This is a genomic window from Arthrobacter sp. 05L417 (assembly GCF_056397865.1).
In genome coordinates this window covers 1-57,671 of sequence record NZ_JBFTOG010000008.1, presented here as the reverse complement: position 1 = coordinate 57,671, position 57,671 = coordinate 1, and the positions used below count along the sequence as shown (strand labels likewise).

47 protein-coding genes and 1 tRNA gene (1 of these 48 running past the window's edge) are annotated in these 57,671 nt (G+C 63.6%); 27 read left to right on the top strand and 21 right to left on the bottom strand.

The features are described from left to right. Together AC1DJW_RS08885 and ssd are read right to left on the bottom strand one after the other, a co-directional pair. Positions 1-531, bottom strand: partial view of a TadA family conjugal transfer-associated ATPase gene (locus AC1DJW_RS08885; RefSeq protein ID WP_476901169.1) — the 5' portion only. 723 nt of this gene lie to the left of the window's left edge; only the first 531 of its 1,254 coding nucleotides appear in the window; the start codon lies at positions 529-531; its stop codon lies off the left edge, out of view. Then, on the bottom strand, positions 528-1,658 hold the full coding sequence (gene ssd / locus AC1DJW_RS08880) for a septum site-determining protein Ssd (RefSeq protein WP_459342148.1): 1,131 nt from the start codon (positions 1,656-1,658) through the stop codon (positions 528-530). Before ssd ends, AC1DJW_RS08885 begins: the two co-directional genes overlap by 4 nt. 188 nt (positions 1,659-1,846) lie before the next feature. On the opposite strand from ssd, the gene AC1DJW_RS08875 reads away from it, so the two are divergent. The 3 genes from AC1DJW_RS08875 (at position 1,847) to AC1DJW_RS08865 (ending at position 4,859) form a co-directional block, all read left to right on the top strand. Next, positions 1,847-3,541: a bifunctional 3'-5' exonuclease/DNA polymerase gene (locus tag AC1DJW_RS08875; protein ID WP_476901168.1), complete on the top strand. Its 1,695-nt coding sequence runs from the start codon at positions 1,847-1,849 to the stop codon at positions 3,539-3,541. A gap of 44 nt (positions 3,542-3,585) precedes the next feature. Beyond that, positions 3,586-4,449 carry a CHAD domain-containing protein gene (locus AC1DJW_RS08870; protein WP_476901167.1) on the top strand — a complete coding sequence of 288 codons (864 nt, stop codon included), beginning with the start codon at positions 3,586-3,588 and terminating at the stop codon, positions 4,447-4,449. Positions 4,450-4,580: 131 nt separating this feature from the next. After that, on the top strand, positions 4,581-4,859 hold the full coding sequence (locus tag AC1DJW_RS08865; RefSeq protein ID WP_350225159.1) for a YegP family protein: 279 nt from the start codon (positions 4,581-4,583) through the stop codon (positions 4,857-4,859). A 70-nt stretch (positions 4,860-4,929) separates the two neighbouring features. On the opposite strand, the gene AC1DJW_RS08860 is transcribed toward AC1DJW_RS08865, so the two are convergent. The 4 genes from AC1DJW_RS08860 to AC1DJW_RS08845 all read right to left on the bottom strand — a co-directional run bounded on the left by AC1DJW_RS08860 (position 4,930) and on the right by AC1DJW_RS08845 (position 8,607). Further along, positions 4,930-5,610, bottom strand: coding sequence for an NUDIX hydrolase (locus tag AC1DJW_RS08860; protein WP_284754096.1), 681 nt, complete (start codon positions 5,608-5,610; stop codon positions 4,930-4,932). After that, positions 5,607-6,398, bottom strand: a complete 792-nt coding sequence (gene nth / locus AC1DJW_RS08855; RefSeq protein WP_476901166.1) for an endonuclease III — start codon at positions 6,396-6,398, stop codon at positions 5,607-5,609. The genes AC1DJW_RS08860 and nth overlap by 4 nt, the downstream gene beginning before the upstream one ends. Before the next feature lie 11 nt (positions 6,399-6,409). Then, positions 6,410-7,606, bottom strand: coding sequence for a hypothetical protein (locus AC1DJW_RS08850; protein ID WP_476901165.1), 1,197 nt, complete (start codon positions 7,604-7,606; stop codon positions 6,410-6,412). Positions 7,607-7,839: 233 nt separating this feature from the next. Next, the gene (locus tag AC1DJW_RS08845; protein WP_476901164.1) at positions 7,840-8,607 is read right to left on the bottom strand and encodes a TM2 domain-containing protein; all 768 of its coding nucleotides are present in this window, start codon (positions 8,605-8,607) and stop codon (positions 7,840-7,842) included. Positions 8,608-9,278: 671 nt separating this feature from the next. Here AC1DJW_RS08845 and acs point away from each other — a divergent pair. The 6 genes from acs to AC1DJW_RS08815 all read left to right on the top strand — a co-directional run bounded on the left by acs (position 9,279) and on the right by AC1DJW_RS08815 (position 17,642). Continuing rightward, positions 9,279-11,324 (top strand): acetate--CoA ligase, encoded by a 2,046-nt coding sequence (gene acs / locus AC1DJW_RS08840; protein WP_476901163.1) that lies wholly within the window; start codon positions 9,279-9,281, stop codon positions 11,322-11,324. Positions 11,325-11,523: 199 nt separating this feature from the next. Then, on the top strand, positions 11,524-12,840 hold the full coding sequence (locus AC1DJW_RS08835; RefSeq protein ID WP_284754102.1) for an ABC transporter substrate-binding protein: 1,317 nt from the start codon (positions 11,524-11,526) through the stop codon (positions 12,838-12,840). 14 nt (positions 12,841-12,854) lie between these two features. Beyond that, positions 12,855-13,859: a carbohydrate ABC transporter permease gene (locus AC1DJW_RS08830; protein WP_476901162.1), complete on the top strand. Its 1,005-nt coding sequence runs from the start codon at positions 12,855-12,857 to the stop codon at positions 13,857-13,859. Further along, positions 13,856-14,767, top strand: coding sequence for a carbohydrate ABC transporter permease (locus AC1DJW_RS08825; RefSeq protein WP_284754105.1), 912 nt, complete (start codon positions 13,856-13,858; stop codon positions 14,765-14,767). Before AC1DJW_RS08830 ends, AC1DJW_RS08825 begins: the two co-directional genes overlap by 4 nt. 5 nt (positions 14,768-14,772) lie before the next feature. After that, a complete protein-coding gene (locus AC1DJW_RS08820) occupies positions 14,773-16,833 on the top strand; it encodes a beta-galactosidase (RefSeq protein ID WP_390283443.1) in 2,061 nt (686 codons plus the stop codon). Positions 16,834-16,862: 29 nt separating this feature from the next. Further along, entirely contained in the window at positions 16,863-17,642 is a 780-nt protein-coding gene (locus tag AC1DJW_RS08815; RefSeq protein WP_284754107.1) for a DeoR/GlpR family DNA-binding transcription regulator, read from the top strand. 10 nt (positions 17,643-17,652) lie between these two features. On the opposite strand, the gene AC1DJW_RS08810 is transcribed toward AC1DJW_RS08815, so the two are convergent. After that, positions 17,653-18,672: a LacI family DNA-binding transcriptional regulator gene (locus AC1DJW_RS08810; RefSeq protein ID WP_284754109.1), complete on the bottom strand. Its 1,020-nt coding sequence runs from the start codon at positions 18,670-18,672 to the stop codon at positions 17,653-17,655. A gap of 14 nt (positions 18,673-18,686) precedes the next feature. Continuing rightward, positions 18,687-19,889, bottom strand: a complete 1,203-nt coding sequence (locus AC1DJW_RS08805) for a Gfo/Idh/MocA family protein (RefSeq protein WP_284754111.1) — start codon at positions 19,887-19,889, stop codon at positions 18,687-18,689. A 227-nt stretch (positions 19,890-20,116) separates the two neighbouring features. Here AC1DJW_RS08805 and AC1DJW_RS08800 point away from each other — a divergent pair, with 227 nt between their 5' ends. The 5 genes from AC1DJW_RS08800 to aroQ all read left to right on the top strand — a co-directional run bounded on the left by AC1DJW_RS08800 (position 20,117) and on the right by aroQ (position 26,327). Beyond that, positions 20,117-21,058, top strand: a complete 942-nt coding sequence (locus tag AC1DJW_RS08800) for a carbohydrate ABC transporter permease (RefSeq protein WP_284754113.1) — start codon at positions 20,117-20,119, stop codon at positions 21,056-21,058. 12 nt (positions 21,059-21,070) lie between these two features. After that, positions 21,071-22,030 (top strand): carbohydrate ABC transporter permease, encoded by a 960-nt coding sequence (locus tag AC1DJW_RS08795; RefSeq protein ID WP_390283437.1) that lies wholly within the window; start codon positions 21,071-21,073, stop codon positions 22,028-22,030. Positions 22,031-22,087: 57 nt separating this feature from the next. Then, positions 22,088-23,440, top strand: a complete 1,353-nt coding sequence (locus AC1DJW_RS08790) for an ABC transporter substrate-binding protein (RefSeq protein WP_476901161.1) — start codon at positions 22,088-22,090, stop codon at positions 23,438-23,440. Between the two features lie 117 nt (positions 23,441-23,557). Next, entirely contained in the window at positions 23,558-25,765 is a 2,208-nt protein-coding gene (locus AC1DJW_RS08785) for an alpha-galactosidase (RefSeq protein ID WP_476901160.1), read from the top strand. A gap of 97 nt (positions 25,766-25,862) precedes the next feature. Then, entirely contained in the window at positions 25,863-26,327 is a 465-nt protein-coding gene (gene aroQ / locus AC1DJW_RS08780; protein WP_476901159.1) for a type II 3-dehydroquinate dehydratase, read from the top strand. A 19-nt stretch (positions 26,328-26,346) separates the two neighbouring features. Here the strand turns inward: aroQ and AC1DJW_RS08775 are convergent, their stop codons facing one another. Further along, the gene (locus tag AC1DJW_RS08775; RefSeq protein ID WP_390283429.1) at positions 26,347-27,531 is read right to left on the bottom strand and encodes a MarP family serine protease; all 1,185 of its coding nucleotides are present in this window, start codon (positions 27,529-27,531) and stop codon (positions 26,347-26,349) included. Positions 27,532-27,778: 247 nt separating this feature from the next. On the opposite strand from AC1DJW_RS08775, the gene AC1DJW_RS08770 reads away from it, so the two are divergent. Next, entirely contained in the window at positions 27,779-28,456 is a 678-nt protein-coding gene (locus AC1DJW_RS08770) for a Crp/Fnr family transcriptional regulator (RefSeq protein ID WP_011775987.1), read from the top strand. 92 nt (positions 28,457-28,548) lie between these two features. On the opposite strand, the gene AC1DJW_RS08765 is transcribed toward AC1DJW_RS08770, so the two are convergent. The 3 genes from AC1DJW_RS08765 to AC1DJW_RS08755 are packed head-to-tail and all read right to left on the bottom strand — an operon-like array spanning position 28,549 to position 30,172. Further along, complete coding sequence (locus tag AC1DJW_RS08765; RefSeq protein ID WP_284754141.1) at positions 28,549-29,460, bottom strand: NUDIX hydrolase; 912 nt, start codon at positions 29,458-29,460, stop codon at positions 28,549-28,551. A 17-nt stretch (positions 29,461-29,477) separates the two neighbouring features. Beyond that, the gene (locus tag AC1DJW_RS08760; RefSeq protein ID WP_284754142.1) at positions 29,478-30,014 is read right to left on the bottom strand and encodes a RidA family protein; all 537 of its coding nucleotides are present in this window, start codon (positions 30,012-30,014) and stop codon (positions 29,478-29,480) included. A 2-nt stretch (positions 30,015-30,016) separates the two neighbouring features. Beyond that, positions 30,017-30,172 carry a DUF4177 domain-containing protein gene (locus AC1DJW_RS08755; RefSeq protein ID WP_009359196.1) on the bottom strand — a complete coding sequence of 52 codons (156 nt, stop codon included), beginning with the start codon at positions 30,170-30,172 and terminating at the stop codon, positions 30,017-30,019. Between AC1DJW_RS08755 and AC1DJW_RS08750 the strand changes: the two genes are divergently transcribed. The 5 genes from AC1DJW_RS08750 (at position 30,171) to AC1DJW_RS08730 (ending at position 37,448) form a co-directional block, all read left to right on the top strand. Beyond that, complete coding sequence (locus AC1DJW_RS08750) at positions 30,171-32,480, top strand: transglycosylase domain-containing protein (RefSeq protein WP_390283424.1); 2,310 nt, start codon at positions 30,171-30,173, stop codon at positions 32,478-32,480. The two genes, AC1DJW_RS08755 and AC1DJW_RS08750, sit on opposite strands and share 2 nt — an antisense overlap. Beyond that, positions 32,473-33,435, top strand: coding sequence for a metallophosphoesterase (locus AC1DJW_RS08745; protein WP_284754151.1), 963 nt, complete (start codon positions 32,473-32,475; stop codon positions 33,433-33,435). The genes AC1DJW_RS08750 and AC1DJW_RS08745 overlap by 8 nt, the downstream gene beginning before the upstream one ends. A 208-nt stretch (positions 33,436-33,643) precedes the next feature. Further along, the gene (locus tag AC1DJW_RS08740; protein WP_390283420.1) at positions 33,644-35,473 is read left to right on the top strand and encodes an ABC transporter ATP-binding protein; all 1,830 of its coding nucleotides are present in this window, start codon (positions 33,644-33,646) and stop codon (positions 35,471-35,473) included. Continuing rightward, positions 35,470-37,287, top strand: a complete 1,818-nt coding sequence (locus tag AC1DJW_RS08735) for an ABC transporter ATP-binding protein (RefSeq protein ID WP_284754153.1) — start codon at positions 35,470-35,472, stop codon at positions 37,285-37,287. The genes AC1DJW_RS08740 and AC1DJW_RS08735 overlap by 4 nt, the downstream gene beginning before the upstream one ends. Positions 37,288-37,371: 84 nt before the next feature. Next, positions 37,372-37,448, top strand: a tRNA-Pro gene (locus AC1DJW_RS08730). A gap of 296 nt (positions 37,449-37,744) precedes the next feature. Here the strand turns inward: AC1DJW_RS08730 and AC1DJW_RS08725 are convergent. Next, entirely contained in the window at positions 37,745-38,008 is a 264-nt protein-coding gene (locus tag AC1DJW_RS08725) for a hypothetical protein (protein WP_476901158.1), read from the bottom strand. A 137-nt stretch (positions 38,009-38,145) separates the two neighbouring features. Between AC1DJW_RS08725 and AC1DJW_RS08720 the strand changes: the two genes are divergently transcribed. Beyond that, complete coding sequence (locus tag AC1DJW_RS08720) at positions 38,146-39,432, top strand: helix-turn-helix domain-containing protein (protein ID WP_284754155.1); 1,287 nt, start codon at positions 38,146-38,148, stop codon at positions 39,430-39,432. A 178-nt stretch (positions 39,433-39,610) separates the two neighbouring features. On the opposite strand, the gene AC1DJW_RS08715 is transcribed toward AC1DJW_RS08720, so the two are convergent. Together AC1DJW_RS08715 and purD are read right to left on the bottom strand one after the other, a co-directional pair. Then, positions 39,611-40,546 carry a phosphoribosylaminoimidazolesuccinocarboxamide synthase gene (locus tag AC1DJW_RS08715; RefSeq protein WP_390283563.1) on the bottom strand — a complete coding sequence of 312 codons (936 nt, stop codon included), beginning with the start codon at positions 40,544-40,546 and terminating at the stop codon, positions 39,611-39,613. Between the two features lie 2 nt (positions 40,547-40,548). Then, positions 40,549-41,859, bottom strand: coding sequence for a phosphoribosylamine--glycine ligase (gene purD, locus AC1DJW_RS08710; RefSeq protein WP_284754179.1), 1,311 nt, complete (start codon positions 41,857-41,859; stop codon positions 40,549-40,551). 135 nt (positions 41,860-41,994) lie between these two features. Here purD and AC1DJW_RS08705 point away from each other — a divergent pair, with 135 nt between their 5' ends. Genes AC1DJW_RS08705 through AC1DJW_RS08695 form a run of 3 tightly spaced genes read left to right on the top strand, consistent with a single transcriptional unit; the run spans position 41,995 to position 45,028 of the window. Then, positions 41,995-43,572 carry a molybdopterin-dependent oxidoreductase gene (locus AC1DJW_RS08705; RefSeq protein WP_476901157.1) on the top strand — a complete coding sequence of 526 codons (1,578 nt, stop codon included), beginning with the start codon at positions 41,995-41,997 and terminating at the stop codon, positions 43,570-43,572. Between the two features lie 36 nt (positions 43,573-43,608). Further along, positions 43,609-44,625: an asparaginase gene (locus tag AC1DJW_RS08700; protein WP_390283557.1), complete on the top strand. Its 1,017-nt coding sequence runs from the start codon at positions 43,609-43,611 to the stop codon at positions 44,623-44,625. Between the two features lie 16 nt (positions 44,626-44,641). Then, positions 44,642-45,028, top strand: coding sequence for a sterol carrier family protein (locus AC1DJW_RS08695; RefSeq protein WP_284754162.1), 387 nt, complete (start codon positions 44,642-44,644; stop codon positions 45,026-45,028). Between the two features lie 66 nt (positions 45,029-45,094). On the opposite strand, the gene AC1DJW_RS08690 is transcribed toward AC1DJW_RS08695, so the two are convergent. The 3 genes from AC1DJW_RS08690 to AC1DJW_RS08680 form a co-directional block, all read right to left on the bottom strand. Next, on the bottom strand, positions 45,095-46,585 hold the full coding sequence (locus AC1DJW_RS08690) for a cation:dicarboxylate symporter family transporter (RefSeq protein WP_476901156.1): 1,491 nt from the start codon (positions 46,583-46,585) through the stop codon (positions 45,095-45,097). 119 nt (positions 46,586-46,704) lie between these two features. Then, the gene (locus AC1DJW_RS08685; protein ID WP_476901155.1) at positions 46,705-49,545 is read right to left on the bottom strand and encodes an aminotransferase class I/II-fold pyridoxal phosphate-dependent enzyme; all 2,841 of its coding nucleotides are present in this window, start codon (positions 49,543-49,545) and stop codon (positions 46,705-46,707) included. Between the two features lie 14 nt (positions 49,546-49,559). Beyond that, the gene (locus tag AC1DJW_RS08680; RefSeq protein ID WP_476901154.1) at positions 49,560-51,158 is read right to left on the bottom strand and encodes an amino acid permease; all 1,599 of its coding nucleotides are present in this window, start codon (positions 51,156-51,158) and stop codon (positions 49,560-49,562) included. A 270-nt stretch (positions 51,159-51,428) separates the two neighbouring features. On the opposite strand from AC1DJW_RS08680, the gene AC1DJW_RS08675 reads away from it, so the two are divergent. Further along, positions 51,429-53,045, top strand: a complete 1,617-nt coding sequence (locus AC1DJW_RS08675) for a PucR family transcriptional regulator (RefSeq protein WP_476901153.1) — start codon at positions 51,429-51,431, stop codon at positions 53,043-53,045. Between the two features lie 4 nt (positions 53,046-53,049). Then, positions 53,050-53,961 carry a glutaminase gene (locus AC1DJW_RS08670; protein WP_284754169.1) on the top strand — a complete coding sequence of 304 codons (912 nt, stop codon included), beginning with the start codon at positions 53,050-53,052 and terminating at the stop codon, positions 53,959-53,961. A gap of 27 nt (positions 53,962-53,988) precedes the next feature. On the opposite strand, the gene AC1DJW_RS08665 is transcribed toward AC1DJW_RS08670, so the two are convergent. The 3 genes from AC1DJW_RS08665 to AC1DJW_RS08655 form a co-directional block, all read right to left on the bottom strand. After that, on the bottom strand, positions 53,989-54,753 hold the full coding sequence (locus AC1DJW_RS08665) for an SDR family oxidoreductase (RefSeq protein WP_390283543.1): 765 nt from the start codon (positions 54,751-54,753) through the stop codon (positions 53,989-53,991). Positions 54,754-54,774: 21 nt separating this feature from the next. Then, the gene (locus tag AC1DJW_RS08660; protein ID WP_284754172.1) at positions 54,775-55,533 is read right to left on the bottom strand and encodes an aspartate/glutamate racemase family protein; all 759 of its coding nucleotides are present in this window, start codon (positions 55,531-55,533) and stop codon (positions 54,775-54,777) included. A 91-nt stretch (positions 55,534-55,624) separates the two neighbouring features. Next, complete coding sequence (locus tag AC1DJW_RS08655) at positions 55,625-57,193, bottom strand: NCS1 family nucleobase:cation symporter-1 (protein ID WP_390283540.1); 1,569 nt, start codon at positions 57,191-57,193, stop codon at positions 55,625-55,627. Positions 57,194-57,425: 232 nt separating this feature from the next. Here AC1DJW_RS08655 and AC1DJW_RS08650 point away from each other — a divergent pair. Further along, positions 57,426-57,671 (top strand): hypothetical protein (locus AC1DJW_RS08650; RefSeq protein ID WP_441437755.1); only part of this gene is annotated, 246 nt, incomplete at its 3' end.

Genomic DNA, 57,671 nt, shown 5'->3' with positions numbered 1-57,671 from the left:
CAGCTCGTCCATGGAGAAAACCTCCTCGCGCCGAATCCGAACGGACAACAAAGTTCCGGCGGCGGAAATCGGAGGCAGCACCGCGTGCACCCGGTATCCGCCGTCGAGACGGACATCGACGCACGGCGAACCGTCGTCCAAACGACGCCCACCGGCCGCCACAAGCCGGGAGGCCAAGGCCCGGATCTGAGGTTCGCCGTCGAATCGCACCTGGGCCCGTTCCAGTCCCTTGCCGCGGTCGAACCACACGGAGTCCGGGCCATTCACGAAGATGTCCGTCACCGAGGCATCGTGTGCAAGCTGTTGGAGGGGTCCAAGTCCGCTCAATTCGGCGCTGATCGATTCGACGGCGGCAAGCGCCCCTGCGGTCCCGAGCAGCCTGCCCGTGGCATGGACGGCCGCTGCCACGCGTGACGGAGTGACCGGTCCGGCGTCGGCCATGACGGTTTCCCGGACGGTTTCAAGGAGCGCGGCGTCCAAGAGCCGGGTCTTGCGTCGACGCTCGCCGCCCGGGAATGCGGAGGCACTCATACTGCTCCGTCGTCGAGTAGTTGAAGGACGGATTCCGCAAAGCGACGCACGGCCTTGCGCTTACCGAATTCCAGAAGGCGTCCGAGCTCAGCCGCCGCGGCAGTACCGCGGAGTTCGGGGAGAACGCCGTGAAGGGGCAGGCCAAGCGATTCGGCTATGAGGGGTCCGTCAAGGACCGTACCCGCATTTCCGCGGATTACCAGGGCTGTGTCAACGGGCGGCAGCTCCTGGAGAAGCCTGGCCGCAGCTACTGCTGCGCGGAGTTGGGCCGGTACCACAAGGAGGATCCTGTCGCAGTCCCAGGCAAAGCTGCCAAGCGATTCCGTTCCGCGGCCGATATCGACAATGATTAGTTCAAATCCCCGTCTCGCCGCGTCAAGGACAGCCGCGACGGCCCCAGGCTCCGCGCTCAGGGGACGGTCGCGACTACCCGGCCAGGACAGGAAGGAGAATCCTCCGGCTTGGGGCAGTGAATCGCTTAGCTGCCCGGTGCCGATGCTCCCGCTGGCACCCGCGAGATCGGGCCAGCGCAGCCCTGGCGCATCTTCGGCGGCCAGGCAAAGCTCGAGGCCCCCTCCGCGGGGATCGCCATCAACCAGGAGCGTCCGTATGCCGTGGACGGCCGCTTCGTTAGCCAACCAGACGGCAGCCGTGGACGCGCCCGCTCCGCCGCATCCTCCTGTCACCCCGAGCACCATTCCTCCGGGGTCCGGATCTTGGGACCTACCGAGGTGCTCCGCCAGCCAGGCTGCAGCTTCCGGCAACACAGCCACGCGTTCGGCCCCCAGCGCCGCTCCCAATTCCCACAAAGCGTCCCCTTCACTGTTGAGGCCCAGCAAGACTGAAGGCGCACGACGACGGGGCGGAAGTTCGCGGACATCGCTGCCAAGAAGCACCATCCCCACGGTGTCCCACAGGGGCAAGGCACCGGATGAATCGACGACTGTCCGGAGACTGGCACCGACAGCGGCTGCGATCCTTTCTGTTTCGGCTTGTAACCTGACATTCGCCGTCACCAGAAGAACCTCCCCGGAACCGGCAGGAAGCCACGGGTCCCCGGACACCGGGCCTGGCTCCGCCCCGCTTCCACGGCTGTTGTGGTTCCGTTCGAGATGTTGCCCGCTCATGAAGCCACTATCTCCGTTTCGCCACGAGCATTGGAGGCCTGTATCGGCGTATGTGGATAAGCAACCACAACAACCCCTGTGGAGGACCAGTCCGCGTGCCGACGGAAGCAGCCCCGGACAAAAGCTTGCGGACGGCAATTGTCCGCAAAGTGCAAAGTTCCACGGAATCACAGGGCAGAATTGTCAGCATGTACCTGCTGCTCGCCGCCCATCCAGACGGCGCAGCCATTCAGGAAATCAACGCTGCCGGAGTAGCCCGGGCAGAACCGCGCGTCGTACGAAAGGCCGATCTCGCCGGCGTCGTAAGCGTCTTGGAGAAGGGCCGTCCGCGCTGGGTCTGGAACCGGACCCAGGATTGGTACCCGGCGATGCTCCAGGCCGGGGTGGAGCTGGAACGTTGCCATGACCTCACGCTCTGCCGCGCCATCCTGGTCCATTCTGAGTTCACGGCCCACACGGACTATGCCCGCAGCGCGGAAAAGCTCACGCAGGACGATGAAATGCCGGTTCCGCCGCGGGTCCTCCAGCCTCCCCCTCCGCCCGCCGAGCAGGACGCACTGTTCGACGAGCTTGTCCCGCGCAGCACCCAGCCAAGCCTGAACGAGATCCGGGCTGAGTTCGCGGCCCAGCAACACGCGCTCGGCCAGGCCTCAAGGGAAGAAGGCCGGCAGCACCGCCTTAAACTGCTGCTGGCTGCGGAATCCGCCGGCGCCATGATTGCCGCCGAAATGCAGTTCACGGGTGTGCCCTGGCAGGAGACTTTGCACGAAGAAATCCTGGAAGGCCACCTGGGTCCCCGGCCTCCAACTGGCCACCGGCCAGCCAGGCTGGAGGCGCTCTGCAACGAGCTTCGAGGGATTCTCCACTCTCCGAAGCTGAATCCGGATTCACCCCAGGACCTCATGCGAGCCCTACACCGGAACGGCATCGAAGTAAAAACCACGCGCCAGTGGGAACTCAAGGAATCGAAGCATGCGGCCATCGAGCCACTGCTGGAGTACAAGAAGCTCTCCCGCTTGTTCGCTGCGAACGGCTGGTCGTGGCTGGACGCGTGGGTGAGCGAAGGGCGGTTCCGCCCCGAATACGTGGTGGGGGGCGTGGTTTCCGGCCGTTGGGCGTCGAGGGGAGGCGGGGCGTTGCAGATCCCTCGCCAGATCCGGGGCGCGGTGCATGCCGATCCGGGGCACAAATTGATCGTCGCGGACGCGTCCCAGCTCGAGCCCCGGGTTCTGGTGGCGCTGGCGCAGGACTCGAAGATGGCCGAAGCTGCGCGGGACGAGGATTTGTACGCCGGCATCGCCGCACAGGGCTTCGGTGGCGATCGCTCGAAGGCCAAGATCGCCTTGCTGGGCGCAATTTACGGTGCTACCACAGGCGAATCCGGGCGCCTCATGCCACAGCTGACCAGGACTTATCCCCGGGCGGTCGGCTTCGTCGAACAGGCAGCCCGCGACGGCGAAGGCGGCCGCACCGTAACCTCAAGGTTGGGCCGCAGCAGCCCGCCGCCGTCGGAACGCTGGATCCGCAGCCAGCAATCCACGACGGCGGAAGAACAGCGGCGCGCGGACAGCATCGCCCGCTCGCGCGGGCGTTTCACGCGGAACTTTGTGGTGCAGGGTTCCGCGGCGGACTGGGCGTCGTGCTGGCTCGCCGAACTTCGACGGCGGCTGCGCACCGCGCGTGCCGACGGCCTGCCTGCCGGGGAACTTGTGTTCTTCCTGCACGACGAAGTCATGGTCCACGCGCCCACAGAGTCGGTTGAAACGTGCATCAAGGCCATCGAGGAGGCCGCGGCCGCCGCGAAGGAACTGTTGTTCGGGCGGATTCCGGTGGAATTTCCGGTGAGCATCGCCGTCGTCGATTCTTACGACAAAGCCAAGTAAGAGGCACTATTGCCCCGGGGGCAACAGCAGAGGACGATTGCCCCGTGGGAAACAAGGGCCAGGCACCACTGGCTGAATATATCGCCTTCCAACTGACCGAGCTGGAAGGACAATTGCCGCTGATTGAAGCGGCCGATCCGGAAGCCGTACACAACGCCAGGCTTGCCCTTCGCCGGCTCCGTTCAGTCCTCAGCTGCTATCGCGGCATGATCCCTAAACTTCCCCGGCCGGCCAGCGAGGAAGTCCGTTGGCTCGCAACTTCACTCGGCGAGTCCAGGGATGCATATGTCCTGGCGCAGAGGATACGGCTATCGCTCGACACAAAGGATTCATGGAAAAGCCCCGAAGCCGTGCGCCAGGCCGTGGAGGAACTGGAAGCGTCCAGCGCCCGGCTGGCCGCTGCCCTTGGCGGGCACAAGCGCAGCAAGCGCACGGTGCGGGCCGCAAGGGCAGCGCTGTTGGAAGTCCCTGCCGGCAGGGAATACAAACACCCGACGGCGGACCTTGCGGAGCGCCTCCAGGCCCGGTGGGAGCGGTTGCAGCACAGCATCGCGGAGCAGGCAGGCAGCAGCGACCCGGAGGTCCGCAACGCTGCGCTCCACCAAGCACGCAAGGACGTCAAGTGCCTCCGTTACTCAGTGGAGGCAGTCGCGGACGCCTTCAGCCATCACGCTTCCGGGGTGATCCAGCCGGCGATCGGCCTGCAACGGTTGTTGGGCGAGCAACATGACGCTGTCGTGGCTGGCGAATGGATCAGGGAACTGGCAAAAAACCCAGGCATTGACTCCGAAGACGCCCAAAGGCTGGAATCGATGGAAGTCCGGCGGCGACTCAACGCCGAAGAAGAGTTCCGGATGGCGATCGCCGAATACCCCGTGCCGGCGCCGAGGCGCGCACTGATCTTTTGAAGCCCGGAACCATAACCTCCAGCGGGGCCGAAAGCTAGTCATATGGCGGAAACGAACCCGGCATGACTCAGGCAAGTAATGTACCCCGAAGTAACTTCAGCACTCCCCTTCCTTCTGGATAGTCTCTCCTTATGGCGTTCGAAGTGAGAAGCGCCACAGTGCAAAGACGCGCTCACTGTGCGGGCAGTATTCAAGGGGGAACAGCAACGATGGCTGGACGATTCGAAATTCTCAGAGACGGCGAAGATGGCTACCGGTTTCGGCTGACGGCTTCCGATGGAACCCTGGTGGCGGAATCGCCGCGGTTCAAACACCTGAAAGCCGTAGTGGCGGGGATCAACGCCGTGCGGGAAAATGCCGCCACGGGCATCGTCGTGGATCACTCAAAACCTGCCCGACGCGCAGCGTAGTGGGCCGGGCGGGGCCCGGAGCAACGGCCCGCAGTGTTCCCGGGTGGGGCGGCACGCCTGCAGCGGGAAGCTAGATTTCGATCTCAAGCAGCCGTTCCGTGTCCCACGGAACAGTCCAGCCCAAAGCATCGAACAGGCCGCTGAGCACCATCCCGGTGAAACCCCAGACGACTAGTCCGTTGACCTGGAAGACGGGGCTTGAAAAGGTCCGTCCGAGTCGCGTGAGCGTCCCGGTGTATCGGTTGTCGGGATCCAAGAGGTCCCGCACCGGGACACGGAACACTTGAGCGGACTCAGCGTAGTCCACCACCCTCACAGGCGAGGGCGACGCCCACCATGCCAAGACCGGGGTGACCACGAAATTACTGCGGATCAGGCCTAGTTCCGGCATGACACCCAGCACCTGCACGCCCCCGCTGTCCAGACCGGTCTCCTCGACTGCTTCCCGGATGGCTGCAGCGACGGCCGATTCATCCCCGGGATCGATACTTCCGCCGGGGAACGCCACCTGTCCCGGATGGTCGTCCAAGGTGTGGGCGCGTTCCAGAAGCAACACATCCAAATCCGCCGGGGCCACCGGTTTCCCTGATTGGGCGGGGACGTCGTCCAAGACGCCGAAGAGCATGAGCACGGCCGCTTTTCGCGCCTTGTCCGGATCTATAGTCGCGGCCGCAATCCGCGGATCAGGGCCCGGATGCAGCCCGGAATCAATCCTTGTAATGAGACTGACGAGGTCCTCGAGCGCGGTCATCCCGGTCTCCTTTGCGATTCCATCCGAATCTCCACCGCGCGATGAGTCTCGGCAAGCAGCTTTGCGAGAAGCGCTTCGTTGCCCGGCGCCAGTTCGTATTTAAGCAACTTGGCCGCTTTGACGGGGTCCTTTTCGCCTTCGCCGTAACTCGGGCACCAATTGGCCACGGCACACGCTCCGCACGCTGGCCGGCGCGCATGGCAAACCCTGCGGCCATGGAAAACCACACGATGGGACAGCATGGTCCAGTCCCGGGGCTCGAACAGCTCCGCGACATCGAACTCGATCTTCACCGGATCCTCGGACGTCGTCCAGCCAAATCGGCGCGCCAGCCTGCCAAAGTGCGTGTCCACAGTGATTCCAGGGACGCCGAACGCGTTGCCCAGCACCACATTTGCCGTTTTTCGCCCGACGCCGGGAAGCGTCACCAGGTCTTCCAGCCTGCCGGGAACCTCGCCGTCGAACTCGTCCACCAAGCGTGTGCTGAGCGCCAGGACGTTCTTCGCCTTGGCACGGAAGAAGCCGGTGGGCTGCAGGATCGCCTCCAGCTCGGCAAGCTCGGCCTCGGCCATGCTCCGGGCATCCGGATAGCGCGCGAACAGGATCTTGGTGACCTGGTTGACCAGCACATCCGTGGTCTGGGCGGACAGCACCGTGGCCACCACCAGCTCGAACGGGTTCCGGAAATCAAGCTCAGCGTGGGCGTAGGGATAGAGCTCAGCGAGCGCCTTGTTGATTTTGCGCGCGCGCCGCTTCAAAGCCAGCGGGGTTTCGACGACGGTGTCCACGGCCGGCCTGGTTAGCCGCGTTCGATGTGGCTGAGATCGCGCAGGACGCCCACTTTGCCATCAGTATCCTGGACGAGGAATTCCTCGCCGCGGTCTTCGAGTGCCAGGACCCACGCGCCCGGTTCGATGGTGAAGGCGGGCATCCGGGTGTGCTCGTCGACAACGACGCGGGGGTGGGCCACTGCGAACCAGAATGCCTCGTACCCGGAGTCGTGCCCGGATTCGTCCCTTCGCGTGGCTGGGTCAACGGTGGCGCCGATGGGCTCGTGCACCCGGGGCTGGTTGACCGTGCCGATGTGCTGGGTGGCGGGCCCGGTGCCGGCGTCTGGGCCGCCGACAATGGGCGTAGCCATGGTGGCGGCGGGCATGTGCTTGGGCTCCTCGGGCGTGGGCGCCTGCGCTTCCCGTGCGCCGTCGGCAACTGCCGCCTCTGCGGATTCGGCAGGTACGACGGCGGCGGCTTCGGTGGCGGGGCCTTCAGTGGCGGCGGAAGGAGTCTCTGCCGGTGCTGCGGTGGTTGCTGCCGGAGCCCAGTGGGCGGGAGCTTCGGGCATGGAAGTTGCAGGCCCGGAAGCAGCGACCGCAGTTTCCGGCCTCGGCGCGACCGGCTCAGGCTTGGCCGGCTTCGGCGCGGCAGGCTTGCGCGTTGGAATGGCCGACTCGCGGGCCACAACGTGCGCGGGCTGTTCGGCCCGGTCCTTGAAGTCGTCGCGGAGGAGGGGCAAGTGGGGAGCCAGGACCGTCGCAGCCAGAAGACCTACCGAGCCAATGAGTACGACGAGCACGAAAACGGTAAACGCGCCTGCTGCGGACAGGAAGAACAGGGTCACGGCGAACGACGCCACGACGGACGCGAACTGGTCAGTCGAAAGGGAGCCGATTCGCACAATGTTCCCCGGCTGCAGGCGGCGGGCAACGAACAAAGCGGCAACAACGAGGGGAAGAATGATGCCCAGCGCCAGGAAGAAAAGGTTATCGAGGTTCCACAGGTTGTAGCGCCCGCCAAACATCGGCAGGAGGGACCCCACAAACATCAGCAAGGTGGAACCGAAAACGGTCACGTCCCGGATGGTGAACGGACCCAGTACGGCTTGGTACTTCGGGGAGGTCACGCTGCCGGGCTGTGGCGCCACGGATCCAGTTGCTGCTTCGGGGGCCGATCCGGGCGTCTGCGCGCCGTTCTTCGGACCTAGGCTCGTCTGGTTCATGTGCAAATCTCCTTAGTACGGCGGTGTTCCGGACGCTGCCGCTCAAGGCTGCACCCAGTATTTTCCGGGCCGGACCGGGCGGCAAGTTTTCGCGTCTCGAGACCTCTTCAGCCTATGCCACCCGTCTGACAGTCCACTAGTTGAAGCCATTACGAAAGCTGGATGCGAACGGGTGAAAAGCAGAATGGCTCCGCACGGGTGACCCGTGCGGAGCCATAGTGCAACTTCCAAAGCTACTGCGGGGTCACCTGGAGACGCGCAGCCTCCTGCAGAAGCGGTGTCGTGATGATCACAGTCGATGTGCCCGGCGCGATGTCGAAAGCGACGTTGCCGCGAGCCTTGTCGCCGGGGAGGACAACGCCGGAGCCAAGTGCGCCGTCGACAAACATCTCAACGTCGCCCTTGCGGCCGTCCGCATCCTTCGCCTCAAAGTACAACGGGTTCGAGGAGGTCTTGCCCTTCTCGGTCTCCCACAGAACATCGAGGATCAGGTAACCGCCATTTTTGGCGGGCGCGTTCAGGGTCGCGTTCGCCGTCGCCGAGTACTTGGCCGAAACGATAGTCACCTTGGCAACGTTGCCATCGCCCATATCGACGGACATCGGCTGGCCGACTGCATATCCGGCAGGTGCCGCGGCGGTCGTAGCCCCGGGGTTCGAGGCAGCGGATGCGGCCGGAACGACAGCGGTAGACCCGCTCGGCGTGGTGGAGGCACCGACTCTGGCAATGTTGAAGACGACGCTCAAGAGAATCAACGCCAAGGTCACGATCAAGGCCACCGTCTTGTGCTTCTCGTAGCCAGCCAGCTTGTAGCCCTGTTTGTCGGTCTGCTTGTTCGTCAGAAGCAGGATCAGGTCAATCAGTGACCAAATACCCAAACCACCAAGCGTGACCAACTTCAGAATGCCTGTGCCGATCTTGCCCAAGTAGAACCGGTCAACGCCGAGTCCGCCAAGGAGAACTGCCAATAGCCAAGCTGTCAGGAATGACTTGTTACCCACAAACTGTCCACCGGGAACCGCGCCAGGGTAACCGACTGGTGCTGCCTGATACCCAGGGTAACCGGCAGGTGCGCCCTGATACCCCGGATACTGACCAGATGTCTGTGCGGGTCCTCCCGCGTATGGTCCGGGTTGTGGTGAGCCGGGGGCTGGATATCCGGCGGGAGGCCCTACAGGAGGGGTGTTCTGACTCATGGGGATTCCTTTCGATAGGCGCGACCTTGCGCCTTGCGGAAAAGTGTGAAGCGGGTGTTCCGCGGCAGTGTTAGCCGTTGCGGACGATGAATGGGATCCCGTTGCGGGACGCGGCGTAGGCGGCTCTGTGCTCTATGGCGGGCTCATGTGGTGCTCGCTTCCCCCAAGAAATGAGTGGCTTTAGCCGCCCAACAAGCAAAGGCTACTTAGTGACCGACTTCGTGTCCACCAAATTTGTTAATCAGGGCCGAGGTCAAGAGCCTTCGCCGCCGTTCGGCGCGAATCACCCGCCGCTCACGGTCCGGATTGTGACCGCGGACACCTGTTGTCGGCTCAAAACGCTAAGGTGGGTTCCGGAAAAGCTCTTTGCGGAACCCCGTGAGGCGCCGCAGCCCAACGTCGTGCAAGATTGGCAGGTGGGGCGGCCCCGCTACGGGACAACCGCGCGGCAGAGATCGATGAATGATGAGGTTCACATGTCCCAGGACGCCAATGGATCGACGACCACCGCTGCACCCGGATCCGACGGGGCAGGCAACGGCGATGCCCTCGAAAATCTTCTCCACGAGAACCGGAAGTTCGCGCCCACCCCTGAGTTCGCGGCCAACGCGGTAGTCGGCGCCGGAGTCTATGCGGAAGCGAATGCGGACCGTCCCGCGTTCTGGGCAAAGCAGGCCCGGGAACTGCTGGACTGGGACACGGACTTCACCCAGGCCCTGGACTGGTCCAACCCGCCGTTCGCGAAGTGGTTCGTCGGCGGCAAGGTCAACGCCGCGTACAACGCCCTGGACCGGCACGTGGAGAACGGGCTCGGGGACCGGGTGGCCATCCACTTCGAAGGCGAACCGGGCGACACCCGTTCCTACACCTACGCGCAGCTCACCGAAGAGGTGAAGAAGGCCGCGAACGCCTTCGAGTCCCTCGGCGTGGCCAAGGGCGACCGGGTGGCCGTGTACCTGCCCATGATCCCCGAAGCCGTCATCACCATGCTGGCCTGTGCCCGGATCGGGGCCGTGCACTCGGTGGTGTTCGGCGGCTTCTCCGCCGACGCCCTGCGCTCGAGGATCGATGACGCCGAGGCCAAGCTCGTGGTCACCGCGGACGGCACGTACCGGCGCGGGAAGCCCAGCCCGCTCAAGCCCGCCGTGGACCAGGCCCTGTCCACAGAAGGCCACACCGTGCAGAACGTCGTGGTGGTCAAGCGCAACGGTCAGGACGTCGACTGGCACGAGGGCCGGGACCAGTGGTGGGAGGACACCGTCGGCGCCGCCTCGGGCGAGCACACCGCCGTCGGGCACGACGCCGAACACCCGCTCTTCATCCTGTACACCTCCGGGACCACCGGCAAGCCCAAGGGCATCCTGCACACCACCGGTGGCTACCTGACCCAGACCGCGTACACCCACAGGGCGGTCTTCGACCTGCACCCCGAGACGGACGTGTTCTGGTGCACCGCCGACGTCGGATGGGTCACCGGCCACTCGTACGTCGCCTACGCCCCGCTGGTCAACGGCGCCACCCAGGTCATGTACGAGGGCACCCCGGATTCCCCGCACCAGGGCCGCTGGTGGGAAATCGTGGAGAAGTACAAGGTCTCCATCCTGTACACCGCCCCCACGGCGATCCGGACGTTCATGAAGTGGGGCCGGGAGATCCCGGGCAAGTACGATCTGTCCTCGATCCGGGTCCTGGGCTCGGTGGGTGAACCCATCAACCCCGAGGCCTGGATGTGGTACCGGGACGTCATCGGCTCCAACGCCGGGAAGAACGGGGAAAAGAAGGAACACCCTGCCCCGATCGTGGACACCTGGTGGCAGACCGAAACCGGCGCCCAGATGATCGCGCCCCTGCCGGGCGTGACCGCGACCAAGCCGGGTTCGGCGCAGGTCCCGCTGCCGGGCATCGCGATCGACGTCGTGGACGAGGCCGGGGAGTCCGTCCCGGACGGGCACGGCGGCTACCTCGTGGTCCGCGAACCCTGGCCCGCGATGCTGCGGGGCATCTGGGGCGACCCGGAACGGTTCAAGGACACCTACTGGTCCCGCTTCGAGGGCATGTACTTCGCCGGGGACGGGGCCAAGAAGGACGAAGACGGAGACGTGTGGCTCCTGGGCCGGGTGGATGACGTCATGAACGTCTCCGGGCACCGGCTCTCCACCACCGAAATCGAATCCGCGCTCGTGTCCCACCCCTGGGTGGCGGAGGCCGCCGTCGTCGGGGCTTCCGACGAAACCACCGGCCAGGCCGTGGTCGCGTTCGTGATCCTGCGTGAATCCGCCCCGTCGGGACAGGACAGCGGCGACGCCACCGTCGCCGAGCTGCGCAACCACGTGGGCAAGGAAATCGGCCCCATCGCCAAACCCAGGCACATCCTCGTGGTCCCCGAACTGCCCAAGACACGCTCCGGCAAGATCATGCGCCGCCTCCTAAAGGACGTCGCAGAAGGCCGCGAAGTGGGCGACGCCACCACCCTCTCCGACCCCACGATCATGGCCCAGATCGCTGAGTCGTTGAAGAAGTAGGCTCTGTCACAATCAAGCCAGGCCCTCAAGGCCGGCCAGGCCAAGGCGGTGGTCCTCCCCAAAGAGGACCGCCGCTTTTGTCTTAAAACCCTCCGTCGCAAGAATGTTATATTTAGTTCTTTCATGTTCTCTTTTGAGCGGTTATAGTCGAGTTCTACGTGAGAAAACTCACAAGCACCACGCTTTCAAGGGAGAGAACATGGCAGCGAATCTTGACCCGTTCCAGTCGGCCCACAATGCTGGCCCTGGACGCCGCACCATCCTGAAAACGCTCGGAATCAGTGCCGCGGGGCTCGCCGGCATTCCGCTGCTGGCTGCTTGCACGGGTGGCTCCGGGCCGGCTCCGGGAGCCTCATCGAGCAGCCTGACCTTCGGCTCCGGTTCCTCGGACGACGTTCCCAAGGCCGCCTACAAAGCCGTCACCGATGCCTTCACCAAGAAGTCCGGCATCACCGTGGCCACCAACGTCGTCCCGCACAACGACTTCCAGAACAAGATCAACTCCTACCTCCAGGGCAGCCCCGACGATGCCTTCACGTGGTTCGCCGGCTACCGCATGCAGTACTACGCGGGCAAGGGCCTGCTGGCTCCCGTGGATGACGTGTGGGCAACCATCGGCAGCAACTTCTCCGACGCCATGAAGAAGGCCTCCACCGGGCCGGACGGCAAGATGTACCTCGTCCCCAACTACAACTACCCCTGGGGCTTCTTCTACCGGAAGAGCTTCTGGGCCGAAAAGGGCTACGCGGTGCCCAAGACGTTCGACGAACTGAAGACCCTGGCGGCCAAGATGAAAACCGACGGCATCATCCCCATCGGCTTCGCGGACAAGGACGGCTGGCCGGCCATGGGCACCTTCGACTACATCAACATGCGCCTCAATGGCTACCAGTTCCACATCGACCTGACCGCCCACAAGGAAAGCTGGGACCAGAAGAAGGTCAGCGACGTCTTCGACACCTGGAAGGCCCTCCTGCCGTTCCAGGACCCCAATGCCCTCGGCCAGACGTGGCAGGACGCGGCCAAGGCCCTCGAAGCCAAGAAGACCGGCATGTACCTGTTGGGTTCCTTCGTGACCCAGCAATTCACGGATCCCGCGGTGCTGGCGGACATCGATTTCTTCCCGTTCCCGGAAATCGCCGTGGAAGGCACCGACGCCGTCGAGGCCCCCATCGACGGGTTGCTCCTGTCCAAGAAGGGCGGCGACAACAAGGCGGCGCACGACTTCCTGGCATTCATGGGATCCGCCGAAGGCCAGAACGCCTATTCAGCCGTGGACACCTCGAACATCGCCACCGTCAAGGGCGCCGACACGTCAAAGTTCACCCCGCTGAACAAGAAGTGCGCGGACACCATCGCCAACGCCAAGTACATCAGCCAGTTCCTGGACCGGGACGCCCTCCCCGCCATGGCCAACAACGTGATGATCCCCGCGCTGCAGTCCTTCATCAAGGACGGCACCGTGGACGTCAAGAACCTTGAAGCGCAGGCCAAGACCCTTTACGCAGCCCAGTAGCTGAAGGAATCCCCATGAGTACTACCGCCGAGAAACCGGCAGCACCGGACAGCGAACCCGGTGCTGCCGGGCGAACCACGGCCGGCAAGAGCCAGCCCGGCACGGGCAGGCGGACCGGCAAAGCAGGCAGGGTCCGCCGCCTTACGCGCCGTGACAAGATCGTCCTCGCGGTCATGGTGGGCGTGCCGACCCTGATCCAGCTCCTGCTGGTCTGGCTGCCCACGCTCTTCTCCATTGCCCTGAGCTTCACCCGCTGGAACGGCCTGGACCTGAAGGACATCAAGGCCGCAGGGACGGACAACTACCGCTACGTGGTCCAGGACTATCCCCCGTTCTGGCCCGCCATCCAACACAACGTTCTATGGCTCGTCTTCCTGGCCCTGATCGCGACACCCCTCGGCCTGCTTCTGGCCGTGCTCCTGGACCAGAAGATCCGCGGCAGCAAGATCTACCAGAGCATCTTCTTCACCCCGGTCATGCTGTCGCTGGCCCTCATCGGCATCATCTGGCAGCTCTTCTACAACCGGGACAGCGGGCTGCTGAACTACCTCCTGGGCACGGCGGGCACACCGCAAGCCGTGGACTGGTTCGGAAATTCGAACGTCAATATCTGGGCGGCCATGGTTGCGGCCACCTGGCGTCACGCGGGCTACGTCATGATCCTGTACTTGGCCGGGCTCAAGGGCGTGGACCCCTCGCTGCGGGAAGCGGCGTCGATCGACGGCGCCAACGCCGCCCAGACGTTCTTCCGCATTGTTTTCCCGGCAATGCGCCCCGTGAACATCGTGATCGTGGTGATCACCATCATCGAATCGCTACGTGCCTTCGACATCGTCTACGTCATCAACCGAGGGACCAACGGCCTTGAATTGATCAGCGCCCTGGTGATCCAGAACCTGATCGGCGAAGGCCAGGTGATCGGCGTCGGCTCGTCCCTCGCGGTCATTCTCCTGGTCATCTCGTTGATCCCCATCGTTTTCTACCTCATCCGCACCTTCGGCAAGGAGAGCAAGGCATGAGCACCCTCGCCAACCCCATCCCAAGCACCGCCGGAGCTGCGGCCGTCACCGTGAACTCGGGCAAGCGCCACTACGGGACCCATATCTTCCTGACCGTCATGGCGATCATGTGGCTGATTCCGCTGGGTTGGTCCTTGTTCACTGCTTTGCGGCCCAAGGCGGACACGGACAAATACGGCTACTTCAGCCTTGGCGGCACCTTCAATTTCGACAACTTCATCACGGCCTGGACCCAAGGCGGATTCTCGAAGTACCTCCTGAACTCGGTAATCATCACCGTCCCGGCGGTGCTGCTGACCCTGTTCTTCGCCTCGATGATGGCATTCGCCGTCTCCAGGGTGAGCTGGAAATTCAACGTCACCCTCCTGATCATGTTCACCGCCGGGAACCTCCTGCCCCCGCAGGTCCTGGCGGCCCCGTTGTTCGAGATGTTCAAACACGTCACGCTGCCCTACTCCTTCAGCGATTCCGGCAACCTGCTCAACACCTACATCTCGGTCATCGCAGTGGACACGGCGTTCCAGATCGGGTTCTGCACGTTCGTGCTTTCCAACTACATGAAGGCCCTCTCCTCCGACCTGACGGAGGCCGCGCTCGTGGACGGCGCCGGGATCTGGCGGCAGTACTGGAACATCATCCTTCCACTGTGCCGGCCCGCCCTCGCCGCGCTCGGAACCCTGGAAGTCATCTTCATCTACAACGATTTCTTCTGGCCGCTGCTCTTCATCCAAAGCGGAAACCGGCTGCCCATCACGACGGCCATCAACAACCTGCAGGGCGAGTTCCTCAGCAACTACAACCTCCTGGCGGCCGGCGCCACCATCACTGTGATACCCACCCTGATCATCTACCTCGTGCTGCAGCGCCAATTCGTGGCCGGTCTCACGCTCGGTTCCAGCAAAGGATAAAACGCATGGCAATGGACTACATCGTCGACAAGTTGGGCGGCCGGATCGCGTTCGGCGGCGACTACAACCCCGAACAATGGCCCGAAGAGGTCTGGAAACACGACGTCGCCCTCATGAAGGAAGCCGGGGTGAACCTGGTCAGTGTCGGAATCTTCAGTTGGGCGCTGCTGGAGCCCGAAGAAGGCCGATACGAATTCGGCTGGCTGGACAGGATCCTGGACCTGCTCCACAGCAACGGGATCAGCGTGGATCTTGCGAACGCGAGTGCCTCTCCGCCGCCGTGGTTCAGCCGGAAGTACCCCGATTCGCTCCCCGTGGATGCCGACGGCGTCCGGCAAAGTTACGGTTCCCGGCAAGCCTTCGCGGCATGCTCGCCCGACTATCGCCGGGCGGCAGCAGCCCTGACGACGGCGATAGTCGAGCGTTACGCGGGGCACCCCGCCGTCGTGATGTGGCATGTCCACAACGAGTACGGCTGCCACAACCAGCCGGACTTCGGCCCCCATGCTGAGCGTGGCTTCCAGGAATGGCTGCAGGCTAGGTACGGGAGCCTCGATGCGCTCAATGAGGCCTGGGGCACGGCCTTCTGGTCCCAGCATTACTACGACTGGGCCGAGATCCTCCCGCCGCGCCGCTCCGGAACGTGGGTGAACCCCACCCAGCAACTGGATTTCGCGAGGTTCTCCTCAGATGCCCTTCTCGAGTGTTTCACCGCGGAGGCAGAGATCATCAGGGCGCATTCGAAGCACCCCGTGACCACCAATTTCATGGGCTTCAACATGGGCCTTACCGCCCCTGTGGACTATTGGCGCTGGTCCGGACACATGGATGTCGTGTCCAATGACCACTACCTGATCGCCGCCGACGAACGGAACTTCCAGGACCTGGCCATGACGGCGGACCTCACCCGCGGCTGGGCACAGGGCAAACCATGGCTCCTGATGGAACACTCCACTTCGGCAGTCAACTGGCAGCCCCGCAATGTGGCCAAAGCCCCGGGCGAAATGCTGCGCAACTCCCTGCAGCACGTGGCCCGCGGAACCGACGGCGTGTTGTTCTTTCAATGGCGTGCCTCCCGCGCCGGGGCCGAAAAGTACCACTCCGGACTGGTCCCCCACGCCGGCCGCGACAGCAAGGTGTGGCGCGAAGTGGTGGAGCTGGGACGGGCGCTCGAAAGCATTTCGGAGGTGGCCGGCTCCACGGTCCAGGCCGAAGCCTGCATCATCCACGACACCGACGCCCGCTGGGGCACCGAACTGGACTCGCACCCCAGCGAGGACGCCCGGAACCTCCCGGAAACGCGGCGCTGGCACGATGCCCTCTACCGGGCAGGCGTCACCACGGACATCCAGCAAAGCACCGATGACCTCTCCGGCTACAAACTGGTGATCGCGCCCATGCTGTACCTAGTCACGGATGAGTCCGCCGCGAAGCTCCACGAGTATGTCGAAGCCGGCGGAACCCTCGTGATCACGTATTTCTCCGGGATCGTTGACCAGAACGACCACATCCGGATGGACCCGGTCAACGGCGGGGGTTATCCGGGCGCATTCTCCGAACTGCTGGGCGTGAGCATGGAGGAATTCTTCCCCCTGCGCTCCGACGATACGGTGGGCTTGAGCCGCTTCGGCTCCGGGTCACTCTGGAGCGAGCTGGGGAAAGCAACCGGGGCGGAGGTTCTTGCCACGTTCGGCGCCGGCGCAGGCATGAGCGGCGCGGGCACCGGCGTCGACGGCTCGCCCGCGGTGACCCGCCGGGCGGGATCTGCCGGACGCGGTGCCGCCTACTACGTGGCCACCAGCCTGGGCCGCGGAGGGCTGGCCGAACTGGTCCAGCTCCTCTGCTCCGACGCCGGGGTGGAACCGGTCCTGGGCGTTCAGCCCCCGGAGGACGTGGAAATCGTCCGCAGGAGTAACGGCACCAAGGACTGGACTTTCGTCATCAACCACAGTGCGCGGGACGCTGAGGTGACGCTCGACGGCGTCGAGCTCCTCAGCGGGACACCCACCGGAGGTACGCTGAACCTTACTGCCGGAGGCGTCGCCGTCGTCGCCACTCCCGCCTAACCACCCGCCGTCCCTCCAGAAAGGCTCCGATGCTTCAGGCAGCCCGCCACACCGCCATTGTCGACGCCGTCCAGCGCGAACGGGTTGTCCGTGTCTCGGATCTCGCGCAACTGCTGGGCGTCTCAGCCATGACTGTTCGGCGCGACATCGAGTCGCTTGAGGAGTCCGGGCTCGTCGAGCGTATCCATGGCGGGGCCAAGATACCCGGCGATGCCCGGACCCACGAGCCCGGCTTTGAGCTGAAATCGACCCAGCTGATCGAGGAAAAACACGCGATCGCCGTCGAGGCCGCCACCCTGGTCCACGAGGGCATGGCTGTGGGCCTGAGCGCCGGAACCACCACCTACGAGCTCGCCAAGGTACTCCTGGAAGGTCCGCGGATCACGGTGGTGACGAACTCCATCAGGATTGCGGATCTCTTCCACAATGCCTCGGGTTCGCGGGAGGGTTTCCCGGTCATCGTGACGGGTGGCGAGCGCACGCCGTCGGACGCTTTGGTGGGTCCCATCGCGACGGCCGCGCTGAAGCAACTGCACTTGGACACGCTGTTCCTGGGCGTCCACGGCATGGACGCGGACGCCGGGTTCACCACCCCGAACCTGCAGGAAGCCGAAACCAACCGGGCGTTCATCAGTGCGGCCCGCAACGTGGTGGTCTTGGCGGACCACAGCAAGTGGGGAACGGTGGGCATCGCCTCGATTGCCCAGTTGGAGGAAGCCGACGTGCTCGTGACGGACTCGCATCTCGGCGAGGATGCCCGGCGCATCCTCGCCGACGGCGTCGGGAAGCTCAGGATCGCAGCTCCCTAGCGGGAAGGCGTTACGGGCACCCGCACGATTGGCGGATCCGCAATTGCGTGGGGAAGACCCTGTGCTGCGGGGGTTCGTTGCGATTCTCGCCCACCAGCGCGGACACTGCCGCCTCCGCCATCTCCCACACCGGCTGCTCCACGGTGGTCAGGGCCGGCCAGCTGTACTCCGCCTCAACCGAGCCGTCAAAGGACGCCACGGCGATATCCTCCGGAACGGATAGACCTGCCTCGCGGATTGCCCGCAGAACCCCGATTGCCTGCATATCGGAGCTGGCGAAGATCGCCGTCGGGCGGTTGTCCGCGGCCAGGAGCTGTTGTCCGGCAGCGTAGCCCCCGGGTCGGTCGAACCCGCCGCGGGCGAGCGGCCCAACAGGGAGTCCGGCAGCTTCGAGCGCCCGCCGCCACCCCTCCTCACGCCCATCGGCCTCGTTGTCCGCTGTGATGCCCATGGCAAGTCCGATATTGGTGTGTCCGTGGCCGATCAAATGTTCCACGGCAAGGCGGGCTCCGGCTTCGAGGTCCACGCCAACGCTATTGAATCCAGGAGCGATCGAGGCATGGTTCAGCAGCACCGAGGGGATTTCCGCGCCGACAAGCTCCAGTAGATCGGGTTCGAACATGACGCTGGCCAGGACCACTCCATCAACCTGCCTGGCAGCGAGGTTGCGGATGTGGCGGCGTTCGGATTCCAGTTTGTTGTCGGAATTCGTCAACAGAAGGGCATATCCGCGCTCGGCGGCCGCCACTTCCACAGCGTGTCCCAGCAGCGCCCAGAACGGGTTGCTGGAGTCCGGAATCACCAGGCCGAGGGTTTGGTTGGACCCCATTTTGAGCGCTCGCGCGGCGGCATTCGGGCGGTACCCCAGGATCCGGATGGCGTCCTGGACCTTCGCTTCCGTCGCCGGCGCCACTTTCTTGGGGCCACCGTTCACCACATAGCTCACGACGGCGGTGCTCACCCCGGCGTACCGGGCCACGTCTTTGCGCGTCACCGGTCCGCGCGGGGTGTGCACTGCCGAACTAGTCATGATGATCATGCTAACTACAAAGCCTCGGGCGCATCTCCAAAGTCCGTGATGGGGAGGCGTTCGCCGCCGCGGAGCGCGGACTCGTGAGCCACGACGCCGGGGAGCGTGAAGCGGGCGGCCACCCACGCGTTGACCGGCGGAAGGCTTCCTTTGTTCACGGCTGTGACGAAGTCGTCCACGAGGAACTGGTGGCTGCCTTCGTGCCCGGTCGGAGCTCCCTCGAATTCAACGGGGAGCCGGCCGGCGTCGTGCACCGGAGCGAGGCCGGAGATGAAGGCACCGCGGAGTTCGGGGGCGACGTCCGCCAAGGAGGGGTCATCCGCCGACATGCTCGGCTTGGTCTCCACCTGCTCGGAGACGTCCAGGACTCCCTCCTTGTCCTGCCACAGCGTGGTTGTGGCCAACTGCTCGAAGCTTGCCTCCGTGCCGAAGAAACGGAAGCGCGATTCGCGGATGTGCGAGGGGTAGCCCACGCGGCGCATCTCGTTGGTGCGCATCACGCCGCCGTCGTTCATTTCGAACAGCGCAGTGGCGTTGGAGAAGTCATTGTCGAACATGCTGACTTCCTTGTCGAAGACGCCGTCGCCGCGATCGTCCTTGACGCCGATGCAGCTGACGCTCACGGCGTGGCCCGGTATGGCGCCCAGCACGCCTCCGATGGCGTGCGTCGGGTACAGCATGGGCGGGTAGCTGGCGGTTGCTTTCCAGTTTTCGCCGCCGCTGTACTGGTAGGCCTCGTAGAAGCCCAGGTCCATGTCGTGGACGTAGTCGCCTTCGGTGTAGAAGATGCGGCCGAACTTGCCGGCGGCGTGTTGCTTGCGCGCATAGACGGTTGCGGGGTTGTAGAAGCTGGTCTCCCCCATGGCGTAGACAAGTTTGGTCTCACGCACGGCTTCGATGATTCCGGCGATCTGTTCCTCGGAAATTGCCATCGGAACAGCCGAATAGACGTGCTTTCCGGCGCGCAGCGCCTTGATCACCAAGGGCCCGTGCGTCCAGCGCTGCGTGAAGATGGCGACGGCGTCGACGTCGGACGCCAGCAACTCGTCGAAACTGCCCATGGTGCCGTCGAGCCCCAGCTGTTCAACAGCTTTGGACGCCCGTTCAGGGAGCTCGTCCACTGCGTAGACAGCGGAAACCCCGGGGTGGAGCTTGAAGAGGTGGGCGAATTGGCCGCCGAACTGGCCAAGGCCTACTACTCCCATTGAAAACGTCATTGTTAGCCCTTCGATTCGGGTTGATGGCTTCAGAATGCCCTCGCCCGCCCGGAGAGGCTCGACGAGTGACTCATGCCAGTGAATCACTAGGATCTACTCGAGTCAACAAAAAGCAATAAATCCAAAATAATCGAACAAAACTTCACAAAATTACTTGACCCCTTCAGATCTACTCGTGTAGATTCACATCAGTTGTAACCCACATCACAGTCAGGAAAGGGTCGAAGATGACCACCCTTGCCAAACAAGCGGAACCCGCCGCACCTCCCCAACCGGGCAAACCATCCAAGTTCGGCATCCGCCGGATCGGTGACTTGAAGATCGCATTGCTCTTCATCTTCCCGGCGATGATCGGCTTTGTTCTTTTCTTCCTCGTCCCCACCATCCGGGGCATCTACCTCAGCTTCACCGAGTACAGCATCCTCGGCGATCCCACCTGGATCGGCCTGAAGAACTACACGACGATCTTCAGCGACGACCTGTTCTGGAACGCCATGGCCGTCACCGTGCAGTACGTGGCACTGAACATCGGTTTCCAGACCGTGATCGCCATCGGGCTCGCGCTCCTCATGCACCGCGTGGCCAAATCCACCTTCATTCGCGGTGTCCTGCTGCTCCCGTTCCTGGTGGCCAATGTGATCGTTGCGCTGCTCTGGTTCTGGATGCTGGACTACCAGCTGGGCATCGTGAACGAAGTCATCAGCTGGCTAGGCCTGCCGCGCATCGCCTTCTTCGGCAGCGATCAATGGGCCATTCCCACCATCGCCTTCGTCAACGTGTGGCGGCACATGGGTTACACGGCCCTGCTGATCTTCGCCGGCCTGCAGGCCATACCCAATCACGTCTATGAGGTGGCCAACCTTGATGGGGCCTCCCCCACCCGGACGTTCTGGAGCATCACCATGCCGCTCCTTCGCCCGGTGCTGGTCCTGGTCCTCGTGGTCACGGTCATCGGTTCATTCCAGGTCTTCGACACCGTGGCCGTGACGACCGGAGGCGGACCCGTCAATGCCTCCCGGGTCATCCAGATGTACATCTACCAGAAGGCCTTCGGCGAGTCCGATTTCGGCTACGCCTCAGCGCTGTCCGTCATTCTCTTCATCATTCTCGCCCTCGTGGCCTTCATCCAGATGAAGTTCCTCAAGGGCAATGAGACGGACCTGGACTAAGGAAACCCCGCCATGAGTACCTCCACCAATTCCCGCCACTCGCGAGAGTCCGCCACCGCCGTCGTAGGCTCCCCGCGATCACGCCGCCCCCGCACGAAACCCGTGAACTGGCGCCGCGCAGGCGCTTGGGTCCTCGTAGTGATCGCCGTCGTGGTCACCATCGCTCCGTTCCTCTGGATGCTCCGGACGGCATTGTCCAGCAACCATTCGTTGGCCTCGAACGCCGGCAACCTTCTTCCGGCCGACTTCAGCTGGGGCGCGTTCCAACGAGTCTTCGGCTTGCAAAGTCCTGAGCAGGCCATCGCCGAAGGCGGGTCCGGGGCCGACATCAACTTCTGGCTCTACCTGCGCAACTCGATCATCTTCGCCACCATGACTACCGCAGGCCAGGTGTTCTTCAGTGCGATGGCCGCCTACGCCTTTTCCAGGCTGCGCTGGCCGGGCCGGAACAAGGTCTTCGCGATCTTCCTGGCCACCATGATGGTCCCGCCGATCTTCACCGCCCTGCCCAACTTCCTGATGATCAAGAACCTGGGCCTGCTCAACACCTTCGCCGGACTGGCACTGCCCTTCATGTTCATGACGCCCTTTGCCATCTTCTTCCTGCGCCAGTTCTTCCTGAGCATGTCCCGCGAAGTGGAAGAGGCCGCCATGCTCGACGGCGCCAAGCACCTCCGCATCTTCTTCCAGATCGTGATCCCCAACGCCGCAGCACCCCTGGCCACCCTGGCCCTGCTGACCTTCATCGGTCAGTGGAACGAGTACTTCTGGCCACTCCTGGTAGGCCAGGACGAGAATGTCCGCGTCCTCACCGTGGGCCTGGGCGTCTTCAAGTCCCAGTCCCCGCAAGGGGCACCGGACTGGAGCGGGCTCATGGCCGCCACCCTCGTGGCAGCGCTGCCCGTCCTGATCCTCTTCATCGCCTTCGGCAAGAAGGTGGTCAACTCCATCGGATTCTCCGGCATCAAGTAAGTCATCTTTCTCCCCAAGCGCCGCCCCGTTCTATCGCAACCCCCTGAAAGGTCCACCATGAAGAAATCCATTGGCACCGTCGCAGCTGCCGTCACCGTCGCTGTCGCGGCCGCGCTGTCACTCTCCGCCTGTGGCGGCTCCGCCCCCGCCTCCAGCGAAGCCAAGGGCGAGATCAACTACTGGCTGTGGGACGCCAACCAGCTCCCGGCTTACCAACAGTGCGCGAGTGACTTCACCAAGGCCAACCCGAATATCACCGTCAAAATCACCCAGCGCGGCTGGGACGACTACTGGACCACCCTGACCAACGGCTTCGTGTCTGGTACCGCCCCTGACGTCTTCACCGACCACCTGTCCAAGTACCCGGAGTTCGCTTCCAAGAAGCAGCTGCTGGCCCTCGACGACGCCGTAGCCAAGGACGGCGTCAAACTGGACAGCTACAACAAGGGCCTGGCCGATCTCTGGGTGGGCCAGGACGGCAAGCGCTACGGCCTCCCGAAGGACTGGGACACCATCAGCCTCTTCTACAACAAGGCCATGACCGACTCCGCCGGCATCACTGCCGAGCAGATGGCAAAGCTGGATTGGAACCCCAAGGACGGCGGCAGCTACGAAAAGACCATCGCCCACCTGACCGTAGACAAGAACGGCAAGCGCGGAGACGAAGCCGGCTTCGACAAGAACAACGTGGCCGTCTACGGACTGGGCTTGGAGTCCTCCGGCTCCGGTCAGGGCCAGACCCAGTGGAGCTTCCTCGCGGCCACCACCGACTGGACCGCTACCGACAAGAACCCGTGGGGCACGAAGTTCAACTACGACGACCCCAAGTTCCAGGAAACCATCTCCTGGTGGGCCGGACTGGCCGACAAGGGCTACATGCCCAAACTCGAAACAACGGTAGGCGCCAGCGTTTCGGACAACTTCGGTGCAGGCAAGGCCGCCATCAACACCAGCGGCTCATGGATGATCGGCCAGTACACCGGATACAAGGGTATCCAGACTGCCATCGCCCCCACCCCGACGGGACCGGACGGCAAGCGCGCGTCCATGTTCAACGGCCTGGCCGACTCCATCTGGGCCGGAACCAAGAACCCCGCAGCAGCCACCAAGTGGGTCGAATACCTTGGTTCCTCAGCCTGCCAGGACGTCGTCGCCAACAAGGCCGTCGTGTTCCCGGCGATCAGCACGTCCTCGGACTTGGCCGCCAAGGCGTTCGCGGCCAAGGGTGTTGACGTCTCCGCCTTCACCCAGCAGGTCAAAGACGGCACCACGTTCCTCTTCCCCATCGCGGACAAGGCTGCCAAAGTTGACGGCATCATGAAGCCCGCAATGGACGCAGTACTAAGCGGCAAGAAGCCGGCCAGCTCGCTCTCCGATGCCAACAACCAGGTCAACAACCTCTTCAAGTAACACCAGCCCCGCCAAACCAGTCCGGGCGCCGCCGCTTCACTCCTTTGACGGCGGTGCCCGGACTCTCCACTCCCTCCCAACGCGACACACAACGACTCCCTGAAAGTGAACCAGCCCATGGACCCGCTCCACCTCCGTTCCGCCGGCACAAGCCTCGTGGTCAGTTTCGATAACGGAGAGGCCGAAGTCATCCACTGGGGTGCCGATCTCGGCAGCACCCTTCCGGACCTCGCGATCCTGGGCGAACCCATCCCACACTCGGCCGTCGATGCCAACGTACCGGCGGCCCTCCTCCCGCAAGGTTCGTCCGCATGGCGGGGCCGTCCGGGCCTCCGGGGCCAGCGAATCGCCGACGGCGTTCCGGGACTGGACTTTTCGCTCCGGCTTCGCGTGGTGGAAGTACAGGCTGTCGGCAGCTCCGCCGTCGCCTCCGCAGTGCCCGTTCCCTCTGCAGTGATTGTCCAGAAGGATCCCGACGCCGGAATCACCGTGACGTCCACCCTCACCCTTCACCCCGGCGGCCTTCTCGAGCTGCGCCACACTGCCGTCAACGACGGCACGTCCCCCTTCCAGCTCGACGAACTGGCCACCGTTCTCCCGGTGGGGCCCGACGCCGTCGAACTCCTTGACCTCACCGGGCGCTGGTGCCGCGAACGGCACCCACAGCGCCGGTCCGTCCAACAAGGGACGTGGGTACGCACGGGACGCCACGGCCGCACGGGGCACGACTCCTCGTTGCTTTTCGCGGCGGGTACCCCTGGATTCGGCAACCGCCATGGGAAGGTCTGGGCCACCCACTTGGCGTGGAGCGGCAACCACGAACAATTCGCCGACACCGTGGCCGACGGCCGCACGATGATCGGCGGCTCCGAGCTCCTGGGGCCCGCCGAAGTGGTGCTCCAGCCCGGCGAGGGCTACACCACACCCGCGCTGTTTGCCGCCTACTCTGACCGCGGCCTGGACGGCATCAGCGAAGCCTTCTACAGCTGGTTCCGGTCCCGCCCGCACCATGTCCTTCCCGCGGTTTCCACGGGACTCCCCGCCGGCAAGCCCCGCTCCGTGGTCCTCAACACGTGGGAGGCCGTGTACTTCGACCACCGGCTCGACGCCCTGATCGAGCTCGCCGAGTCCGCTGCTGAGCTGGGCGTTGAGCGCTTCGTGCTCGACGACGGGTGGTTCCGCGGGCGCCGCGACGACCATGCCGGCCTGGGCGATTGGTACGTCGACGAAAGCCTTTGGCCCGACGGGCTGACGCCGCTCATCGAGGCCGTGAACTCCCACGGCATGGAATTCGGGCTCTGGGTGGAACCGGAAATGATCAACCTGGATTCCGATGTTGCCCGGGCGCACCCCGACTGGATCGTGGGCCCTGCGGCCATCTCACACAAGGACGGCGGCCGCCTCCCCCTTGAATGGCGCCACCAGCACATCATCGACCTCGTCAACCCGGCGGCCTGGCAGTACGTCTTCGAGCGGATCGACGCCCTGCTGGGGGAGAACGACATCAAGTACCTCAAATGGGACCAGAACCGGGACCTCACCGAACACGGCCATGCAGGCCGCGCATCCGTGCATGCTCAAACCCTGGCTGCCTACCGGCTCTTCGACGAGCTCCGAAAGGCCCACCCCGGCGTCGAAATCGAAAGCTGCTCCTCCGGCGGCGCCCGCGTGGACCTCGGCATCCTTGAGCGGACCGACCGGATCTGGGGATCGGATTGCAACGACGCCCTCGAGAGGCAGACCATCCAGCGCTGGACCGGCGTCGTGGTTCCGCCGGAACTGGTGGGCGGGCACATCGGCCCCACCACTTCGCACACCACGGCCCGCACCCACGATCTCTCCTTCCGCGCCATCACTGCGATGTTCGGGCATTTCGGCATGGAATGGGATGTCCGCCAAGTGCAGGGCGCCGAACGCGAGGAACTCAAGCGCTTCATCGGCCTCTACAAGGAGCACCGCGGGCTCATCCATAGCGGCCGGATGGTCCGTGCGGACGTGCCGGACGACTCGATCATGCTGCACGGTGTGGTGTCCGACGACGGCGACGCTGGCTTGTTCGCCGTCGTCAGCACCCGGACGTCGTTCGCAGAACAACCCGGCCGCGTCGCTATTCCGGGCCTCGACCCCGAGCGTTCCTACATGGTGCAGGCCATTTTCCCGGCCCCCGTCGACGCCGACTACGCCCGCACCTTCACCCAGGTGCAGCCGCCCGCATGGCTGCCATTCGGGGCTCAGGCGAGCGGTCGGTTCCTGGCAGAAGTCGGGCTCCCGATGCCAGTCCTGAACCCGGAACACGCCCTGCTGCTCCGCACTACTGCGGTGTAGCTGTTGTTTGGTGGTTCTTACGCTGTCCAGCGCCGCGGCGCAGCAGGGCAGCGTAAGAAACGCCGGACAGGCTCGGCGCACCGATAGATTGGGAGTCATGACTGAAGCTCCCACCGCCACCGAAGCCGGTCGCGGCACCATCCTCGTCCTCAACGGCCCCAACCTGAACCTGCTGGGCACGCGCGAGCCGGAAAAGTACGGCACCTCCACTTTGGCCGACGTCGAGCAGCTCGCCATGGCCGCCGCCGAGGCCAACGGCTTCACGGTTGACTGCGTCCAGTCCAACCACGAGGGCGACCTCCTGGACGCCATCCACGGCGCCCGCGGGACCGCCGTCGGGATCGTCATCAACGCGGGTGCTTACACGCACACGTCCGTGGCGCTGCGGGACGCCCTTGCAGCAGTGCAGCTTCCCGCCGTCGAGGTCCACATCACCAATGTGCACCAGCGCGAGGAATTCCGCCATCACTCCTACCTGTCCCCGGTGTGCTCCGCAGTGATCGTCGGCGCAGGAGTCCAGGGCTACAAGCTGGCCATCGACTACCTCACCACCGCGGTCTAGATCCTCGGACTGGGCAGGGTTACTTCTTGGTGCACTGGCCCGACGACACTGCCGCGCTCAGGGACGGTGCCTGCTGGGCCACGGGCGAGAGCTCTTCCATGGTGAGGGCGTAGCCCACTGCCACATCCGAAGTGGTCTTGGCGAACACTACGCCGGCAACCTGTCCCTGGGTCGTCAGAAGCGGACCGCCCGAATTGCCAGGCTGCACGTCTCCTGCAAGCTTGTAAACCTGTTCCGGAGAAGGATTGTTGCCGTAAATGTCCGGGACCAGCAGGGTCGAGATGCCTTCCACCGCGGCTGGTTTGGACTGGAACGGACCGCCGTGGGGGTAGCCGGCGAAGGCCGCGGGTGAGCCGGCCGGAAGGTCGGCGCTCAACTGCAGCGGCGCCGTCGGGAGACCGTCGACGGCGACCACGGCCAGGTCGCGTTGGCTGTCGAAGTAGACCACACGCCCCGGCATTGCGCCGCCGTCGGGGATTTCCACTACAGGCTGCGACACGCCGGCCACTACGTGCGCGTTAGTGACCACCCGGCCAGGGGAGACCACAAAGCCGGAGCCCGTCTGGTTCTGGCCGCATTGGTAGGCAGTGCCGGCGATCTTCAGCACGGAATGGGCCGCATTGTTGAGGGCAGGAGTGTCCGTGCTGGTGTTCGGAATGGGCACAGGAGCCACGGGGCCGATGCCCTCGATGAGCTGGGGGATGCCGTTGCCCATGACCGTGGAACGCAGTTGCGCCACGCCGGCCTTGACGGGTGTGGGCGTCATGGTGTCGATAAAGCGAATCACCTTGGAATCGGCCAGTTGCTGCGAAACGAGCGGCACACCCAAGGAGCCGATGCTGAACGCCAACATGGACATGACCAGCGCGGCGACAACCAGGCTGACGAAACCGCCCAGCAGGCGGTCGAGTGCGTGGAGTGGCTGGATGCGCACGGCTTTGCGGACCTTCTGGCCGATCCAGGTGCCAAGACCGTGCCCCAGAACAATGAGCACTACGGCCGAGCCGATAATGGCGGTCAGTCTCCAGCCGCTGTCCTTGACCCAGTCGCCGACGAGCGGGACCGCGACAAAGGCAGCCACTGCTCCTACGGCGAAGCCGGCGATTCCGCCGAGCGTCACGAAGAAGCCGTTGCGCAGTCCGTAGATCAGGTAGGAAAGAAGCGTCAAAATCAACGCCAGGTCCAAGATGGTCAAGCCGAACACCAAAGCTCCTCACAGCCGAGTAAGCCCCAATTGTAGTTGCACAGACTGACAGCTTCCCTTCGGATGCAAGCTGTCATCCAGATCGCGAAGCCGCTGCCGAGCAGGGCATTCCCGGCGAGTTGGGGCGCGATTTTGTGCCTCTTCCGCGTGATTTAGGGCGTTTCGGCTGCCAAGTACGTCACAGACGCGACAAAATTCTGAAACAATGGCTGAAGCGCCCCAGCCGAACTTTTACTCAGGAGATTTCATGGATATCGAGGTATTGCGCCGCGCACCCCTCTTCGCCACCCTTGACGACGACGCTTTCCGTCTGCTGACGGACGAACTCACAGAGGTGGACCTTTCACGCGGAGCGTCTGTTTTCCGCGAGGGAGATCAGGGTGACCAGCTCTACTTCATCGTGTCCGGCAAGGTTAAGCTCGGCCGCACCTCTCCGGATGGCCGCGAATCCCTCTTGGCCATCCTCGGCCCGGGCGAGCTCTTCGGCGAAATGGCCCTGTTCGACCCCAGCCCGCGCACCGCAACGGCCACCGCCGTTTCCGAGACCCGCCTGGCAGGACTGAAGAACGAAAGCCTCAACGCCCTGCTGCGCACCCGTCCTGAAGTGTCCGCACAGTTGCTGCAGGCACTCGCCCGCCGCCTGCGCCGCACCAACGATTCCCTCTCCGACCTCGTGTTCTCGGACGTCCCGGGCCGCGTCGCCAAGGCCCTGCTGGACCTCGCGGACCGCTTCGGCCGGCCCGCGACCGACGGCGTCCTGGTGGCCCACGAACTCACGCAGGAAGAACTGGCCCAGCTGGTCGGAGCCTCCCGCGAGACGGTCAACAAGGCCCTCGCCGAGTTCGTCCAGCGCGGCTGGCTCCGCCTCGAAGCCCGCGCAGTAGTCATCCTGGACATGCAGCGCCTCCGCCAGCGCTCGCGCTAATTTCCTGCGAAACGGAAAATGCCTGGCGACCCCGGAATTCCGGAGTCGCCAGGCATTTTTCGTTTCGCCAGCGGATGCGCGTCGCCGCGTCGTCAGCGCTCCCGCTGCGGTTCGCCTGAAACCGTGCGGGCCGCTTCGACTTCGAGCATGAGTGCGCCATCCTCTTGGACAAGCCGCGGCTGGTACATGTGCGGTTTGCGTTTGTAGCTGAGGTACGCAATGCAACCCTGGGCAGCGGCCATCTTTTCGAGGATGATCTCCGAGCCCGGCACCAGCAATTGGCCCAAAGCCAAGCCGGCTGTGTTTTCCTGGCCGATTTCGTCCCCAAGCGCAGTGGTCTCGCGCTCGGCCATGAGTTTGGAAACGCACACCCAGCGCCCCCAGACTCCCTTGCTCACCAGCAGCGAGGGCTGCTGGTTAACAGGAAGGGTGGCCGCGAAATAGCGGGTGTTGAAGCGCCGGTGCGCAAAGTCCGGGCTGAGCCAGTTGACGAGCGGCTTGAGCAGGTCAGTCCGCAACGACAAGCCACGCTTGGCCAGGACATCCGTGAACGACTTGTCCTGCGCAGCTACGGCCTCGCGGGCCTTCATCCACTCGGGAGTGGACGTTGCCTCCACTGTGGAGGACAGGTCCGGGCCGGCCAGCAGCACGCCGGTTTCCTCGAACAGTTCGCGGATGGCGCCCACCACGTGGCGGCGCGCAAGTCCGACGTCGGCGGTCCCTAGCGCCTCAGCCCAATGCTGAGGCGAGGGGCCGAGCCAGCCGAGGGCGTCGTCGTCGCTGGGTTCAAGCGATCCGCCGGGAAACGCGACAACACCCAGCGGCGAGGAACCGGGACGGTAACCCATCCACGTTTCCAGGCCGGTAGGCGAGTCCCGGAGCAGTACAACAGATGATGCAAAACGCGCGGCGCGGGGGACCCGTTCGCCGAGCTCAAGCCAATTCCGTGCAGCCCCTTCTAGTTCAGGGGGTAACGCAAACAGGCGTCGGGCTAGTTGTGGCAATTGAGTGAACCGGTTCCTTAGCTGAATTCAGCGATCAACTCGACCTCAACGGGAGAGTCGAGCGGAAGGACCGCAACGCCGACGGCGGAACGCGCGTGCTGCCCTTTGTCGCCGAAGACACGCCCGAGAAGCTCGGATGCACCATTGATTACACCGGGCTGGCCGGTGAAGGAGGTATCGGAGGCCACGAAGCCGACCACCTTCACGATGCGCGTAATGCGGTCGAGGTCTCCGATGACGCTCTTGACGGCAGCCAAGGCATTGACCGCACAGACGGCTGCATACATTTGCGCGTCTTCCGGAGACACGGTGGGCTCATCCGAAAGGCCTTCTTCACCGCTGGAGACTTTGCCCGTAGCTTCGAGTTTGCCGTTAATAAAGGGCAGCTGTCCGGAGGTGTACACGTGGTTGCCGGAGACGATGGCCGGAACGTAGGCGGCAACCGGAGCGGCAACAGCCGGCAGGGTCAGTCCCAGTTCGGCAAGGCGCTGCTCGACGGCGGATGCCGGAGCTGTGGAATCCGCGCCAACGGTGGCTTCTGCGGGGGTTGTCATTGTTACTGCTTCTCCCTCTTCAAGTATGCAACAAGTCCGTTTCCATCGGGTCCGGGAACAACCTGGACAAGCTCCCAGCCGTCCTCTCCCCACTGGTCCAGGATCTGCTTTGTGGCGTGAATGATGAGCGGAATCGTCGCGTACTCCCATTTGGTCATGAAAGAAAGACTAGCCCTTGCCGGTAAAGTGGAGAACATGGTGACTCGTAGGAACCCTCTATTCGACACTGCCACCACTCTTGGAAAGATCCTCGGATTCCTTGGTGTGAGCGCTATTTGTGGTGTCCTGGTGGCGGGCTTGCTCGTCCCCGCGGCCGCCGTTTCAGGCAGTGCGGCGAGTGGGTCCATTCAGTTCTTCGACACGCTGCCGGCGGAGCTTCAGGTGAACCCGCCCAGCCAGGCGACCACCATCCTGGCGGCGGACGGTAGCCAGATCGCCTCGATCTACTCCGAGAACCGCACGCGGGTCACGCTCGACCAGATGAGTCCTTTCATCAAGGACGCGATCGTCTCGGTCGAAGACAGTCGCTTCTACGAGCACGGCGGCATCGACGCCACCGGCATCATGCGGGCGATCGTCAGCACGGCTCGCGGCCAAAAGCAGGGTGCTTCCACCATCACCCAGCAGTACGTGAACAACGTCATCAACGAGTCGCTCGTGTCCCAGGGCCAGTCGGCCGACGTCAAGCTCAATGGCGTCAACAAAGGCGTCGGCGACAAACTTCGGGAAATGAAGCTGGCCATCGCGCTGGAGAAGAAGTTCTCCAAGCAGCAGATCCTTGAGGGTTACCTCAACATCGTCTTCTTCAACAAGGACGCCTACGGCATCGAGGCCGCCTCGAGGCTCTTCTTCAGCACAAGCGCCAAGGACCTCACGTTGCCGCAGGCCGCCTTGCTGGCCGGCGTCGTCAACAGCCCGTCCTACTACGATCCGGTCACCAACCCGGACCACGCGAAGCAGCGTCGCGACCTGGTGCTCGGCCTCATGCTGGACCAGGGAAAGATCAAGAAGGCTGACTACGACGCCGCCATCGCGACGCCGGTCACCACCAAGGTCACGCAGCCTCGCCAAGGTTGCCCTTACTCCCCCACCGCTGCGTATTTCTGCGACTACGTGCTGCATTTGCTCTACAACAACCCGGCCTACGGCGCGACGCTCGACGACCGCGTGAACCGCGTCTCCCGGGGCGGCCTGACCATCCAAACCACTCTGGACCCCAAGGCACAAGCCGTGGCCCAAACCCAGGTTGACGCTTCCGCTGGCGCCAATCCGGACAAATGGGGCGCTTCCTTGGTGTCGGTCCAGCCTGGCAGCGGCAAGATCATCTCGATGGCACAAAACACCGTCTGGTTTCCCACCGCGGGGAAGTTCGATCAGACACAGAACTTCAACGTCGACAAACTCGACGCCAACGGCAATGACCTCAACGGCCTAGGCGGCTTCCAGCCCGGTTCCACCATGAAGCCCTTCACCTTTGCCGAATGGTTGAACGAGGGCAAGTCCATGAACACCGTGCTGGACGGTACCGTCCGGCGTTATTCGCCGAACTTCCCCTGGAAGAACACGTGCCCGACACCTGAAGACGGTTTCTACGACAGCACCGTGGCGGGCAGCTTCGACCTTCAGAACGCCGAAGGCGGTTACTACAAGCCCATGACGGTGGTCGATGGTTTGGCCAACTCCATCAACACCATGACCTTTGCCACCGCCGCACGGGTTGATCTGTGCGGCATCCAGAAGATCGTCGATGCTGTTGGCATCCACGGTGGCCTCCCCAATTCAACTACCGGCGACCCGAATCCCAAGATTCCCATGACCCGTTTGTCCAACCTGATTGGCGCCACGCAGACTTCGCCGCTCACCATGGCCAGTGCCTTCGCCACCTTTGCGAACAACGGCACATACTGCGAGCCGATCGCCATCACTTCGGTGACCGACCAGACGGGCGCCAAACTTCCGGCCCAGTCCACGAGTTGCAGAAGTGCGGTCACCCCTGAGGTTGCTCACGGCGTTGCTTACGCCATGCAAGAGGTTCTGAACAAGGGTTCCGGCTCGCTGATCCAGCCGCGTATTTCCACCAAGACCAACTTTCCCATCGCGGCCAAGACCGGAACCAACGACGTCAACAGCTCAACGTGGGTTGCCGGTTACACCTCCGGCCTCGCGACAGCCACCTGGTTTGGCGATCCGCTGGGCAACCAGCAACGGCCAGGCCAAAATGTGACGATCAATGGAAAGTTCTACCAAGGCATTGACGGTTACATGATCGCCGGGCCGCAGTTCTCCAACTACATGACCCAGATTGCACCTGCCTACGGCACCAACCCGTTCCCGGCCCCGCCCTCGAACCTCCTCGACCCGCCGGGGTACAAGACTTCGACTCCGAGCAACAACGCTCCGAGCAACACGACTCCGAGTACCCAGCCGAGCAGCAACGGGAACGGCAATGGAAAAAAGAATGGCTAGCGGCTCCAAGCCCATCATTGAATCGCTGGCAAGCCGCGTCCGAAGGATCGGACGCGGCTTTGCCGTAGCTGCAGGAGCGGGCGCAACCGCTGGTGTTGCGGGCCTCGCTTATGGCCTCTGGGAGAAGAACCAGTTCGTACTCCGCGAGGAGACCCTTCCCATCCTCCCGGCAGGCTCGTCTCCCCTCCGGGTTCTGCACATAAGCGACATCCATTTCGTACCGAGCCAACGCAAGAAGGCCGAATGGCTGCGTTCGCTCGCGACGCTTGAACCCGACCTCGTAGTGAACACGGGTGACAACCTCAGCCACCCCCACGCCGTCGTGCCGCTGCTGGATGCACTGCGGCCGCTATTGAAGTTCCCGGGCGTCTTTGTTCCGGGCTCCAACGACTACTACGCCCCGCGGTTCAAGAACCCGGCCGCGTATTTCCTCGGCCCGTCACGCCTCAGTGACAATCCCCTCGAGCTTGACTGGCCACGCCTTCGTTCAGGTTTCGGGATGTCCGGCTGGATCGACCTCACCAACAGGCATCAGTCCCTGCCCATCAACGGGATCCGCTTCGATTTCTCCGGAGTGGACGATCCCCATCTGAATCGGGAGCGCTACGCCGGCTGGCCACGCGGTACCGCCGGACAGGACTCCCGCCCGCATCTGCGCGTTGCAGTGATCCACGCCCCCTACCAACGGGTCCTTGACCATTTCACGAACGACTCAGCAGACCTCATCCTCGCTGGCCACACCCACGGCGGCCAGATCTGCATCCCCGGCTACGGCGCCTTGGTTGCCAATTGCGATCTCCCCACGTGGCGCGCCAAGGGCCTAAATGATTGGGAAAACAACGGACGCACGACGCCGGTCAACGTCTCAGGCGGCATCGGCACCTCACGCTTCGCTCCGGTCCGGATCGCGTGCAAGCCCGAAGCCGTATTGCTGACACTGACAGCGCGCCAATAGCCATCGCCAGCACGGGACATGCGCATCCCGCCGCACCAAAGCTGGGCATGTCCGGGGAGGGGTAGTTCCGAATACCTCGTATCACGCAACGCAATGGTGCTGGGAATCCCGTTACGCGATGGCATAGGGTAGTTGCTATAGGAAACTACCTCCGTGCGTCGCGCCGGGCAGGCGCGGAACGCCGGGACAAAGCTGTTGAGAAGCGGGCATGGCCAAACAGACTTCATTCTTCACCTCCGTCAAACGTCTCTATCCGCACGTCAAACCGATCCTTCCCCGGCTTTTCATGGGGCTGGTCAGCGCTTTGCTGGCCAGCATCATGGCGCTTGCCATCCCACAGGTGCTGCGGGTCCTGATCAACGGCTCCCTCCACCCTGGCGGCCCCACCAACGCTGTCTGGATTGCCGCCGCCGTGGTCCTGGCACTCGGTATCGCAGAAGCCGGGCTCGTGGCGCTTCGGCGCCAGTTCGTCATCAACCCCGCAACCACGGTGGAATCGAGGATGCGGGTGTCCCTCTATGGGCATCTGCAGGACCTCACCGTTTCCTTCCATGACCGTTGGGGTTCGGGGCAGCTCCTGTCCCGCGCGATGACGGACTTGAACTTCCTGAGGCGTTGGATGGCATTCGGCGCGATCATGCTGGTGGTGACCACCTTGACCGTGGTGATCGGCGTCGTGGTTATGTTCGCGATGAGCTGGCAGCTGGCTTTGATCTTCCTGGCCGCCGCGGTGCCCATCATGGTCTATTCCTTCCGTTTCCGCCGCCGCTTCAGCCTGGTGACCCGGCTCAGCCAGGACCAGGCCGGCGACCTCGCCACCACGGTTGAGGAGTCCGTTCACGGCATCCGCGTGCTCAAGGCGTTCGGCCGCAGCCGCGAAGCGCTGGAGAACTTCAATGAACAGGCCGAGGAGCTGAGGCAGACCGAGATCGCCAAGGCCAAGCACCAAGCCACCTTCACGCTTGTGGTGACACTGCTGCCCGAGCTGGCGCTCGGCGTCGGGCTCGTGGCGGGCGTCCTGCTCGTCTCCATGGGCCAACTCAGCATCGGTTCCCTCGTTGCCTTCTTCGGCACCGCAGCGGTGGTCGCGGCACCGGTGGAATTCTCGGGGACCCTCCTGGCCATGGCATTGACCGCCAAGACTGCCCTCGACCGCCATTTCGAGGTCATGGACACGCCCAACACCATCACCAGTCCGGCGAACCCCAGAACACCCAAGGAACTTCGTGGGGCCTTGAGCTTCAAGGCCGCCGGTTTCGGTTTCGACGACGGCGCGCGGCTCCTGCACGACGTCACCCTGGACATCAGGCCCGGCGAGACCATGGCCCTGGTGGGCATTACCGGCAGCGGAAAGAGCGCCTTGCTCCAGCTGGTCCCCCGGCTCTACGACGTGAGCGAAGGATCCGTGACCATCGACGGCGTGGACATTCGCGACTTCAGCGTCGAGCAGCTGAGGACGGTCGTGGCGGTCGCCTTCGAGGACACCACCCTGTTCTCCAGCTCGGTCCGGGACAACGTGCTGCTCGGCGCTCCCGACACGTCCGAGGAAGCCCTTGAGGAAGCGCTCGACGTCGCGCAGGCGCACTTCGCGTATTCGTTGCCCGACGGCGTCGGGACCCTCATCGGCGAGGAAGGCCTGAGTCTTTCCGGCGGCCAGCGGCAGAGGATCGCCCTGGCCCGGGCCATCGCCGCCAAGCCCAAGGTCCTCGTGCTGGATGATCCGCTATCGGCCCTGGACGTGAACACGGAGGAACTCGTCGAAGCCAGGCTCCGCGAAGTCCTCCGGGACACCACCACGCTCATCGTCGCGCACAGGCCCTCCACCGTGGCCCTGGCCGACCGCGTCGCGCTACTCGAAAACGGAAGCATCACCGCCGTCGGAACCCATACCGAGCTGTTGGCCAACAACGCACACTACCGCTACGTGATCGCGAGCCTCGACGCCGGTCCGAAGGACCTCGACCTCGAACTCGATGAACTAGAGCACGAGCTGGATTCGGAACAGCACATGGACCAAGCCGGGGAGGGCCGCCGATGAGCACGTTCGGTACCGCCAATGAAGACAACGCCCACCTGAGCCGCAGCGACAGCAAAGCAGTACGACGGCGGTCGGTCGCCTTGCTGGGATCGCTCATCCGCCCGGTGCGGTTGCGGTTCTGGCTGACGCTCGGCATGGTGGTTCTTTCCCAGGCAACCCGGGTGGCGGGGCCGGCGATCATCGCTTTCGGCATCGACCACGCCCTTCCCTCGCTGCTCGCCGGGAACAACATGCCGGTGGTCCTGGCAGGCGTCCTGTATCTGACGGCGGCCGTCGCAACGGCGGTTTTGACGGCACTCTACGTCACATCCACGGCGAAGCTGAGCCAATCCATGCTCCTGGACCTGCGGCTCCGGGTCTTCCGGCACACCCAGCGGCTTAGTTTGGAGTTCCACGAGAAGTACACCTCGGGCCGGATCATCGCGCGCCAGACCTCGGACCTTGAGGCGCTGCGTGAACTCCTCGATTCGGGCGTCAGCTCGCTGGCATCCGGGATCCTGTTCATGCTCTTCACGGCATGTACCGTATTTGCGCTCGACTGGCGCAGCGGACTCCTCATGCTCGCCACGGGCGTGCCCGCCTACTTCCTTGCCCGCTGGTACCAGAAGCACTCGCAGATCGCCTTCCGCGAATCGCGGGTAGTGTCGGCGAGGCTGATTGTGCACTTCGTGGAGACCATGACCGGCATCCGGGCCATCAAGGCCTTCCGCAAGGAGCCGGAGAACGCCCAGCGCTACGCCGAACTCTCCGAGGACTACCGCAAGGTCACGGTTCGCTCCATCAACCTCAACGGCGTCTTCCAACCGGGCTTGGTCCTGATCGGCAACGTGTGCGTGGCAGTGGTCCTGCTGTTCGGCGGCTTCCGGGTGCTCTCCGGCGACCTGGCGGTGGGTGTGCTCCTGGCACTGATCCTTTCCACAAAGCGCTTCTTCCAGCCAGTGGACCAGATGGCCATGTTCTACAACTCCTTCCAGAGCGCCCAGGCTGCGCTCGAGAAGGTCTCCGGCCTGCTCGAAGAAGTTCCGACCGTCCGGCCGCCCAAGAACCCCGTACCCTTGCCCCATGCCCGCGGCGAAATCGACTTCCGTGGCGTCGAGTTCGGCTACGGCAACGGCAAGGTGGTTGTCCCTAAGCTGGACCTTCACATTCCCGCAGGACAGACCATAGCGCTCGTCGGACAGACCGGCGCCGGCAAATCGACCTTCGCCAAGCTGATCGCCCGCTTCTACGACGTCACCGAAGGATCCTTGACCCTCGACGGCGTCGACCTCCGGGAGCTCTCGACGGCGGACCTGCGACGCGCCGTCGTGATGGTCACCCAGGAAGCCTTCCTCTTCAGCGGCTCGGTGGCAGACAACATCGCCTTGGGGCGGCCTGAGGCTACCCGCGCCGAGATTGAAGAAGCTGCCCGGGCAGTGGGGGCACACGACTTCATCTCCGCCTTGCCTGACGGCTACGATACCGACGTTAACAAGCGCGGCGGCCGGGTCTCCGCCGGGCAACGGCAATTGATCGGCTTTGCCCGGGCGTTCATTGCCGCCCCCGCGGTACTCATCCTGGACGAGGCGACGTCGTCCTTGGACATTCCTTCCGAACGGCTCGTGCAGGCCGGTCTCAGCAGCCTGCTGTCCGGAACGGATTCCGAGCGCACCGCGATCATCATCGCCCACCGGCTCTCTACGGTGGAGACCGCCGACCGGGTGTTGGTGGTGCACGAGGGACGCATCGTGGAAGATGGCACGCCTGCCGAGCTCATCGGCGGTGGAGGACGCTTCGCCCGCCTACACGGCGCCTGGAAGGACTCGCTGGTCTGAGGCAGTTGCCCTCTGGGAGGCTTCCTTCGATTTCGCATCCGGGGAGGGATCGGCTATTCTTGAACAGTTGCTTTCGCAGCGGATCGGGATGTAGCGCAGCTTGGTAGCGCGCTTCGTTCGGGACGAAGAGGTCGCAGGTTCAAATCCTGTCATCCCGACCAAAAAGTAGAAGGCCTTCCACTCGGAAGGCCTTCTACTTTATTTAACGAGCTTTTCCACGGTCGCCGAAATCGCGAGAAACATTCCCCTGACCGGTTTTCCTCGCCCGGCCCAAGGTTTAGAGACAAGTGTTGTTAACAACCCCGGCACAATGACTCCGGGGTATATCACGGGCCAGGCGGATCCTCGCGCAAAAGAAATCCCCGGTGTGTCGATTTCAGACAACCGGGGACTTCTTCACTTCATTTGAATTACCCGGCGGCTGCCGGGTTCGCCGGGAGCCGCCGTGGAGCCTCAGCTACACGGGATCGGGCCAGTTACCGATAGCCTGCGATACCCGCATGGGATCAGGCCAGTTGCCGATGGCTTGGGAGACCACACTCATCGGGTCGGTCCAGTTACCGATAGCCTGCGAAACCCTCATCGGGTCGGGCCAGTTACCAATGCTGAGCACCGTGCTGACGGTGTCTGCCACAGGGGCTGCGGAAACGACGGCTGGCGCCGCGGCGGAGAATGCAAGAGCGCCGGCCAAGGCCACTGCTGCAGCAATCTTCTTCAACATAATTTTTCCTCAATGCGAGTCGGATTCGTTACGGAAATTACGCGGTCCCTGTTGACATTCATTGTAAAATGTTTTCCACAGCGACTGTCAAGCTTTGGGGTAAAGACAGCGCAAAGACAAGCCTCTAGGAGGAACCTGTGGGGAACGGATTCGGAGAAAAGCTCCGTGCCGAACGGCTCGAACGTGGGCTGACCCAGGCTGAATTGGGCAGGGACCTTTACTCACCGAGCTACATTTCACTTCTTGAAACCGGCCGGCGGGAGCCCACGGCCGAAGTCATTGAAGAACTCGCCCGCCGTCTGGAACTGGCTCCAAAAGCCCTGGAAGCCTGGAGCCAGCCCGTATCCGTCAGTGACGCCGAATACGTGCTCGCCGGGTTGTACGCCAGGCAAGCCTGGGACCTCAGGGACTACCCGCTCGCCGCAAGCCACGCATCAACCGCCGCCCAGATCGCGCTCGAGGCAAAGAACACCAGCGCTTGGTGGAACATGACCTACATGCAGGCCGAATGCCTCATGAAGCAGGGGCAGCTCAAGGAGTGCCAGCAGATCATCCAGCATCTCCTGGAACATCCCATGGCGACGGAATCTGCGGGCCTGGGAGTCCGCGCCCGCCAGATGCTCGCCGCTGTCTGCCACGGACAAGGGCAGCTGGCCACCGCCGTGGAGCACGCCAAGGAAGCCGTGAGGCTTTCCGAGCAGCTGCCCAAAGGCTCAACATTGATCATCGGGGCGCACAGGGCACTGATCGGAGCGCTGGCCGAGAGTGGCAGGTTGGACGAGGCCTGGACGTATTGCCAGGCCATGAACAACCAGATGGACGACCATTCGATGTCACAGCTCGCGGGCGAAGTCGCCTGGGTGGTCGGAAACGTGGCATTCATGCGCCACGACTACGTGGAAGGCATCAAGCATCACGAGCGCGCCGCCAAGTTGCTCTCCCCCGCCAATGACATAGAGCTGTGGGCCCGCTTCAACAAGGCGTCCGCGGCTGTCCGCCTCTCCTCGGGAATCGTGGAGCCGGAGACGCTTTCGGCCATCGAACGCGCCGAACTCGCCCTGTCGATTGTGGGCGGAAACAAGACGGACCAGTTGGAAGTTGCCTTTATCCGCGCCCGCTGGCTCTACCTGACGGGCGACATCCCGGCAGCCATCACCAAGTTGCGCGAAATCCATGCGGACCGCGACGTCCTCGCCCGGCACACCGCAGGTGAAGTCGCTTTCCTCCTCGGCAAAGCGCTCAAGGCGGCCGGTGAAAACAAGGACGCACTGGAACATCTCGAAGAAGCCCAACGCGATTTCACAGCTGCGGGCGCAGCCGACCGCGTCCAGCAGGCCATGGACTCTGTGCTGGAGATCCGGCTGGCCGAGCGTCGGGCGGCGTCCGGCCATGGCGGGAGCGCGCAGTCTTCCCGCGCAAGCTAGCGGCGAACCCAACTAGCTAACAGTTGTTGTCGTTTAGCCGCCGCTAAACGACAACAACTGCGGGGGCCCACGCCGCCAGGGTTCCCTGGCCGTGGGGCCACACCGGCGAGGGCCCCGGCCTGAGCTTGCGAAGGCTGGGAGCCGGTGGGGACTTGCGAGGCGAGGGTGGCGGTGGGGATCAGATGAAAGTCCGGCCGGTCAGCTTCTCGTAGGCTTCCACATAGCGGGCGCGCGTCTTCTCGACGACGTCGGCCGGCAGCGCGGGCGGCGGGGTGTCACTCGAGCGGTCCCAGCCCGATTCCGCAGAGGTCAGCCAGTCACGCACAAACTGCTTGTCGAACGACGGCTGCGCCTTCCCGGGCTCGTACGTGGAAGCGTCCCAGAACCGCGAGGAGTCCGGCGTCAGGACTTCGTCGCCCAAGGTGATGACACCCGTGTTCACATCGATGCCGAACTCAACCTTCGTGTCGGCCAGGATGATGCCGCGGCCGCGGGCGATCTCTTCCGCACGGGTGTAGATCTTCAACGTGAGTTCGCTCAGGCGTGCGGCGATATCGTCGCCCACCATCGCGACGACGTCGTCGTAAGTGATGTTCTCGTCGTGCTCGCCGACCTCAGCCTTGGCAGAAGGCGTAAAGATGGCATGATCAAGGCGCGAGCCGTCAACCAGGCCCTCGGGCAAGGGGATGTCGCAGACGGTGCCCGATTGGCGGTACTCGGCCAGGCCGGAGCCTGTGAGATACCCGCGGGCGATGCATTCCACGGGAAACATCTCCAGCCGTTTGCAGATCATCGCGCGGCCCTCAACTTCTGCGGGCACACCGTCGGCGGCCGTGGACGCGAGGACGTGGTGCTCCACGCCAAGCTGTTCGAACCACCACAAGCTCAGCTGCGTGAGGACCCGGCCCTTGTCGGGGATCTCGCTGCTCAAGACGTGGTCGTAGGCGCTGATGCGGTCGCTGGCCACTACCAGGACGCGGTCCTGGCTGGACTCGGCCCCGCTGAAATCGTCCGCGGGAACGTAGAGGTCACGGACTTTGCCCGAGTAGAAGTGCTTCCACCCCGGGAGATCGAGGGTTTCGGTCTGCAGGCCGTTGGCGTTGCTTTCGGGCATGGTTAGGCCTTTACATTCGGGATGGAACCGGTAGCCGGGGAGACCACGTGGATCTCGCCACGGGCTGCCTTGCCGGCGATGTCGGTACGGAACTGTCCGCCGTCGAGCTGGACCAGCTCCACGCCGTCGTAAGCCCGCTCGCGGGCCTCCACGAGGTCCGTCCCCAACGCCACAACAGCCAGCACTCGGCCGCCGGCGGAGACGATCCGGCCTTCTTCGTCCAGTTTGGTGCCGGCGTGGATGACGTGGACGCCTTCCAGCGCGTCCACCTTGTTCAGGCCGCGGATACGGTCCCCGGTGCGGGGGGTGTCCGGATAGTTTTCGGCGGCGACGACGACGGCGACGGCCGACTCCTTCGACCATCGCAGCTCTTCGGCCTGGTCCAGTTCGCCCTTGGCGGCTGCCAGCATGAGGGCACCGAGCGGGGTCTTGAGCCGGGCCAGGACGGCTTGCGTCTCGGGGTCGCCGAAACGGACGTTGAATTCGATGACGCGCGTGCCGCGGGAAGTCAGGGCCAGGCCGCAGTAGAGGACGCCGACGAACGGAGTTCCGCGGCTTGCCATCTCGTCCACGGTGGGCTGGGCCACGCGGTCGATGACTTCCTGGACCAGGCCTTCAGGCGCCCAGTCGAGCGGGGTGTAGGCGCCCATGCCGCCGGTGTTGGGGCCTTCGTCATTGTCGAAGATCCGCTTGAAGTCCTGCGCCGGGGACAGCGGCACCGTGGTGCGGCCGTCGCATAGCACGAACAGGGAGACTTCGGGGCCGTCCAGGAACTCTTCGATCACCACGGTTCCACCGGCGTCGAAACAAGCCTGGGCGTGGGCGAGTGCTTCCTCGCGGTCATTGGTGACCACTACGCCCTTGCCGGCGGCCAGTCCGTCATCCTTGACGACATGCGGAGCGCCGAACGTGTCCAGTGCGTCTGCAGCTTCTGCAGCGTTTGTTGCCACGCGGGCCATCGCGGTGGGGACGCCGGCCTCGGCCATGACTTCCTTGGCGAACGCTTTGGAGGCTTCGAGCTGTGCCGCGGCCTTGCTGGGGCCAAAGACCGGAATGCCGGTTTCACGGACGGCGTCGGACACGCCCGCCGCGAGTGGTGCTTCAGGGCCGACCACAACCAGGTCAACCGCCAGCTTTGTCGCAAGCGCTGCGACGGCGCCGGGGTTGTTCCCGTCGATCGCGTACGTGGGGACCAGCTTGGCGATGCCGGCGTTTCCCGGAGCCGCATGGACCTCGGAAACGTTCGGATCCTTGAGCAAGGAGCGGACAATTGCGTGTTCGCGGCCGCCGGGGCCAATGACGAGTACCTTCACAGTCTTCAAGGGTACTTTGTGCGGGGGCAGGTCTCCTAAGCTATCTCCACCGCTGGACATGCCCACCCCTACCGCGGGCACCAAGAGGGAGCATGTCCAACCCATCTCGGGGGCCTCCAGCTACGAACAACCTGCATGAAGAAGCTCAGGAACTGGCTCAGGGGACCCACCGCATTGGCTGCGGCGGCAGGGGTGGCCGCTGCCGCCGTCGTACTTTCCGTTGCGGAACTGATCGGCGCCTTCTTTACGGCCCGGGCTACCCCTGTCATTGCGCTGGGCTCTACGTTCATCGACTTCACGCCGCCGTGGATGAAGGACTTTGCCGTGACCACGTTCGGCACCAATGACAAGGCCGCGCTGTTCGTCGGCATGGGCCTGACCATCTTCGTGCTGGCTTGCGTGCTGGGGATCGTGGCTTTCCGCCATTGGGCGTTGGGCGTGTTGGGTGTGCTCGGCATGGGTGCGGTCATTGTGGCTGCCGTGGTGACCCGGGCCGGCGTGAAGCCCGTGGATGCCATACCGAGCCTGATGGGCACTGTGGCCGGGCTCGTTGCCCTCCGCTTCTTGGTGGCCCGGCTCTGGCGGCTGAAGTCCTTCCCGGACGCCCCGGCCGACACCGCGGCCAAAGGCATCGAACGTCCCGCCACGACGCGCCGGACGTTCTTCGCCGCTACCGGTGTCACCGTTGCCGCAGCGGCCACCGCAGCCGGCGGCGGTCGGTTCCTGAGCGCCGCACGTAGCAATGTGGCCAAGGCGCGGGATTCTTTGAAACTCCCCGCTCCGGCCCGGGCGGCTGCTCCTGTCCCCGCGGGCGTCCAGTCCCCGACGCCCGGAGTCACCCCTTGGCTCACCCCGGCCAAGGACTTCTACAGGATCGACACTGCCTTGAGCGTGCCGGAGATCAATGCCCAGGATTGGGAGCTGCGGATCCACGGGCTGGTGGAACAAGAAGTGCGGCTCAACTTTCAGGACCTGCTCGACGCGCAACTGATCGAAACCCATGTGTCGCTCACCTGTGTATCCAACCCCGTAGGCGGAAACCTGGCCGGCAACGCCAAATGGCTGGGCATGCCCATCCGCGACGCACTCAAACAAGCCCGACCCAAACCCGGAGCAGACATGGTCCTTTCCACCTCGATCGACGGCTTCAGCGCTTCCACTCCCCTGGAAGTGCTCCAGGACGGCCGCGATGCCATCCTGGCTATCGGCATGAACGGCGAACCCCTCCCGCTGGAACACGGCTACCCCGTGCGCATGGTGGTTCCCGGTCTCTACGGCTTCGTCTCCGCGACCAAATGGGTGGTGGACCTGGAAGTCACCCGATTCGCGGACAGCAAAGCCTATTGGACCACCCGCGGCTGGTCCGAGCGGGGTCCCATCAAGACCATGGCCCGGCTTGAAGTACCCAAATCCTTCGCCAAAGTGCCTGCCGGCAGGGTCGCCTTGGGTGGTACGGCCTGGGCCCAGACCCGTGGCATCAAGAAGGTGGAGGTCCAGATAGACAACGGCCCATGGTCCGAAGCCACCCTTGCCGCGGAGGCATCTGTTGTCACGTGGCGGCAGTGGTCCTTCAATTGGGACGCTACTCCGGGACCCCACTACATCAAGGTCCGTGCCACGGACGGAACCGGCGAACTGCAGACTGAAAAACGGGCGGATCCCGTCCCTGACGGCGCCTCGGGATGGCAGTCCGTTATGGTGACCGTGGAGTAGCCCGGGAAGACGGTTCCTTCGCCCTAGACTTGCATCATGCCCTTGAGTTCGCATGAAACTTTCAGCGTTGAGTCCGCCGTCGAACTGGCAGTGATCGAACGCAGCGGCTTCATCGAATCGCGCCATATCGGTTCCGCGGTGGTTCTTTCCGGTGACGGTTCGGTGGTGACCCAGCTCGGCGACATCAGCACGCCCATTTACGCCCGCTCCGCGCTCAAGCCTTTCCAGGCCCTCGCGTCGATGCAGTCGGGGGTGCCGCTCCGCGGCGCCCAGGTGGCCTTGGCCTGCGCCAGCCATGTGGGCTCGCTGGATCACATGGACGTGGTGGAAGGCATGCTGAAAGCCGCCGGCGTCCGGGAAGAACAACTGCAATGCCCCTCGGCGTGGCCGCAGGACGAGGTCGCCCGCAATTGGCTGATCCGTTCGGAGCACGGCAAATCCAAGCTGGCCTTCAATTGTTCAGGCAAGCACGCTGCGTTCCTTTGGGCCTGTACCGAGAACGGTTGGGACACCCACAGTTACCTGGAACCCAACCATCCGCTCCAACAGCGCGTGCGGTCCGTGATCGAGGAATACAGCGACGAGAAGATCGCCCACTTGGGCATTGACGGCTGCGGTGCACCCGTTGCCGCGCTTTCATTGACCGGGCTGGCACGGGCCTATTCCCGCTTGGCCCGGGCCCCGCGGGACCAGAGCTCCAACGCCCGCGCGGCAACCATTGCCACGTCCATGCTGGACTACCCCTGGGCAGTGCAAGGCCGCGGCGAGGCGAACACGATCGTCATGGACGAACTCGACGTACTTGCCAAGGGCGGCGCGGAAGGTGTCCTGGTCTTGGCAACACCCGCTGGCGCCGCAGTTGCGGTCAAGATCCTGGACGGGAATCCCCGCGCGGCAACCTTGGTTGGACTCACGCTTCTCGCAGTTGCGGGCGCCGTGGATATTCCCGGTGTCTCGAGCGTGCTCGAAAAGGTTGTGGAGCCCGTCCTTGGCGGTGGCCACTCGGTCGGCAGGATCCGCCTGGGCAACGCCGTTTCCGCGCTGCTGGACTGATTGGAACTTGCGAACTATGGCAATTGCACGACGCCGGATCGACCTTGAGGAAGGCCGCGCGGCACTGGCCGCATGGCAGGCCGCCGTCGGGCAGGAAACAGGACCGGGGACGCCGCCGTCGCGCACTGTGCTGGCCACCGCGGTGCGTTACTCACTGGAGGAACTCACCGCCCGCGCCCCCGGCAACTCGGTGGAAGTCAGGGTGCCGCCGTTCGGCGTCACCCAGTGCGTGGAGGGCCCCCGGCACACGCGCGGCACTCCGCCGAATGTCATTGAGTGCGACGCCGCCACCTGGCTCGCGATGGTCACCGGCCGCTTGGCTTGGTCCGCAGCCGTCGACGCCGGCCGGGTAGCCGCGTCGGGTCTGCGCGCGGATTTGTCGGAGCTTCTGCCGCTGCTCTGAGCGTATAAATGGTTGATCGCCCCGCGGCGGTGCCGTGGGGCGATCAACTGGAATCGTGCGTGGTACCTAGTCCGGACTGACCGAAGGGCTCCGGTGTTGGCCCGGTTTGATCATTTCGAACTGCGGAATCGCGTCGGGATTCGGGCCGCCCCGGAATTTCGGCGAAGGCTCGTGTCCTTCGCTGAGGCGCTCGATTTCCTGTTCCTCGAAGACGTCTTCGGCTCCGAGCATGATGGCGGAATCCTCGTTGGTGATTTCACCGTTGAAGGCGCGGACCATGACCGAACGGTCGAATTGGCCTTCCCATTTCGCGACCACGAACGTGGCCACGCAGTTTCCGAGGAGGTTGACGACGACGCGCATGGAGTCCATGAGGCGGTCGGCACCCAGGAGCAGCGCGACGCCGGCAACCGGGAAGATACCCAGTGCGGCGGCCGTGGCCGAGAGAGCCAGGAACGACGAGCCCGGGACGCCCGCCATGCCTTTGGACGTCAGGAGCAGGACACCCAGCGCTGCCAATTGCTGGCCGAGGTCGAGGTGGTGGCCGAAGGCCTGGGCCAGGAACAACAGCGAGATCGAAAGGTAGATCGCGGCGCCGTCGAGGTTGAAGGAGTAGCCCGTGGGAACAATCAGGCCGGTGGTGGCCCGGGAGCAACCGGCGTTGGTCAGCTTGGTCATGATGCGCGGCATGACCGCCTCGGTGGATGCCGTGCCCAGCGCGAGGAGGAATTCCTCACGCGTGTACTTCAGGAACTGCCACAGGGGCACCCGGGCGAAGCTCCAGGCCACCAGGAACAGCAGGCCGATGAAGACGATGGCTGCCCCATAACAGGAGGCGATGAGGAGCGCATAGGTCCCGAGGGTGTCGAGTCCGTACTGGCCGATGATGAATGCCATGGCGCCGAAGGCACCGATGGGCGCCACTTTCATGATCCAGGACATGATCTTGAAGATCAGTTCCAGCACGGTTTCCATGAGGCTGATGACCGGGAGGCAACGCTCGCGGCCGATGACGACGATTGCCGCGCCGAAGAACACCGAGAAGAAGAGGACCTGGAGCAGGCTGTTGCTGGCGAAAGCGCCGATCACAGACGTAGGAATGATGTCCAGGAGGAAGGAAGCCGCATCCTTGGGCGGCGCAGTCCCGGTCTTTGCGTTGAGCGCATCCTGGGAGAGAGTGCTGGGATCGATGTGGAGTCCGGCTCCGGGCTGGACGAGGTTTCCCACGATCAGGCCGAAGACCAGGGCAAAAAGCGTGGCGCCGGTGAAGTACAGGAGTGCCTTGACCCCGACCCTTCCGACCGCCTTGACGTCGCCCACTGCCGAGATACCCGTGACGATCACGAGGAAGATCAGCGGAGCGATGATCATCTTGATGAGTTGAATGAAACCATCGCCCAGTGGCCGAAGGGCGGACCCGATGTTCGGCCAGAAATGGCCGATGAGTACACCTGCGACGACGGCGATCAGAATTTGGAAGAAGAGCGACTTGTACAGTGGCTTCTTCTTCCGCGGAGCCGAACTCGCCTTCAGCGCCGCAGAGTCTGGGATCTTCATTGATCTGAACCAATCAGTTTGGGAACAGCCCCTGATTTGGGGGGTTGTTTTCAAATGTAATCCCGATCACTTCATTCCACAAGGGGAAATTCAAATTTCACAATGTGGAATCTGCAGATTCAGCGCTGCACCTTCTCAACCTCCTTGTCCGCGAAGATCCGGAACCCGCGCGCTGAGTCGAAACCGTGGATTTCACGCGTATCCAAGGCAGCCATGAACTCAAGCGTCTGGCTGGTGATGACTTGGCCCGGGACAAGGATGGGGAAGCCCGGAGGGTAGGGCGTTACAAACCCGGCCGAGACAACCTCCTCCCCTTCCGCGATCCTGGCCTTGAGCTCGTCGGCCGACTGGTAGGTGGTTGATCCATCCTTGTAGCTCTCGAAATACGCGGCCCGGATGTCCCCATCGGGACTGAGCGGATCGCCCCGGTAGCGGTCCGCGAACCTGCTGAAGTCCGGCAAGGGCGGAGTGGCTCCCGTAAGGCCCGCGGGGAGACCGGCGTCTGCCGTTTTCCTCGCCGGCCGTTCCTCCTCGAAAGACTCGGCCAGTTTGACCAGGACTTCGATCAGGTAGGCGACGGCGCTGCGGGACGTGCCGATGTTGGTCATGAAGAGCACGGTGTTGCGGGAAGTCTTGTTGACTTGGATGCCGTGCTTGTCGGCAAGGTACCGGTGCCGGAAAGTGTCGCCGTCGATCCCTGTCCGGCTGATGTCCAGCGTGAGGCGGCTGGGGTCGACGACGAACTCGTCGTGCAGCCAGGCGTCCGCCAGCGCTGCCAATCCATCACGAAGAGGCATGGCACTGCCGGTTTCACGATAGGACGGCGCGATGAGGTCCCTCGACGTAAGGACCCGGAAGTATTTCTTCAGCAGGGGGTGGCGCGCCACTGCCTGGGCAACGATGGTTGCCAGATCCGCTTGTTTTTGAACGAGGCCGAAACCCTCAAGCTCCACCTGGCGGCGGCCGATGTCGAGGGAAGCGAGGATCTGGTAATTGGGTGATGTGGAGGTATGGGTCATATATGCTTCGCGGAATGACTCTTGGTTATGCTCGCTGAAGTCTTGGTCGAAGACGTGGATCATGGATCCCTGGCGTAGCGAGGTGAGGGTCTTGTGGGTGGACTGCGTGGCGTAGACGCGCAGCCGCGCTTTCGCTGGATCCGGGACAAGCCGGGTCTTCAGCCAGAGTTCATCATCCGCGGGCGCGCCCGTCGCCGCGTCGTGGAGGGATACCGCTTGTTCGGCGTGCCTGGCGGCATAGCCGGGATCACGGAAAGAGTCCTCAAGCTTCCTCGCCGCCGCCATGGCCGTCCTGCGCCGGAAGACGGGGTGGGACCGGGCGAAGGCGAACCAAGCTTCGTCCCAAAGGAAGACGAGGTCGGGTTTGATGGCCAGGCATTCTTCCATGACGCGTTCTACGTCATAGACGATGCCGTCGAAGGTGCAGTTGGTCAGCGTGATCATCTTAACTTCGTCCAGGCGCCCGGCACGTCTGTAGGCCAGTAATCGGGCCTTGATGGTGGCCAGGGGTACCGCACCGTAGAACGCGAACTTGTCCAGCGGATAGGCGTCCAAGTAGGAAACCTGGGCTCCGGCGAGGACGAAAGCGTAGTGATGTGATTTGTGGCAGTTGCGGTCGACGAGGACCACATCCCCTGGCGCAAGGATGGACTGATGAACGATCTTGTTGGCGGTGGATGTTCCGTTGGTGACGAAGAAGGTCTTCTGGGAACCGAAAGCCCGCGCCGCCAAGTCTTGGGCTTCCTTGATCGATCCGTGCGGATCCAACAGCGAATCGAGGCCTCCCGACGTCGCGGACGTCTCGGCCAAGAGAAGGTTCATACCGTAGAAGTCGGCCATGTCGCGGATCCAGGGCGAATTGCCCACCGAACCGCCCCGAGAGATCGGCAAGGCATGGAAGACGCTGGCCGGCCGCCGGCTGTATTCCTGCAGCGCGGTGAAAAACGGGGTCCTGTACCGCTCGGCGACGCCCGACAACAGCGATAGGTGCAGGTCGAGATTGTCTTGCCTTCGGAAAATCCTCCGGAACCGCTTGGTCAATGAACCCGCGAGGCTCTCCATGGCGACACCGGCTACGAGGTACACATCCAGTTCGGGGCGCAACTCGGAGATCTGCTCGGCCAGGCTAAGGAACCTGCCCAGCGGTGGCATTCCGGTGAGATCGGGGCTCACCAGGCAGTCGAGGTATTTCCTCAGGTCGCGGCCAAGCGGCTGGCTGCTGCCGATGGTGAATCCCGGGCGGAGAATGCATGCCTGGATGGCGGGATTCAGCACCAAGGCAACCAGCGCGTCCTCGTAGCTGGGAACCACGATGAGTTCATAGGTGAAGGCATCGGTCGGCCTCCGCTGGGCCAGCATTTCCGCTTTCAGCGTTTCGGCTTCTTGTTCGGTGATGTCGTCGACAAACAGGACCTCGAACCGGGGACGTTCCCTCGCTTGCCGTGGCTCCCGGGAGCCTTCGTCCTGAACACCCGAAAGGGGGCGCTCCGCCCCGGACTGCCCCGGTTCCGGGCCAACTCGGCCGGGATTGACTCGGTCCGGACTGGCGGACGCCATCAGGTGCGACATTCCGCGGATCGTCTCCGATCCGGCGTCGTAATCGCCCGAATCCACGCAGTCGAGGAGCGTTGCCAACGCGGCGAGCCCCGGAGCCGCCCAATACAGTTCCATGGCCTGAAGCAGGCGTAGCGCCTGGACGGCTTGGTCCTGCAGGCCGGAGCGTGACTGCGTTCCCGGTCCGCCCTTTGCCAGCTGCTTGAACGCGTACCCGAGAAACTCCCACGCGTCAGCACGCGAACGCCACGCGCTGCTCGGCGTCCGGATGTCCTGCCTGGGACGTTGCTTGTTCACCTGGCTTCGCTTGCTCGGAGCGGTTTCCGTGGTCAGGGTGCCGATGTTGGTTCGGAGCGTGATGCCGGGCAAGGTAATTCCGCTTTCCATCAATTCGTTGTGCATCAGGAGCGTTGGCCGCCCTGGGAGAAGGAGCCGGCGACGACGGGCAGGTCGCCGGTGTGGCCGCGCCGGGCCTCGGCTGCCGCCAGGATGCGTTTGCGGCAAGCAAACCAGCCGGCAATGAGGAGGGGTATCAGGAGCAGAAGGGAAGCGAGGACCCAGCGCCCCGTCTCCGAGAAGCCCATCGTGACGAGAACGAAGGCGAGGAAGGCGAGCGTGAGGTATGAGGTGAAGGGGGCTCCGAAGAGCCGGAATGCCGGACGCACGGCTTTGCCGAGCCTGACCCAGATTTGAAGCTTGATGTGGCACAGGATGATGGTTGCCCAGCCGCCGATGATCCCGATCGCAGACACCTCGAGAACGATCTCGAACACTTGGGACGGCACCAGGGCATTCAGGCCGACGCCAAGCAGCGTGATCACCGCTGTCAGCAGGATGCCACCGTACGGCACCCCCGATTTGCTCATCCTCGCAGTGAATTGTGGCGCGGAGCCATTGACCGCCATGGACCTCAAGATCCGCCCCGTGGAATAAAGGCCAGCATTGAGACTCGACAGGGCCGCTGTCAGGACAACGAAGTTCATCACCGATGCCGAAACAGCCGCGGCATGGGGATCGCCAAGATGGGAGAAGAAGGTGACGAAGGGCGATTCGCCGGATTTGTACGCCGTGAACGGCAAGAGCAGCGAGAGCAGCAGCACGGAACCGACATAGAAGAGCGCGATCCGGAAGACGACCGTGTTGACGGCCTTGGGCATCACCTTTTCCGGGTTGGCGGTTTCGCCTGCAGCCGTTCCAACAAGTTCAATCGCGGCATACGCGAACACGACGCCGCTGATCGCCAGCAAAGGCGCTACGGCGCCGGTCGGGAAAGCTCCGCCGTGGTCCAGGATCACGTCCAGCCCTGGAACGCCGATGTCGGTCTTCCCACCAAAGACGATGAAGCAGACCCCGACGACGAGGAAGGCAACCAGTGCAGTCACCTTGATCAGGGCGAACCAGAATTCCATCTCGCCGAAGATCTTCACGGAGACGAGGTTCAGGGCCAGGACAATGACGAGGGCGCAAAGTGCGATAAGCCATTGTGGGATTGTCTGCAGCGGCTCCCAGAATTGTCCCCAGAATTTGACGTAAAGCGCTACGGCCGTGACATCGACAATCGACGTCATGGCCCAGTTGAGGAAGTACAACCAGCCGGCCGCGTAGGCCATCTTCTCGCCGTAGAACTCCCTCGCATAGGACACGAACGAACCCGAGGACGGCCTGTGGAGAACCAGTTCGCCGAGGGCGCGCAGAATCAGGAATGCAAAGAACCCGCAAAGGGCGTAGACGAAGATCAAGGCCGGGCCGGAACCGTTCAACCGGCCACCCGCCCCCATGAAGAGGCCCGTTCCAATCGCTCCCCCGATGGCTATCATTTGGATCTGCCGGGGTTTGAGCGTCTTGTGGTAGCCGGCTTCCTCGCTTGAAAAGTCCTGCGCCGAGGTTGAACGGTCACCAAGAAGCTCCCGGTTGTTTTCGAGCGAATCAGCGGGATCAAGCCCGGCAATCCGATCCCGGGCGATCGGGCTCGGCGAAGGCGAGTTCAGTGTGGGTTTCATTCCAGGGGTCTCCTTTGACTCCGGTTCCGCGGGTGCGGCTGCATGCTCCAGAACTTGTCCCCGGCTTGAGTGTTGGATCACAGCTGCACTGCTGGATCGTCAGCGGAGGGACGGAAAACAACTCTAGGTTCCGGGGGAAGCGAAGGAACTGTCTGGCCAGCTAAATTCGCCCGATCCCCGTTGTGCTCGAATGACAACCCGTTCCGGCAGAGTGCGAGTAATGTTCATGGCTGTGGGCGCGGCTAAGCCGCTTAGAGGAAGTGAATACGGGTGGCACCCCTTGAATCTGCCGAGCATGTCATTGGCGCCATGCTCAGCGACATACTTGAAGACATCGGCGTCGACAACGGGCAGCTGCTGGTTCCTCCCGGAACGGACAATGGCACGGTTCGTGAAGCCGTGATCGTAGACGCCGAGGACGAGACGCCGGTCCAACGCGGGAGCTTGGTCCTGCTGATCGGAGCCCGGGGTCGCGCGGCTTTGCCGAGCATCCGGAAGCTGATTCCGGGCTACCCCGCCGCCGTCGCGGTGAAAGGGAACGAGGAGGAACTGGACGCCGTCCGGGAAATGCTGCTTCCCACCGGAATCGGGCTGATCGCTGTGTCTCCGGCAATGAGCTGGGGCACGCTGGAGAGCATCGCCAAGGACCGCATCCAGGAGCCGGCACTTTCCACCGACGCGTCCACGATCATCCACCGGGATCTTTTTGCTATCGCCCAGACCACCGCGACCCTGACCAACGGCCACGTGGTCATTGAGGATCCGGCAAACCGCGTCCTGGCCTATTCACCGGCCTCCAACGACGTCGATGAACTACGCAGGCTCTCCATCCTGGCCCGGCGTGGACCCGAACGCTACCAAAAACTGTTGAAGGAGTCCGGAGTCTACAAGCACCTGCAAGTGGCCGAAGCTCCCATCCACATGGAAGCCAACCCGACGGAAGGCCTACGGGAACGGGTGGCCATCGGTATCCACGCAGGCAACAGGATCCTGGGGTACATCTGGCTTCAAGAAGGGAAGGAACCCCTCGCTCCAAACACGGACAAGCTCATGGTTGGAGCTGCCCGGCACGCGGCAATAGAACTGGTCCGGCACCGCAACGAACAGTCCCAGGCACTACGGCGCGACAGGATCTCCAGCCTGCTCAGCGGCACTCCACAGATCCACTCCCAGGCACAGTCCGCGGGCATCGATCCATCCAAGCCGGCAGCCCTCGTCCTGATTTCCGCTAAGGGCGACGACGAGTCCGCGGCGGGACTGCAACTTCGGCGCGGCGAGCTGGCGAATGTGGCATCGATCCATGCGGCGGCCTATCGGCCAGGTGCGGTGGTGGGAGCCATCGGCTTGGAAATAGCCATGATTCTTCCCGATCTTGACCCCGTGAAGTCCCCGCCGGCCATCAACCGCCTCATCAACGTCATTGTCCGGGACGCAAGGGTCCACTTGCACTGCCAGGTGCAGGCCGCCGTCGGACCCGTCGTCGAACGCTTGGACGCGCTTCACGGCACCCTTGAGCACGTGCGCAGTGTGCTGAAGGTCCTGGAAAGCACACCCTCAATCCATGTGGCGTCCTACGCCGACGTGGAAACAACCGTTTTGACGAAGGAATTGCTGGAACTTCTGGCGTCGAGGACCGACCTTCGGCACGGAGGCATCAGCGTGCTGTGCAAGCGATACCCCGAGTTCGCCACAACTCTGCTGACGTATCTTGAGTTCTTCGGCGACGTGAACCGGTGCGCGGAGGAACTGGCCGTCCACCGGAATACCGTGCATTACCGGCTGAGGCGTGCGTGCGAAGTGGCGGGCATCGACCTCCACTCCGCAGAGCAACGGCTGCTCGCGCATCTTCAGCTCAGGCTGTGGACCCACCCCGAAGGACGGCGCTAAAACCATGGACCTCCAAAATCTCCTGGACGACATTGTCGGCACCGTTCAGCCCTTGCTCGGCCAAGGAGCCCCTGCAGACTACATCCCGAGCCTGGCCGAGGTGGATACCAAGCAATTCGGCATTTCCGTGGCGACCTCCAGCGGCGACGTGTTCTCCTCGGGAGACGCCGACGTCCCCTTCTCGATCCAAAGCATCTCGAAGGTGTACGCCCTCGCACTGGTGCTGGCCGGGGATGGCGACCGCATCTGGAAGCGCGTATTCCGGGAGCCTTCCGGCAATCCGTTCAATTCCCTGGTGCAGCTGGAACATGAGGATGGAATTCCCCGGAATCCGTTCATCAATGCCGGCGCCCTTGTTGTCACGGATAGGCTCCTCACCATCGCGGGCAGCTCGAAATCTCCTGTCCGGGAATTGCTCCGTCAAGAAAGCGGCAACAACTCCGTCGATACGGACCCCGAAGTGGCAGCTTCAGAGGCAGCGAACAGCCACCGCAATGCCTCGCTGGCACACTTCCTGGCCAGCTACGGGAACCTCGAAAACCCCGTGGAATCAGTCCTCGAGGCCTACATCAACCAGTGTGCCCTGGAAATGAGCTGCACCGACTTGGCCCTTGCGAGCAGGTTCCTGGCCAACAACGGCTTGCGCGGGAACGGCACGCCGCTGCTGTCCCCGTCCCAGACCAAGAGAATCAACGCCGTGATGCTCACGTGCGGCACGTACGACGCCGCCGGCGAATTCGCCTACCGCGTGGGGCTCCCTGGGAAGAGCGGGGTAGGCGGCGGCATTGTGGCCGTGGTGCCCAACAAATGCACCATCTGCGTCTGGAGCCCCGGCCTGGGACGATCCGGGAATTCACTGGCGGGCGTTGCCGCCCTCGACGAGTTCACCACCCGCACGGGCTGGTCGATTTTCTAGCCTAGGTAGGGTTCCAGCCGCAGCCAGCTAGCCGCGGCCCACGAACGGCATCCCCGCTGCGGTCACCACCACGGAACCAACATTGGCAGACGCCGGCATGTTGGCCATCATGAGCACCGCGCGGGCGGCATCCTCCACAGGAAACATCGGCTCCACGCGCCTACTGCCATCGGCTTGGAGTGCCCCCGAGCCTACGCCGATGGTGTCCATGATCTCGGTGCGGGTGTTGCCGATGTCGATCTGCCCGCACGTAATGCCATACGGACGGCCGTCCAGCTCGATGCTCTTGGTCAGGCCGCTCATGGCGTGCTTGCTCACGGTGTACGCGACCGACAATGGCCTCGGCGAATGGGCGGAGATGGAGCCGTTGTTGATGATGCGTCCGCCTTGCGGCTCCTGCGCCTTCATCGTCCGGACGGCCTCTGCCGCGCACAACATGGAGCCGGTGACATTCACGGCCAGGGTGGCATTCCAATCGGCCACGCTGATCTCGTCCACACCGCCGGAAGGACCGAAGACGCCGGCGTTATTGAACAGGACATCCACCCTCCCCCAGCGCTGGCGGGCCGCTTCAAAAAGGCGCGCGACGTCGTCGGGCACTGTTACATCGCACGGCACCACGAGCGCCTCGCGATGGCCGTCAGCAGTCTCGAGAAGCTGCGCTTCCCGCCGACCGGCGAGGGCAACGCGGTAGCCCTCCGTCAACAGAAGCCGGGCGACTGCCCGCCCGATCCCGGAGCCGGCTCCGGTGACGACGGCGACCCGGGACCGGGCGGGGGTGGTTTCGCTCACGCGGTTCTCCTGTTTGTTGAGCTAGTGCGCGGCGGGAGCATCCGCCGTCGTCGTGTCCGTTGTGGTCAGGGGCCAGCCTATGACGGTCTTTGGGCGCGGTGTGGCGTAAGTCCGGACCTTGGACGTGGACAGTCCCAGACGGACAAGCGATTCGGCGATGGTCACCGCCGCGGCCACTCCGTCCACCACAGGAACTCCGCAGCGTTGGCGGATCTGTTCGTCGAGGCCTGCCATGCCGCCGCAACCGAGGACGATGACTTCGGCTTTGTCGTCACGCACGGCACGCTCGGCCTGTTCCACGATGGCTTCGACCGCCCGGTCCGGGTATTCTTCCAGCTCCAGGACGGCCATACCGCTCGCACGGACCGATGCACAGCGCTCGTCGAGCCCGGCAAGCTTGAGGCGGTCCTCGATGAGCGGGACCGCGCGGTCCAACGTGGTGACCACGGAGTATTTGTGCCCGAGGAACATTGCGGTGCTGGCTGCGGCCTCGGTGATGTCGACCACCGGAACGTCGAGGAGCTCCTGGAGTCCCTCCCGGCCGTGCTCGCCATAGCCGGCCTGGATGACGGCGTCGAACGGTTCGGGATAGTTGACCACGCGGTCCATCACGGCGATGGCGGCGAGGTAGCTTTCAAAGTTTCCTTCGCAGGAATCGGCGCCGAACCGCGGGGTGATGCCGATGATCTCGGTGCCGGGAGCCGCGACGCTTCGCGCCTGGGCTGCGATGGAGTCGGTCATGGATTGGGTGGTGTTGACGTTTGCGACGAGGATGCGCATGTTTTTTCCTTCCGGCCGGTTAGCCCAACTAACTCGCAGTTGTTGTCGTTTTGACGGGCGAAAACGACAACAACTGCGAGTGAGTTGAATATTAGTGGTTGCTGACGACGGCGATCGGCTCGCCGGAGACGTCGGTGTGCTGCTGCTTCTTGTCCGCGAACACGTAGTAGCACAACGCGCCGATGCCTGCGCCGAAGAACCAGGCGAACGGTGCCACGGCCTCCAGTGCGGGAACGAAGGCAATGAGGACGGCGACGACGGCGGCCGGAACCATTGCGGCGATCGCCCGGGGGTTGACGCCGCGCTTGTAGAAGTAGGTGCCCGAAGGATGGTCCGTGTAGAGGTCGAGGACGTTGACCTTGCCGCGGCGCAGGAGCCAGTAGTCGGCCATGACGACGCCGAACAGCGGGCCGAGCAGCGCGCCGAGTCCACCCAGGAAGTACACGATCACCAAGGGGTTGTTGTAGAGGTTCCACGGCAGGATGACCAGGCCGATGGTACCGCTGACCCAGGCTGCCTTGCGGAAGTTCAGGTGCTTGGGGAAGAGGTTGGTCAGGGCGTAAACGGGTGCCACGAAGTTCGCCATGAGGTTCACTGCGATGGTCAGGATCAGCAAGGCAAGGCAAGCGAGGACAAGGAAGAGCGTGTTGGGGATGCTCTGCACGATGTCCGAGGGGCTCTCAATGATCTTGCCGTTGATCTTGTACTGGCCACCGGCCATGATGACCACGATTGCGCCGAACAGGAGCATGTTGATGGGGATGCCCCAGAAGTTGCCGCGGACAATCGACTTCTTGGACACCGAGGAACGGGTGAAGTCGCAGAAGTTCAAGACGAAAGTGCCGTAGATGGAGACCCAGAGCGCGCCGCCGGCAAAGATCGTGCGCCACATCTCGCCGCCTTCGAGGCCCTTGATGCCGGACCATTGGATGGCGCCCCCGGCCTCCACGAAGACCCAGATGGCAATGGCCAGCATGGTGGCGAGAATGATGGGACCTGCGAAGGCCTCGTACTTGCGGATCATTTCCATACCGAAGCTGACAATGACCAACTGGACAATCCAGAGCGAAACGAAGGCAATCCAGCCGAGGGTGGACAGGCCCAGGATCGAGTTGGCATCCATGTCCTTGAGCCCGGGGAACATGGCGACAAGCATGACGCGGAGCACCACGGAGGCAAGGTATGTCTGGATTCCGAACCAGGCAATGGCCACCGCGCCACGGACCAGGCTGGCCAGCTGGGCGCCCCGGATGCCGAAGCTGATCCGGCTCATCACCGGGAAGGGAACGCCGGTCTTCTGGCCCATGAACCCGGAGAACGTCAAGAGGGTGAACAGCAAGACCGCACCGATGCCAAGGGCCACGAGGATTTGCCACCCGCCCAGGCCAAGGGAAAAGAGGCCGATCGCGAAAGCGTAGTTGCCAAGGCTGTGGACGTCGTTGGCCCAGAGGGTGAAGATGCTGTAGCTGGTCCAGCGCCTGCCCTCCTTCTTGGTGGGGGCGAGGTCGAGGTTATAGAGGCTGGGGCTGATGTCGCGGCCTGCTGCGACGGACGCTACATCGCACAGGGTTTCATTTCCTACTGACGGATGGACCGAACTGCCTGGCAGTATGGCCTGCTCCGGAGCCGTTGTGACGCCGACTGGGGGAGTCGATTGCATCGTGGATCTCCACTTCTTTGTGGTGCTGCAACTAGGCTTCCGAGACGCTGTGAGAGGAGTTGAAACTTTTCGCATCGTGGAATCTAGTTATTGAATAGTGAAATAACTGTATGAGCTAGGTCACCTTTGGTCAAGGGCCCGCCTCCCGACGGCGGTCACAAACGGCGGCGTGGGGCCGCGAGGCCTTGTGGGCAGTAGTCTCCGCGGGACGAGATTGACGCTTGGCGAACGCATGGCTAATCTCGAATTACAGAATTTTATTCTCACAATACGAAATTTCTACGCACGTTTCAGCGCGCACCACAGTGCAAGCGCCCAGACATTCAATGAAGAGAGGTTGGACGTGGCTGCAGGAGAAGAGACCTCACACATCCTTAGCGGGTTGACTTCCCAGCTGCCTGATCGTGATCCGGAAGAGACTGCCGAGTGGGTTGAGTCTTTGGATGCGTTGATCAGGGAGCAGGGCACGGAGCGGGCG

What these genes read in the sequence shown, in the direction of transcription:
- AC1DJW_RS08755 (WP_009359196.1), bottom strand. Translation starts at nt 30,172, where the DNA reads ATGACCAAATGGGAGTACGCGACGATTCCGCTCATCATTCACGCCACA.
- AC1DJW_RS08705 (WP_476901157.1), top strand. Translation starts at nt 41,995, where the DNA reads ATGAAGAAGCTCAGGAACTGGCTCAGGGGACCCACCGCATTGGCTGCG.
- AC1DJW_RS08715 (WP_390283563.1), bottom strand. Translation starts at nt 40,546, where the DNA reads ATGCCCGAAAGCAACGCCAACGGCCTGCAGACCGAAACCCTCGATCTC.
- AC1DJW_RS08800 (WP_284754113.1), top strand. Translation starts at nt 20,117, where the DNA reads ATGACCACCCTTGCCAAACAAGCGGAACCCGCCGCACCTCCCCAACCG.
- AC1DJW_RS08835 (WP_284754102.1), top strand. Translation starts at nt 11,524, where the DNA reads ATGGCAGCGAATCTTGACCCGTTCCAGTCGGCCCACAATGCTGGCCCT.
- AC1DJW_RS08660 (WP_284754172.1), bottom strand. Translation starts at nt 55,533, where the DNA reads ATGCGCATCCTCGTCGCAAACGTCAACACCACCCAATCCATGACCGAC.
- acs (WP_476901163.1), top strand. Translation starts at nt 9,279, where the DNA reads ATGTCCCAGGACGCCAATGGATCGACGACCACCGCTGCACCCGGATCC.
- AC1DJW_RS08745 (WP_284754151.1), top strand. Translation starts at nt 32,473, where the DNA reads ATGGCTAGCGGCTCCAAGCCCATCATTGAATCGCTGGCAAGCCGCGTC.
- AC1DJW_RS08850 (WP_476901165.1), bottom strand. Translation starts at nt 7,606, where the DNA reads ATGAACCAGACGAGCCTAGGTCCGAAGAACGGCGCGCAGACGCCCGGA.
- AC1DJW_RS08810 (WP_284754109.1), bottom strand. Translation starts at nt 18,672, where the DNA reads ATGACTAGTTCGGCAGTGCACACCCCGCGCGGACCGGTGACGCGCAAA.
- AC1DJW_RS08825 (WP_284754105.1), top strand. Translation starts at nt 13,856, where the DNA reads ATGAGCACCCTCGCCAACCCCATCCCAAGCACCGCCGGAGCTGCGGCC.
- AC1DJW_RS08760 (WP_284754142.1), bottom strand. Translation starts at nt 30,014, where the DNA reads ATGACAACCCCCGCAGAAGCCACCGTTGGCGCGGATTCCACAGCTCCG.
- AC1DJW_RS08740 (WP_390283420.1), top strand. Translation starts at nt 33,644, where the DNA reads ATGGCCAAACAGACTTCATTCTTCACCTCCGTCAAACGTCTCTATCCG.
- AC1DJW_RS08670 (WP_284754169.1), top strand. Translation starts at nt 53,050, where the DNA reads ATGGACCTCCAAAATCTCCTGGACGACATTGTCGGCACCGTTCAGCCC.
- AC1DJW_RS08770 (WP_011775987.1), top strand. Translation starts at nt 27,779, where the DNA reads ATGGATATCGAGGTATTGCGCCGCGCACCCCTCTTCGCCACCCTTGAC.
- AC1DJW_RS08860 (WP_284754096.1), bottom strand. Translation starts at nt 5,610, where the DNA reads ATGACCGCGCTCGAGGACCTCGTCAGTCTCATTACAAGGATTGATTCC.
- AC1DJW_RS08680 (WP_476901154.1), bottom strand. Translation starts at nt 51,158, where the DNA reads ATGAAACCCACACTGAACTCGCCTTCGCCGAGCCCGATCGCCCGGGAT.
- AC1DJW_RS08750 (WP_390283424.1), top strand. Translation starts at nt 30,171, where the DNA reads ATGAAAGAAAGACTAGCCCTTGCCGGTAAAGTGGAGAACATGGTGACT.
- AC1DJW_RS08695 (WP_284754162.1), top strand. Translation starts at nt 44,642, where the DNA reads ATGGCAATTGCACGACGCCGGATCGACCTTGAGGAAGGCCGCGCGGCA.
- AC1DJW_RS08790 (WP_476901161.1), top strand. Translation starts at nt 22,088, where the DNA reads ATGAAGAAATCCATTGGCACCGTCGCAGCTGCCGTCACCGTCGCTGTC.
- AC1DJW_RS08685 (WP_476901155.1), bottom strand. Translation starts at nt 49,545, where the DNA reads ATGGAAAGCGGAATTACCTTGCCCGGCATCACGCTCCGAACCAACATC.
- AC1DJW_RS08805 (WP_284754111.1), bottom strand. Translation starts at nt 19,889, where the DNA reads ATGACGTTTTCAATGGGAGTAGTAGGCCTTGGCCAGTTCGGCGGCCAA.
- AC1DJW_RS08865 (WP_350225159.1), top strand. Translation starts at nt 4,581, where the DNA reads ATGGCGTTCGAAGTGAGAAGCGCCACAGTGCAAAGACGCGCTCACTGT.
- AC1DJW_RS08795 (WP_390283437.1), top strand. Translation starts at nt 21,071, where the DNA reads ATGAGTACCTCCACCAATTCCCGCCACTCGCGAGAGTCCGCCACCGCC.
- AC1DJW_RS08735 (WP_284754153.1), top strand. Translation starts at nt 35,470, where the DNA reads ATGAGCACGTTCGGTACCGCCAATGAAGACAACGCCCACCTGAGCCGC.
- AC1DJW_RS08690 (WP_476901156.1), bottom strand. Translation starts at nt 46,585, where the DNA reads ATGAAGATCCCAGACTCTGCGGCGCTGAAGGCGAGTTCGGCTCCGCGG.
- AC1DJW_RS08815 (WP_284754107.1), top strand. Translation starts at nt 16,863, where the DNA reads ATGCTTCAGGCAGCCCGCCACACCGCCATTGTCGACGCCGTCCAGCGC.
- AC1DJW_RS08785 (WP_476901160.1), top strand. Translation starts at nt 23,558, where the DNA reads ATGGACCCGCTCCACCTCCGTTCCGCCGGCACAAGCCTCGTGGTCAGT.
- AC1DJW_RS08655 (WP_390283540.1), bottom strand. Translation starts at nt 57,193, where the DNA reads ATGCAATCGACTCCCCCAGTCGGCGTCACAACGGCTCCGGAGCAGGCC.
- AC1DJW_RS08820 (WP_390283443.1), top strand. Translation starts at nt 14,773, where the DNA reads ATGGCAATGGACTACATCGTCGACAAGTTGGGCGGCCGGATCGCGTTC.
- aroQ (WP_476901159.1), top strand. Translation starts at nt 25,863, where the DNA reads ATGACTGAAGCTCCCACCGCCACCGAAGCCGGTCGCGGCACCATCCTC.
- AC1DJW_RS08700 (WP_390283557.1), top strand. Translation starts at nt 43,609, where the DNA reads ATGCCCTTGAGTTCGCATGAAACTTTCAGCGTTGAGTCCGCCGTCGAA.
- AC1DJW_RS08725 (WP_476901158.1), bottom strand. Translation starts at nt 38,008, where the DNA reads ATGTTGAAGAAGATTGCTGCAGCAGTGGCCTTGGCCGGCGCTCTTGCA.
- AC1DJW_RS08830 (WP_476901162.1), top strand. Translation starts at nt 12,855, where the DNA reads ATGAGTACTACCGCCGAGAAACCGGCAGCACCGGACAGCGAACCCGGT.
- AC1DJW_RS08875 (WP_476901168.1), top strand. Translation starts at nt 1,847, where the DNA reads ATGTACCTGCTGCTCGCCGCCCATCCAGACGGCGCAGCCATTCAGGAA.
- ssd (WP_459342148.1), bottom strand. Translation starts at nt 1,658, where the DNA reads ATGAGCGGGCAACATCTCGAACGGAACCACAACAGCCGTGGAAGCGGG.